This is a genomic window from Streptococcus sp. 'caviae', from assembly GCF_001937065.1.
GTDB lineage: Bacteria > Bacillota > Bacilli > Lactobacillales > Streptococcaceae > Streptococcus.
In genome coordinates, this window is the sequence record NZ_MOWR01000010.1 from 1 (window position 1) to 48,899 (window position 48,899).

The 48,899-nt window shown below is 42.2% G+C and carries 45 protein-coding genes, 1 tRNA gene and 2 pseudogenes; 38 read left to right on the top strand and 10 right to left on the bottom strand.

The features are described 5' to 3' along the window. Positions 1–176 precede the first annotated feature (176 nt). From BMI76_RS09150 to BMI76_RS09190, 9 genes are all read left to right on the top strand, one after another. Positions 177–249, top strand: a tRNA-Thr gene (locus BMI76_RS09150). A gap of 106 nt (positions 250–355) precedes the next feature. Then, on the top strand, positions 356–544 hold the full coding sequence (gene rpmB / locus BMI76_RS09155) for a 50S ribosomal protein L28 (protein ID WP_027975489.1): 189 nt from the start codon (positions 356–358) through the stop codon (positions 542–544). A gap of 98 nt (positions 545–642) precedes the next feature. Further along, positions 643–1,008 (top strand): Asp23/Gls24 family envelope stress response protein, encoded by a 366-nt coding sequence (locus BMI76_RS09160; protein WP_027975490.1) that lies wholly within the window; start codon positions 643–645, stop codon positions 1,006–1,008. After that, positions 1,008–2,669, top strand: a complete 1,662-nt coding sequence (locus BMI76_RS09165; RefSeq protein WP_075347272.1) for a DAK2 domain-containing protein — start codon at positions 1,008–1,010, stop codon at positions 2,667–2,669. Before BMI76_RS09160 ends, BMI76_RS09165 begins: the two co-directional genes overlap by 1 nt. A 354-nt stretch (positions 2,670–3,023) precedes the next feature. Beyond that, entirely contained in the window at positions 3,024–4,727 is a 1,704-nt protein-coding gene (locus tag BMI76_RS09170; RefSeq protein ID WP_075347273.1) for an acetolactate synthase large subunit, read from the top strand. Next, the gene (ilvN, locus tag BMI76_RS09175) at positions 4,720–5,202 is read left to right on the top strand and encodes an acetolactate synthase small subunit (RefSeq protein ID WP_003090251.1); all 483 of its coding nucleotides are present in this window, start codon (positions 4,720–4,722) and stop codon (positions 5,200–5,202) included. Before BMI76_RS09170 ends, ilvN begins: the two co-directional genes overlap by 8 nt. 61 nt (positions 5,203–5,263) lie before the next feature. Next, positions 5,264–6,286, top strand: coding sequence for a ketol-acid reductoisomerase (gene ilvC / locus BMI76_RS09180; RefSeq protein ID WP_075347274.1), 1,023 nt, complete (start codon positions 5,264–5,266; stop codon positions 6,284–6,286). 204 nt (positions 6,287–6,490) lie between these two features. Beyond that, entirely contained in the window at positions 6,491–7,741 is a 1,251-nt protein-coding gene (gene ilvA / locus BMI76_RS09185; protein WP_075347275.1) for a threonine ammonia-lyase IlvA, read from the top strand. 62 nt (positions 7,742–7,803) lie between these two features. Then, positions 7,804–8,691, top strand: a complete 888-nt coding sequence (locus BMI76_RS09190) for an SPFH domain-containing protein (protein ID WP_075347276.1) — start codon at positions 7,804–7,806, stop codon at positions 8,689–8,691. Positions 8,692–8,925: 234 nt separating this feature from the next. Here BMI76_RS09190 and BMI76_RS09195 read toward each other — a convergent pair whose 3' ends face one another. From BMI76_RS09195 to BMI76_RS09220, 6 genes are all read right to left on the bottom strand, one after another. Beyond that, positions 8,926–9,561: a TetR/AcrR family transcriptional regulator gene (locus BMI76_RS09195; RefSeq protein ID WP_075347277.1), complete on the bottom strand. Its 636-nt coding sequence runs from the start codon at positions 9,559–9,561 to the stop codon at positions 8,926–8,928. A gap of 22 nt (positions 9,562–9,583) precedes the next feature. Further along, positions 9,584–10,732 (bottom strand): ABC transporter permease, encoded by a 1,149-nt coding sequence (locus BMI76_RS09200; RefSeq protein WP_075347278.1) that lies wholly within the window; start codon positions 10,730–10,732, stop codon positions 9,584–9,586. Further along, entirely contained in the window at positions 10,732–11,451 is a 720-nt protein-coding gene (locus BMI76_RS09205; RefSeq protein ID WP_075347279.1) for an ABC transporter ATP-binding protein, read from the bottom strand. Before BMI76_RS09205 ends, BMI76_RS09200 begins: the two co-directional genes overlap by 1 nt. 220 nt (positions 11,452–11,671) lie before the next feature. Beyond that, a complete protein-coding gene (locus BMI76_RS09210; RefSeq protein WP_075347280.1) occupies positions 11,672–12,280 on the bottom strand; it encodes a VanZ family protein in 609 nt (202 codons plus the stop codon). A 385-nt stretch (positions 12,281–12,665) separates the two neighbouring features. Beyond that, complete coding sequence (locus BMI76_RS09215) at positions 12,666–13,406, bottom strand: amino acid ABC transporter ATP-binding protein (protein WP_075347281.1); 741 nt, start codon at positions 13,404–13,406, stop codon at positions 12,666–12,668. Then, the gene (locus BMI76_RS09220; RefSeq protein WP_075347282.1) at positions 13,406–14,959 is read right to left on the bottom strand and encodes an ABC transporter substrate-binding protein/permease; all 1,554 of its coding nucleotides are present in this window, start codon (positions 14,957–14,959) and stop codon (positions 13,406–13,408) included. The genes BMI76_RS09215 and BMI76_RS09220 overlap by 1 nt, the downstream gene beginning before the upstream one ends. A gap of 295 nt (positions 14,960–15,254) precedes the next feature. Between BMI76_RS09220 and BMI76_RS10915 the strand changes: the two genes are divergently transcribed. Further along, entirely contained in the window at positions 15,255–15,743 is a 489-nt protein-coding gene (locus BMI76_RS10915; protein WP_257615269.1) for an ATP-binding cassette domain-containing protein, read from the top strand. A 59-nt stretch (positions 15,744–15,802) separates the two neighbouring features. After that, a pseudogene (locus BMI76_RS09230) lies at positions 15,803–15,988 on the top strand (aminotransferase); the annotation flags it as partial. Here BMI76_RS09230 and BMI76_RS09235 read toward each other — a convergent pair. Then, positions 15,973–16,158, bottom strand: a pseudogene (locus BMI76_RS09235) (helix-turn-helix domain-containing protein); the annotation flags it as partial. The pseudogenes BMI76_RS09230 and BMI76_RS09235 sit on opposite strands and share 16 nt — an antisense overlap. Before the next feature lie 850 nt (positions 16,159–17,008). On the opposite strand from BMI76_RS09235, the gene BMI76_RS09240 reads away from it, so the two are divergent. From BMI76_RS09240 to BMI76_RS09295, 12 genes are all read left to right on the top strand, one after another. Then, the gene (locus BMI76_RS09240) at positions 17,009–18,904 is read left to right on the top strand and encodes a DUF2207 domain-containing protein (RefSeq protein WP_075347283.1); all 1,896 of its coding nucleotides are present in this window, start codon (positions 17,009–17,011) and stop codon (positions 18,902–18,904) included. A gap of 50 nt (positions 18,905–18,954) precedes the next feature. Then, complete coding sequence (locus BMI76_RS09245; RefSeq protein WP_075347284.1) at positions 18,955–19,800, top strand: undecaprenyl-diphosphate phosphatase; 846 nt, start codon at positions 18,955–18,957, stop codon at positions 19,798–19,800. 91 nt (positions 19,801–19,891) lie between these two features. Then, positions 19,892–20,620 (top strand): adaptor protein MecA, encoded by a 729-nt coding sequence (mecA, locus tag BMI76_RS09250; protein ID WP_075347285.1) that lies wholly within the window; start codon positions 19,892–19,894, stop codon positions 20,618–20,620. Beyond that, positions 20,617–21,777, top strand: coding sequence for a glycosyltransferase family 4 protein (locus BMI76_RS09255; protein ID WP_075347286.1), 1,161 nt, complete (start codon positions 20,617–20,619; stop codon positions 21,775–21,777). Before mecA ends, BMI76_RS09255 begins: the two co-directional genes overlap by 4 nt. Before the next feature lie 74 nt (positions 21,778–21,851). After that, entirely contained in the window at positions 21,852–22,622 is a 771-nt protein-coding gene (sufC, locus tag BMI76_RS09260; protein WP_075347287.1) for a Fe-S cluster assembly ATPase SufC, read from the top strand. A gap of 36 nt (positions 22,623–22,658) precedes the next feature. Then, positions 22,659–23,921, top strand: a complete 1,263-nt coding sequence (gene sufD / locus BMI76_RS09265; protein ID WP_075347288.1) for a Fe-S cluster assembly protein SufD — start codon at positions 22,659–22,661, stop codon at positions 23,919–23,921. 1 nt (position 23,922) lies between these two features. Beyond that, positions 23,923–25,164 (top strand): cysteine desulfurase, encoded by a 1,242-nt coding sequence (locus tag BMI76_RS09270; protein WP_075347289.1) that lies wholly within the window; start codon positions 23,923–23,925, stop codon positions 25,162–25,164. Next, positions 25,142–25,585 (top strand): Fe-S cluster assembly sulfur transfer protein SufU, encoded by a 444-nt coding sequence (gene sufU / locus BMI76_RS09275; protein WP_075347290.1) that lies wholly within the window; start codon positions 25,142–25,144, stop codon positions 25,583–25,585. The genes BMI76_RS09270 and sufU overlap by 23 nt, the downstream gene beginning before the upstream one ends. Positions 25,586–25,598: 13 nt before the next feature. Continuing rightward, a complete protein-coding gene (gene sufB / locus BMI76_RS09280) occupies positions 25,599–27,014 on the top strand; it encodes a Fe-S cluster assembly protein SufB (RefSeq protein WP_075347291.1) in 1,416 nt (471 codons plus the stop codon). A 211-nt stretch (positions 27,015–27,225) separates the two neighbouring features. Continuing rightward, positions 27,226–28,590, top strand: coding sequence for an MmgE/PrpD family protein (locus tag BMI76_RS09285; RefSeq protein WP_075347292.1), 1,365 nt, complete (start codon positions 27,226–27,228; stop codon positions 28,588–28,590). 45 nt (positions 28,591–28,635) lie between these two features. Then, the gene (locus BMI76_RS09290) at positions 28,636–29,784 is read left to right on the top strand and encodes a 2-methylaconitate cis-trans isomerase PrpF family protein (protein ID WP_075347293.1); all 1,149 of its coding nucleotides are present in this window, start codon (positions 28,636–28,638) and stop codon (positions 29,782–29,784) included. Continuing rightward, complete coding sequence (locus BMI76_RS09295; protein WP_075347294.1) at positions 29,778–31,136, top strand: CitMHS family transporter; 1,359 nt, start codon at positions 29,778–29,780, stop codon at positions 31,134–31,136. Before BMI76_RS09290 ends, BMI76_RS09295 begins: the two co-directional genes overlap by 7 nt. On the opposite strand, the gene BMI76_RS09300 is transcribed toward BMI76_RS09295, so the two are convergent. After that, positions 31,133–32,038, bottom strand: coding sequence for a LysR family transcriptional regulator (locus BMI76_RS09300; RefSeq protein ID WP_075347295.1), 906 nt, complete (start codon positions 32,036–32,038; stop codon positions 31,133–31,135). The two genes, BMI76_RS09295 and BMI76_RS09300, sit on opposite strands and share 4 nt — an antisense overlap. A gap of 161 nt (positions 32,039–32,199) precedes the next feature. Here BMI76_RS09300 and BMI76_RS09305 point away from each other — a divergent pair, with 161 nt between their 5' ends. Further along, positions 32,200–32,997: a DUF6612 family protein gene (locus BMI76_RS09305; RefSeq protein WP_180372841.1), complete on the top strand. Its 798-nt coding sequence runs from the start codon at positions 32,200–32,202 to the stop codon at positions 32,995–32,997. Positions 32,998–33,099: 102 nt separating this feature from the next. Here BMI76_RS09305 and pbp3 read toward each other — a convergent pair whose 3' ends face one another. Further along, on the bottom strand, positions 33,100–34,338 hold the full coding sequence (pbp3, locus tag BMI76_RS09310) for a D-alanyl-D-alanine carboxypeptidase PBP3 (protein WP_075347297.1): 1,239 nt from the start codon (positions 34,336–34,338) through the stop codon (positions 33,100–33,102). Positions 34,339–34,653: 315 nt separating this feature from the next. On the opposite strand from pbp3, the gene BMI76_RS09315 reads away from it, so the two are divergent. The 5 genes from BMI76_RS09315 (at position 34,654) to BMI76_RS09335 (ending at position 40,352) form a co-directional block, all read left to right on the top strand. Next, the gene (locus BMI76_RS09315; RefSeq protein WP_075347298.1) at positions 34,654–36,303 is read left to right on the top strand and encodes a peptide ABC transporter substrate-binding protein; all 1,650 of its coding nucleotides are present in this window, start codon (positions 34,654–34,656) and stop codon (positions 36,301–36,303) included. Between the two features lie 101 nt (positions 36,304–36,404). Then, complete coding sequence (locus BMI76_RS09320; RefSeq protein ID WP_075347299.1) at positions 36,405–37,319, top strand: ABC transporter permease; 915 nt, start codon at positions 36,405–36,407, stop codon at positions 37,317–37,319. 10 nt (positions 37,320–37,329) lie between these two features. Then, entirely contained in the window at positions 37,330–38,361 is a 1,032-nt protein-coding gene (locus tag BMI76_RS09325) for an ABC transporter permease (protein WP_075347300.1), read from the top strand. Between the two features lie 10 nt (positions 38,362–38,371). Next, positions 38,372–39,424, top strand: a complete 1,053-nt coding sequence (locus tag BMI76_RS09330; RefSeq protein WP_075347301.1) for an ABC transporter ATP-binding protein — start codon at positions 38,372–38,374, stop codon at positions 39,422–39,424. Then, positions 39,417–40,352 carry an ABC transporter ATP-binding protein gene (locus BMI76_RS09335; RefSeq protein WP_075347302.1) on the top strand — a complete coding sequence of 312 codons (936 nt, stop codon included), beginning with the start codon at positions 39,417–39,419 and terminating at the stop codon, positions 40,350–40,352. The genes BMI76_RS09330 and BMI76_RS09335 overlap by 8 nt, the downstream gene beginning before the upstream one ends. 42 nt (positions 40,353–40,394) lie before the next feature. On the opposite strand, the gene BMI76_RS09340 is transcribed toward BMI76_RS09335, so the two are convergent. Beyond that, on the bottom strand, positions 40,395–41,291 hold the full coding sequence (locus BMI76_RS09340) for a MurR/RpiR family transcriptional regulator (RefSeq protein ID WP_180372840.1): 897 nt from the start codon (positions 41,289–41,291) through the stop codon (positions 40,395–40,397). Positions 41,292–41,389: 98 nt separating this feature from the next. On the opposite strand from BMI76_RS09340, the gene gnd reads away from it, so the two are divergent. Genes gnd through BMI76_RS09385 form a run of 9 tightly spaced genes read left to right on the top strand, consistent with a single transcriptional unit; the run spans position 41,390 to position 48,491 of the window. Then, positions 41,390–42,328: a phosphogluconate dehydrogenase (NAD(+)-dependent, decarboxylating) gene (gene gnd / locus BMI76_RS09345; protein ID WP_257615270.1), complete on the top strand. Its 939-nt coding sequence runs from the start codon at positions 41,390–41,392 to the stop codon at positions 42,326–42,328. A gap of 9 nt (positions 42,329–42,337) precedes the next feature. Continuing rightward, complete coding sequence (locus BMI76_RS09350) at positions 42,338–43,345, top strand: D-isomer specific 2-hydroxyacid dehydrogenase family protein (RefSeq protein ID WP_075347304.1); 1,008 nt, start codon at positions 42,338–42,340, stop codon at positions 43,343–43,345. 1 nt (position 43,346) lies between these two features. Beyond that, on the top strand, positions 43,347–44,453 hold the full coding sequence (locus BMI76_RS09355) for an iron-containing alcohol dehydrogenase family protein (RefSeq protein WP_075347305.1): 1,107 nt from the start codon (positions 43,347–43,349) through the stop codon (positions 44,451–44,453). A gap of 11 nt (positions 44,454–44,464) precedes the next feature. Beyond that, positions 44,465–45,286, top strand: coding sequence for a PTS sugar transporter subunit IIC (locus BMI76_RS09360; protein ID WP_075347306.1), 822 nt, complete (start codon positions 44,465–44,467; stop codon positions 45,284–45,286). A 16-nt stretch (positions 45,287–45,302) separates the two neighbouring features. Then, positions 45,303–46,166, top strand: coding sequence for a PTS system mannose/fructose/sorbose family transporter subunit IID (locus BMI76_RS09365; protein ID WP_075347307.1), 864 nt, complete (start codon positions 45,303–45,305; stop codon positions 46,164–46,166). 25 nt (positions 46,167–46,191) lie between these two features. Continuing rightward, positions 46,192–46,695 (top strand): PTS sugar transporter subunit IIB, encoded by a 504-nt coding sequence (locus BMI76_RS09370; protein WP_075347308.1) that lies wholly within the window; start codon positions 46,192–46,194, stop codon positions 46,693–46,695. A gap of 59 nt (positions 46,696–46,754) precedes the next feature. Beyond that, entirely contained in the window at positions 46,755–47,195 is a 441-nt protein-coding gene (locus BMI76_RS09375; protein WP_075347309.1) for a PTS sugar transporter subunit IIA, read from the top strand. Beyond that, positions 47,182–47,859 carry an HAD family phosphatase gene (locus tag BMI76_RS09380; RefSeq protein WP_075347310.1) on the top strand — a complete coding sequence of 226 codons (678 nt, stop codon included), beginning with the start codon at positions 47,182–47,184 and terminating at the stop codon, positions 47,857–47,859. Before BMI76_RS09375 ends, BMI76_RS09380 begins: the two co-directional genes overlap by 14 nt. Before the next feature lie 14 nt (positions 47,860–47,873). Next, the gene (locus BMI76_RS09385; protein WP_142355080.1) at positions 47,874–48,491 is read left to right on the top strand and encodes a bifunctional 4-hydroxy-2-oxoglutarate aldolase/2-dehydro-3-deoxy-phosphogluconate aldolase; all 618 of its coding nucleotides are present in this window, start codon (positions 47,874–47,876) and stop codon (positions 48,489–48,491) included. Positions 48,492–48,899 lie beyond the last annotated feature (408 nt).

Genomic DNA, 48,899 nt, shown 5'->3' on the forward strand with positions numbered 1-48,899 from the left:
TTGCTTTTGTAAGAAATGTTATCATTGCATATCGTGTACTAACTGTTAAGAATACGGAAATACCATTACTATCTTCCATCGAACCATAACAAATCGGACAAAAAACTAACTACGGGAATGATTCATTGTCTGTTTCTGTTGACAAAATTTGTAGAAATAGTAAAATATTACTGTTAGCCGATTTAGCTCAGTTGGTAGAGCAACGCACTCGTAACGCGTAGGTCACAGGTTCGAGCCCTGCAATCGGCATTTGAGATATTTTTTGCAAGGCTATTGTCAAACAGCTGGTATTTTGCTATAATATTACGGTATGTGGTGACTTCACCCCTAGACTAAGCAGGAGGATGACAGATAAATGGCTAAAGTATGTTATTTTACAGGACGCAGAACTGTGTCAGCAAATAACCGTTCACACGCAATGAACAAAACCAAACGCACAGCAAAACCAAATCTTCAAAAAGTGACTGTTCTTATTGACGGAAAACCTAAAAAAGTTTGGGCTTCAGCGCGTGCGCTTAAATCTGGTAAAGTAGAACGTGTTTAAAATGAAAGAAGAGTCTTCGGACTCTTTTTTTGTTAATTTTTTACAAGATATCTATATTATGGTAAAATAAGCTGATAAAAACTTTTTGAGGTAGCGAAATGACAGTAAAAATTAACACAAAAGACGGTCAAATTGAATTGTCAGATGACGTGATTGCCACAGTTGTTGGCGGTTCAGCCAATGAAATCTTCGGGGTAGTCGGCATGGCCAGCAAGAGTGCTATCAAAGATAATTTTCAGGCACTGCTGCGCAAGGAAAACTATTCTAAGGGTGTTGTCATAAAATCAACAGATGCCGGTATTTCAGTTGATGTTTACACTGTGATGAGTTACGGCGTTAAAATCAGTGAAGTATCTAAAAATATCCAAGAGCGCGTCAAGTTTAATCTTGAAAATCAGCTGGGCATTTCTGCTGATACGGTTAATGTCTATGTACAAAATATTAAAGTTGTGGGAGAAGATTAGTGGCTAATATTACAACAAGTTTATTCCAAGGGATGGTTCAGGCAGCTGCAACACGCCTTGGTAAACAAGCAGAATATGTCAATTCACTGAATGTCTTTCCTGTCCCGGATGGTGATACAGGTACCAATATGAGCATGACCATGGATAATGGTGCTAAGGAAGTCTCTGATAAACCGGCTTCAACAGTTGGAGAAGTCGGTCAAATTCTTTCTAAAGGATTGCTGATGGGAGCGCGCGGTAACTCAGGTGTTATCACTTCTCAGCTTTTCCGCGGTTTTGCCCAAAGCATCAAGAATAAAAAAGAACTGACAGGTAAGGACTTGGCCCAAGCGCTTCAAGCCGGGGTTGAGGTAGCTTATAAGGCCGTTATGAAGCCGGTTGAAGGAACCATTTTGACAGTGTCGCGCGGAGCGGCATCAGCAGCCATTAAAAAGTCTGAAAATACGGATGATGCTGTTGACGTGATGCAATCTGCGCTAAATGGTGCTAAAGCAGCCTTGGCTAAGACGCCGGATCTGCTCCCTGTTTTAAAAGAGGTAGGTGTTGTTGACTCGGGCGGCCAAGGCTTAGTTTTCATCTACGAAGGTTTTTTGTCGGCCTTAACAGGTGAGTATATCATGTCAGAAGACTTTCAGGCTACTCCTGCTAACATGACAGAAATGATTAATGCTGAACATCATAAGTCTGTTGTCAGTCATGTGGCAACACAAGACATTACCTTTGGCTACTGTACAGAAATTATGGTAGCACTTAAGCAGGGTCCGACTTATGTCAAAGATTTTGACTACGAAGCCTTTCAAAATTACCTGAGTAACTTAGGAGATTCTCTGTTAGTTATCAATGATGATGAAATTGTTAAGGTCCATGTTCATACTGAAGATCCGGGTCTGGTTATACAAGAAGGACTCAAATACGGGGCTCTTGTCAAGGTAAAAGTTGATAACATGCGCAATCAGCATGAGGCTCTTCAGGAAAAAGAGGCAGAACCAAGAGCTAAAGAGCTGAAAGAATATGCTCTGATAGCCGTTGCGGCCGGCGACGGTTTGGCGGAAATTTTTAAATCACAAGGTGTAGATTATATCATTTCCGGCGGTCAGACCATGAATCCGTCAACGGAGGATATTGTCAAGGCTATTGAGTCTGTTAATGCGAAGAACATTATTATTTTACCGAATAATAAAAACATCTTCATGGCTGCCCAAAGTGCCGCGGACGTTGTTGATGTTCCGGCTGCTGTTGTGGAAACGCGGACTATCCCGCAAGGTTTCACCAGCCTTTTGGCCTTCAATCCTGCCAATTCCTTGGAAGATAATGTCGCAGCTATGACAGACAGTCTGGCAGATGTTGTCAGCGGGAGCGTAACCATGGCTGTCCGCGATACAACTATTGACGGTCTGACGATTCATAAGGATGATGTTTTGGGCATGGTTGATGGTAAGATCTTAGTGTCCAATTCAGATATGGATCAGGCACTGCGTCAAACCTTTGAACAAATGATTGATGATGACAGTGAAATTGTTACCATCTATGTTGGTGAAGAGGGCAATCAAGAACAGGCACAAAAATTAGCTGCGGATCTTGAAAAGCAGTATGAAGAGATTGAAGTTGAAATTCATCAGGGAGACCAGCCTGTTTACCCTTATTTGATGAGTGTGGAATAAAAATACAATCCTATAAGAAATTGGGAAAAACGCTCAAAATAGTCAAAAAGCTTAGTGTCAAGCTGTTAAAAAACTTGATGCCGGGCTTTTTTTGATGTCTCATTTTGATGAGGAATTAAGTTTTCCCCCAGCTTTTTGAATTGAAAATTGAATTAATATTACCCTAAGGGAAAAGCCTCTAGGACAGTTTTACGGGGTGGTTAACTTGGATCTGAAATTTGCTTAGATAAATCAGTGAAAATTAGGGCAGATAATTATCAAATTTACTTGCAAAATTTTTCAAAAGTGTTATGATATTAACTAAGTGATTTGAATTTTTTGAAAATTTGAACAATAATTGCAAAGGAGGTTCCCGTGGAAAAAATACAGCTTGAAAATCCGAGATCAGGATCAGAATTACTGCTTGATACCTTGGAAAATTTAGGAGTAACAACCATTTTTGGTTATCCCGGCGGTGCTGTTTTGCCGCTCTATGATGCGATCTATAAAAATGATACTATCCGTCATATTTTAGCCCGTCATGAGCAGGGTGCGCTGCATGAAGCGGAAGGCTTTGCCAAATCTACAGGGAAACTTGGTGTAGCTGTGGTGACAAGCGGTCCCGGTGCAACAAATGCCATCACCGGCATTGCTGACGCCATGAGTGACAGTGTGCCTATATTAGTGTTCACCGGTCAGGTTGCAACACCAGGTATTGGTAAGGATGCCTTTCAGGAGGCAGATATTATTGGTGTTACTATGCCTATCACCAAATATAATTACCAAGTTCGTGATGCAGCAGATATTCCGCGCATTGTAACGGAGGCTGTTCACATTGCAACAACAGGGCGTCCCGGTCCGGTTGTTGTTGACCTGCCTAAGGATGTTTCTGAGAAACTGGTCAGTTTTTATTACAAGACCGATCTCAATGTCCCTGGCTATCAGCCGACTATTGAGCCAAATAACTTACAGGTCAGAAAAATTTTGTCCCAGCTGAAAAAGGCGAAGAAGCCTTTGATTTTAGCGGGTGGCGGCGTTAATTATTCGGAGGCTTCTGCCGAATTGGTTGCCTTTGCTGAACGTTATAATATTCCTGTTGTGTCTACCCTTTTGAGTTTGGGAGTGATGCCAATCGAGCATCCTCTGTCTCTGGGCATGGGAGGAATGCACGGTTCTTACGCTTCTAATATGGCGCTGACAGAGTGCGATTTCCTGATTAATTTTGGATCACGCTTTGCCGATCGGCTGACAGGCAATCCTAAAACTTTTGCCAAAAAAGCCGTGGTTGCTCATGTGGATATTGATCCGGCTGAAATCGGCAAGGTTGTCAAAACAGCCATTCCGGTTGTCGGAGACGCCAAACAAACCTTGCAGCAGCTTTTGGAAGCTGATAAGGTTTCTACAAGGCATCGGGAATGGACAGACAAAGTCTTGCAAAACAAGGCCAAGGCTCCTTTCAGTTATAAGTTTGATGAAGAGATTATCAAGCCGCAGCATGCGATTGAGACAATTGGCAAGCTGACTAAGGGAGAGGCGATTGTTATTACGGACGTCGGCCAGCATCAGATGTGGGCTGCTCAGTTTTATCCTTATAAAAATGAACGCCAGATCATCACATCAGGAGGGCTCGGTACGATGGGCTTTGGCATTCCTGCAGCCGTTGGTGCCAAGCTGGCAAATCCTGACAAAGAAGTTGTGTTGTTTGTCGGAGACGGCGGTTTTCAAATGACCAATCAGGAATTGGCTATTTTGAATGGCTATGGGGTTCCAATCAAGGTTGTTTTGATTAACAATCATTCGCTGGGCATGGTTCGCCAGTGGCAGGAGTCCTTCTATGATGAACGCCGAAGCGAGTCAACCTTTGATGACGAGCCAAACTTCCAGCTTTTGGCTGAGTCTTATGGAATCAGTCATTATAAGTTTTCCGATCCGCTGACTTTGGAAAAAGATCTGGAAGTTATTTTGGAAAACAAGCCGATGTTAATAGAAGTTAATATTTCCAATCGTGAACATGTTTATCCAATGGTACCGTCAGGCAAGAGCAATGCGGAAATGTTGGGGGTGACTTTTAATGCGTAGAATGTTAACAGCCAAACTTCAAAATTCCACCGGGGTTCTCAACCGCTTTACCGGAGTTTTGTCCCGACGTCAGGTGAATATTGAGTCTATTTCAGTCGGTCATACCGAGGTTCCCAATATTTCCAGAATCACCATCATTATTGATGTTGATTCGCTGGAAGAAGTGGAGCAAATCATTAAGCAGCTCAATCGCCTGATTGATGTTGTCCGTGTCCGCGATATTACGGATCAGCCTCATTTGGAACGTGAAGTAATCCTGATAAAAGTGGCAGCTCCGACCAGCAAGCGTGCCGAAATTTTAGCGATTATCCAGCCTTTTCGTGCCAGTGTTATTGATGTGGCACCCAAGTCCATCACCATCCAGATGACCGGAGATGCGGATAAGATCGAAGCGCTTATTCGAGTGATCCAGCCTTACGGTGTGAAAAATATTGCCCGTACAGGTGCGACAGGATTCACAAGAGATTTATCTTAAAAACTTTTGAATAGTTATCAGCTTTTAGCAATAATAAAAAATTAGAAAAGAGATATATATTATGGCAGTAGAAATGTTATATGAAGCAGATGTAAAAACAGCAGCACTTGACGGTAAAAAAATTGCCGTTGTCGGTTATGGTTCGCAAGGCCATGCGCATGCGCAAAACCTACGTGATTCAGGTCACGACGTGATTATCGGTGTGCGTCATGGGAAATCATTTGACAAGGCCAAAGAAGACGGTTTTGATGTGTATGAAGTTGCAGAAGCTACCAAATTAGCTGATATCATCATGATTTTGGCGCCGGATGAAATTCAGGCAAAACTGTATGCTGATGACATTGCTCCTAACTTGAGTGCCGGTAAAGCGCTTGGCTTTGCTCACGGCTTTAACATTCGCTTTGAATACATTAAAGCACCGGAAGATGTTGACGTCTTCATGGTCGCACCAAAAGGACCCGGACACTTAGTCCGCCGTACTTACCAAGAAGGTTTTGGTGTTCCTGCTCTCTTTGCTGTTTATCAAAATCCAAGCGGCAATGCACAGGATATTGCAATGGATTGGGCTAAAGGTATCGGTGCTGCACGTGTTGGGCTGTTGGCAACAACCTTTAAAGAAGAAACTGAAGAAGACCTCTTTGGTGAACAGGCTGTTCTTTGCGGCGGTTTAACCGCTCTTATCGAAGCTGGTTTTGAAGTGCTTACGGAAGCCGGCTATGCACCGGAACTGGCTTACTTTGAAGTGCTTCACGAAATGAAATTAATCGTTGATTTGATTTACGAAGGCGGCTTTAAGAAGATGCGTCAGTCTATCTCAAACACTGCTGAATTTGGTGATTACGTGTCAGGTCCGCGTGTCATCACTGAACAAGTGAAAGAAAATATGAAAGCTGTTCTTGCTGATATTCAAAACGGTAAATTTGCTCAGTCATTTGTGGATGATTATCAAAACGGTCGTCCGCGCCTTGAAGCTTACCGCAAGGAAGCAGCCAATCTTGAAATCGAAAAGGTTGGTGCTGAGCTTCGTAAGGCCATGCCATTTGTTAACCAAAACGATGACGATGCTTTCAAAATTTATAACTAATACAATTACTGAAAATACCGGATATTCTCCGGTATTTTTGATTTGTTGGAACAGATCAGGCTTTGTGAGCTGCAGAGCTTGGCGGCCTCATATAAACGACCTGCAATATGCTGAGCTTTGTCCGTCTTTGTAAGCTCTGTCTATCATTTTATAACTTTTTTTGTTATAATGAATAGACTGAATATTTTGAAAAAGAGGAAAACTATGATTTCAGCTAGAGACGTGGTTGCGGCTAATGATGTGCTAAAAAATGTCGTTGTCCGTACACCGCTTGAATTTGACCGTTATTTATCTGAAAAGTACCAAGCGACTGTTTATTTAAAACGTGAGAATATGCAAAAGGTGCGTTCTTTTAAACTGCGCGGTGCCTATTATGCCATTTCACAATTATCTGACGAGGAAAAGTCCAGAGGCGTTGTCTGTGCTTCTGCCGGCAATCACGCACAAGGTGTTGCTTATACTTGTAACGAAATGAAAATTCCTGCAACTATTTTCATGCCCGTAACGACTCCTCACCAAAAGATCAACCAAGTCCGGTTTTTCGGCGGGTCTTTCGTTGATATTAAACTGGTAGGAGACACCTTTGACGCCTCAGCTCAGGCTGCTCAGGATTATACTAAGGCTGAAGGGATGACCTTTATCGATCCTTTTGACGATGAAAACGTCCAGGCCGGTCAGGGAACAGTGGCTTATGAGATTTATGAACAGGCTCAGGAAGATGGTCTGAGCTTTGATGCGATTTTGGTTCCCGTTGGCGGCGGCGGTTTGATTTCAGGGATTGCTGCTTACATCAAAGGTGCTGCGCCAGAGATTGAAGTGGTCGGTGTTGAAGCTATGGGGGCACGCAGCATGAGAGCTGCCTTTGATAAGGGACATCCGGTCAAACTGGAACATATTGATAAATTTGCCGATGGAATTGCGGTGCAAAAGGTCGGCCGTTCGACCTATGAGGTGGCAAGAAAATATGTCGACAAACTCATTGGTGTTGATGAAGGCTTGATTTCTGAAACTTTGATTGATATGTATTCTAAGCAAGGCATTATTGCAGAACCTGCAGGTGCTGCCTCTATTGCAGCGCTGGAAGTCATGAAAGAAGACATCAAGGGCAAGACGGTGGTCTGTGTGATTTCCGGAGGTAATAATGATATTAACCGAATGCAGGAAATGGAAGAGCGCGCGCTGATTTACGACGGGGTCAAGCATTATTTCGTTGTTAATTTTCCGCAGCGTCCGGGAGCCCTGCGTGAATTTGTTAATAATATCTTAGGGCCTAATGATGACATCACGCGTTTTGAGTACATCAAACGGGCTAATAAGGGGACAGGACCGGTTCTCATCGGAATTACGCTGGCTGACAAGAGCGACTATCAGGCTCTGATTGATCGCTTGAGTGCTTTTGATCCAAGCTACATCAATCTGCACGGAAATGAAAGCCTGTATAATATGCTGGTCTGAGTTTACTTGTCAAGAACTAAAGAATAGTTTATAATAGGTGAAACATAAATAAGGAGATTATTATGGGAATTTTTATCTTTCTTTGTATCGTATTGTTATTTTTCATCATTTTAATTGCCAGCGGTCTGTACGTTGTCCGTCAGCAGACAGTGGCTATTATCGAACGTTTTGGGAGATATCAGGTAACATCCAGCAGCGGAATTCATTTGCGTCTTCCCTTTGGTATTGACAAAATTGCTGCGCGTGTTCAGCTGCGTTTGCTGCAGTCAGAAATTATCGTTGAGACCAAGACCAAGGACAATGTCTTTGTTACGCTCAATGTTGCGACCCAGTACCGTGTCAATGAACAAAATGTAACGGATGCTTACTATAAACTGATGCGCCCAGAAGCACAGATTAAGTCTTATATTGAAGATGCTCTGCGCTCATCTGTTCCTAAGCTGACCTTGGATGAACTGTTTGAGAAAAAAGATGAAATTGCCCTTGAAGTTCAGCACCAGGTGGCAGAAGAAATGTCAACTTACGGTTATATCATCGTGAAAACTTTGATTACCAAGGTTGAACCAGATGCTGAGGTTAAGCAGTCCATGAATGAAATCAATGCGGCTCAGCGTAAACGGGTAGCTGCCCAAGAATTAGCAGAAGCCGATAAGATTAAGATTGTTACAGCAGCCTCTGCGGAAGCAGAAAAAGACCGTTTACACGGTGTCGGTATTGCTCAGCAGCGTAAAGCCATTGTTGATGGCCTAGCTGAGTCTATTGCTGAGCTCAAACAAGCCAATGTTGGTATGACAGAGGAACAGATTATGTCTATTCTGTTGACCAACCAATATCTTGATACTCTGAATCAGTTTGCTGCAGGCGGCAACCAAACAGTCTTCCTGCCAAGCAATCCAGAAGGTGTTGAAGATATGCGGACGCAGATTTTATCAGCTTTAAAAGCACAGTAAGGTCATAAAAATATAACTGAGGGCGCAGCCCCGTCTTTGAAATGAATATAAAAACGAAAAAATGATTGAAATCGCACGTCTCAAAGTAACCATCATGAGTACTGGCGTGTGAGAAAGAGTCAAAAAAGAGAGCAGCTCAAATCAATTCCTAAGGAAGAACGATTTTGGGCTGTTCTCTTTTGTTTTATGTAAAAAATCTTGGCCCATCTGGCTGCTCGGCCAGTTTTTGGGCTCTTAATCCGGCAGAGTCAGCAGTGCCAGGATTTGTTTTTCAATGAGGGCCAGATCTTCTTTTTCGGATGGACTGGGAAGATTAAAAATAAAGCGCTGGGCAAAGTAGGCAAAGAGCAGACCGACATTAATTCGCACGACCTCCAAAGCACTGAGATTGCTGATCTGAGGATTGTTTTCTTTTAAAACCTGCCAATAATTGGTAAAATCCGCAGTTACCGCTGCTTCAATATTGGCCATCAGTGTTTGCCGCAAGTCAGCATTGACCAGACACTCCTGAATGAGAATTTTAATCAGCTCTGCATTTTGCACTAAAAATTGAAAGCGATCCTGAACGATAAAGTGGACAGCCTCTTCCAACTTGGTATGAGCTTTTAATTGAGGAAGAAAAGCTTTTTTCAGCTCGGGAATCATGGGCTGCATGATTTCTGCCAGCAGGTCGCTTTTGGTCTTAAAATATTTGAAAATAGTTGCCTGACTGACACCGGCCCTATCAGCAATTTGAGCGGTAGAAGTACCGCTGTAGCCCTTTTGAGAGAAAAGCTCGATGGCAGCAGCCAGAGTTTTCTTTTTTCCGGCCGGCATTTTATGATGTTCCAGCCAGTCACGGTAGTTGCCTAAAATAGTATTTTTGTCCATAATTACCTCATTCTTACTTTCATTATACCTTGCGGTAACGTTTAAGTCCAATAATATTGAGAATTGTAAGAACGAGAAGGAAAAGCAGGAGGGCAAGCAAGTCGCCTTTGAGGCTCAAAATACTGGTGCCGTGCAGCACAACTTTAGACAGAGCGTGCCCGGCATAATAAAGAGGAAGAATTTTTCCGGCTGTCTGCACCCAATCTGCCATTGTATCCAGAGGAATAACTCCTGAAAAGAACAGCTGAGGGACAATCACTAAAGGAATGAACTGCATCATTTGAAATTCTGAGCTGGCAAGTGTTGACAGTAAAATACCAAAGGAAAGAGCGACCAGGGCAAAGAGAATGTTAATCAGGATGACATGGGGGATACTGCCTGCTACTTGAAGGTCTAAAAGCCAGATGGTTGACAGGACAATAACGGTTGTTTGGATAGCAGCGATAAGGCCGTAGGACAGCATATAGCCAAAGACAATGTCAGAACGTTTAACAGGCGTCGCCAGAAGCCTATCGAGGGTTCCTGAGGTTCTTTCTTTAAGCAGAGCCATACCGGAGATGAGAAATACAAAGAAGAAGACGAAAAAGCCCATAAGGATTGGTGTCATTTTGGTAAAGAAGGTTGTATCTTTATCTCCGTAAATGTATTTTTCAGACAGCTTTACTTGGTCTTGCAGGTTATCTGCCGGCTTTATTGGCTGGGTTTGAGGAGCTTGTCTGCTGTTGCCTGCTTGCGGCGGTCTTGCAGCCGTTTGTTGAGCCTTTTGCAGCTGCTTGATCAAATCCTGAATCTGATTTTGCTTGATAGTGCTCTTTAGTATCTGCCGGCTTAGGCTGGTTTTGCTGGGATCGGTATTTGCGTAAGCAACCTCGTAGTGTTCCTTATCTTTATAAACAAGGACGGCATCTGCCTTTTCATCCTTTAAAGCCTTGATGGCAGTGCTTTTATTCTCATAAGTTTTAAGGCTGATGTTGTCGAGCTTATCCAGTGAAGCAGAAAGTGTCTGCGGAACATCAACTGCAGCGAAGGTCACCTTGGTTTCAGTGCTGACTGTAAAGGCGACATTCATAAGCCACATAATGATGACCGGTGCTAAAAACAGCAGCGCCAGCGAACGTTTATCACGCAGCAGCTCAATTAAAACTTTTTTTGAAATGGCTAAAATTCTCATCACAATTCTCCTTCGGCTTTTAAGAAAACTTCTTCAATAGAATCAACGGCATAGGCTGATTTCAGGCTTGCCGGGCTGTCAAAGGCTATCATTTGGCCGTCAAGCAGCAAACCAACCTTATCAGTCAGTTCGGCTTCATCCATCACGTGTGTTGTCAGTAAAATACCCACACCGTCTTTTTTTAATTGACGCAGTTCCTGCCAAACCTTGCGGCGCAGGGCAGGGTCAATGCCCACAGTGGGTTCGTCTAGGATCAAAAGCCGAGGATTTCCCAGCAGAGCAATAGCCAAAGACAAGCGGCGTTTCATACCTCCGGAATAACCTGAGACCGCTTTGTTTAGATGTTCAGATAAGTCAACAACCTGACAGGCATGGTTGATGGCTTCTGGGATATCGCGTCTGGATAACCCCTTCATCTGGGCGAAGAATTCCATGTTTTCTAAGCCGGAGAGGGATTCATAGAGGGCATCGGACTGAGCCATATAGCCAATCTCCCCAAGCACATGGCGGTTGGGCATGCGATGGCTGAGGACGAGTGCATCCCCGCTGTCAGCTTTTTCCATGCCCAGCATGGTTTTGATCATGGTTGATTTACCTGCTCCGGACGGACCGATTAAACCGATAATTTCCCCTGAGTCTAATTCAAAACTGACCTCGTTGAGAACCACCTGCTTACCAAAGTTTTTTCTTAGAGCTTGTAAATTCAGTAATTTTGTCATAGGAACCTCCATAAGTTAGTTAGTGATTAATCACTAACCTTTTATGACAACTATTATAGTGAGTAAACACTCACTTGTCAAGAAAAAATATGTTCTTCATAGAATTGACGGCACATAAAATGGGAACAGGTAAAATCGTTCGGTCGCAACAAAACTGATTTTCTCTGTTCCCTTAGTATGACTTTAACCATGCTCTTAAAAGTCTGTACAGGCTTTCCCATCATGATTGATGAGGTTTGCCGGTCATGTGTTCCTTGATCCACCTAGGCAGACAGCTCAGATGGAAAAAATTGCCGATAAGCAAACTGATAGCATTTAAACTGATATCTCCTAAATCCAAAACGCCGAGATGAAAGACATACTGGCAGCATTCTAAAAGGATGAGCCCCAGCAAAGACAAGCTAAAATTAGCTTTTGTCGGCGGGTACAAAAATCCTAGGGGAATAAACATCAGTAGGTTCATTGCAGGAACGAATCTGCTGCCATTGGCAATGTCATGGATAAAGGAGAGAGGATCGAGCACGAGTCCTTGATGGCCTATATTTTTCAGGAAGATAACATAGACAAGCAGGAGGCTGTAAATGAGGTAGGAAATGATGATAGTGCTGCTTGTAATTTGCTGCGTGCAGCAAAATTTGAGCAGGACAAAGGTAAAGTAGGATAAGATAAGAGTGATGATGACATTTAAGAATAAGGCAAAGTCCATGCCATAATTTGAAATATAATGGGCGTAGACTTTCAAGAAGGTGTCATAGAACCATTTTGCCGCAATAAAAGAGGTCAAAAAGAGCAGGATATTGGCAGTAGAATGATTTTGTTTAGCGATCATGGTTTTGTCCTCCTTTATGTTTTGACCAAGTATAACCGAGAAAACTTATAATTTCTTTAAGTCAAAAGGCAAAAGAGTCAATCACAACTGAAAAAACTCTGTTATTTCTGCAGTGGGGAAATCCTATCAGGAGTTGGGGCATAAGACTTATAATGAAAAGCGCCAACCGCTGCTTAAAAAGTACCGATGAGACAGCTTAAGAATGTCGCGGAATGACTCGAAATTAAAGACTCTAACATCAAAAAAGACAGAGCCGACCTAGCCCTATCTCAATCTTAGTTTTTCATCAGCCGCTGCAGCTGACAAAGAGCCAAAATAAAAGAGCGGGACGGCAAAATAGATGTCTGCGAAATCACGATTTTTGTCTCACTCTCAGTTTCTTATTTTATTTCAAAAAACGCTGCAGGAAAATTTTGGTTCTTTCTTCCTTAGGATTTTCAAAGATTTGCTGAGGCGTGCCGCTTTCAGCAATGACCCCTTGATCCATGAAGATGACACGGTCTGATACGTCACGGGCGAAATCCATTTCATGGGTGACAATCAGCATAGTAAGACCTGACTGAGCCAAGTCTTTCATGGTTTTGAGAACTTCTCCGACCATTTCAGGGTCAAGAGCAGAGGTCGGCTCATCAAAAAGAATAGCTTCAGGGTTAACAGACAGGGCACGGGCAATAGCGACGCGCTGTTTTTGCCCTCCTGAGAGCTGACTGGGTTTTGCCTTCCAGTACTGCTCAGTCATTCCAACCTTGTTGAGATTTTCCTTGGCAATTTTTTCCGCCTCGGCATGCTGCCGTTTGAGAACGGTGGTCTGGGCGACAATGGCATTTTCCAAAACATTGAGGTTGTTGAATAAATTGAAAGATTGAAATACCATGCCCAGATTCTCACGGTATTTTGTCAAATCGTAGCCTTTTTCAAGGACGTTTTGACCGCGGTAGAGAATCTCACCGCCGCTGGGTTCTTCAAGCAGGTTGATCGAGCGCAGCAAGGTGGACTTGCCAGAGCCGGAGGAGCCGATGATTGAGATGACTTCTCCTTTTTTGACAGTCAAAGAAATGTCCTTGAGAACCTCGTTTTTGCCGAAAGATTTTTTTAAATGTTTGATTTCTAAAATAGTATCGGTCATTAATGCGTCTCTCCTTCAATTTGAGTATAATTATCTTGGTCCATCTTTCTTTCAATCAGGCGGAGAATGCGCGTCACAGTAAAGGTTAAAATGAAATAGATAACAGCGATAATAAAGAATGTTTGGAAATATTGATAGGTCTGTGTGGCCACGGTATTTCCGGAGAAATAAAGCTCAACAACGGAGATAACATTCAAGACGGATGTATCTTTGATGTTAATGACAAATTCGTTGCCTGTAGCCGGCAGGATATTGCGGATAACCTGAGGAAGCACAATTTTCCTCATGGTTTGTCCATGGGTGAAACCAAGGGCTGTCGCAGCTTCAAACTGTCCCTTGTCAACAGCGAAGATACCGCCGCGGACAATTTCACTCATGTAGGCTCCGGTATTGATGGAAACGATGAAAATAGCTGCCAGCGTACGATCGAGGGAGACGCCAAAGGCTTGGGCAGTGCCGTAATAAATAACCATGGCCTGTACAATCATTGGAGTTCCGCGGAAGACTTCGATATAGACATTAAGCAGCCAGCCGAAAAGTTTTTGCAGCCAAGACAAAATGAGATTGGAAGCCTTTGGTGCTGTGCGGTAGACACCGATTAAAAGTCCGATAACCAGTCCCGCAATCGTACCGATGATTGAAATCAGCAGGGTCACACCGGTTCCGCGCAGCAGCGCTTTCCAGTTGTTTTTAAGAATCTTGCTGACCTGATTGAAAAAGCTGGATTTGGTCTTTTCTTGGCTGCTATCATCGTGACTGGGCTGCAGCGGAATGATTTTATCCATCAAAGCAATCTGCTCTTTTAAGGGAAATTGAGCAAGCGCAGCATTAACCTGTCCCAAGCGCGGGTCTCCCTTACGCATACCAACAGCGATGGCAACATCGGATGAGCTGACCTGAAACCCCTTCTTCAGAGAAACCATTTTAAAATCTTTATTGGCCTTGATGGATGAAATAGCTTCAGGGCGCTCGGAGACGTAAGCGTCAATAACATTAGAGGCCAGAGCTTGTCTCATCTGAGAAAAATCACCCATAGCTGTTTCCTGCGAAACATCTGGGATCTGACTGATAAGATTGTAAAGGTAAACGCCTTGCTGGGAGGTTACCTTGGCACCTGAAAAGTCATCAAGACTTTCAGCCTTAGCGTATTTTCCGTCTTTGCGAACCACAAGAACCGGCTCACTGGTATAGTAGCTGTCAGAGAAGGCAATTTGCTTTTTGCGTTCTTCTGTCGGACTCATGCCGGCGATAATCATGTCAATTTTACCGGATGTAAGGGCCGGTACCAGCCCTTCCCATTTTGTTTTGACGATTAAGGGCTTTTTACCCAAAGCCTTGGCAATTTTTTTAGCTGTCTGCACATCATATCCGTTGGCATACTGCTTTGTGCCTTCAATTTGAACAGCGCCGTTGCGGCTGGTGTCCTGGGTCCAGTTGAAAGGGGCGTAAGCAGCTTCCATCCCAACACGTAAATACTCATCTGCCTGGGCTCTTGTCATGCCTGCAAACAGCATAAAAAGAGCAGCAAGACAGCTTAAAAATGTCTTTTTCATTAGAAGACTCCTGTATAAAATTTTTCCTCTATCATTTTACAGGAAAAAGAGCCGCATTTCAATATCAGTATCTGAATATCCTGAATTTATCAGAACATTAGCGCTGTGAGAGCGGACCAAATGATATTAGTGCCGTGATAGAATTTTCGCAGCACAGGGTAAAGGTTTCATCAGGGAGCCTCTAAACTGAAACAATAATTTTTACAGCGATATCCATGTCACCTGACACTGATGTCGTTTTCTTTTTGTTTTTTATCCCTTATAATAACGCCATACCGTTAAGAAAGGAAAAGATATGAATACCCCAGTTATTGTTGCTCAAACTATCAGAAAAACATTTAACAGGACTGTTGCACTTGATGCCATTAGTTTTTCGATTGAAAAGGGTCAAATTTTTGGATTTCTTGGGCCTTCAGGATCAGGAAAAACAACAACGATTAATATTTTAACCGGACAGCTAAGAGCAGACAGCGGCAGGTCTTCTATTTTAGGACGAGATTCCCGTGAACTAAGGAGCCAAGAATTGCAGAAAATAGGTTTAGTCAGCGATACGAGTGGTTTTTATGAAAAAATGTCCCTTTATAACAACCTGCTTTTGAAAGATGCTGAAAAAGCTGATAACCCCTTACACGATTTTGATACCTCTCCTTATAAGAGAGGAAAATTGACTAATTTTCACTTGATTAGACTAATTTTAGATAGCTCTAAGATTAATGCCTTCTATCAAATTTCTTTATTTTTTATTAGGTATCGTAAATTTTCTGATGATAATTCTTTCCATTAGTAGTTTTATCTATAATTTGCTTGGTTATTTTATTTAGAAGATTGGAAATGAGGAGAAAAATGAAACATTATGCTCTGCTAAATGGTGTCTATGGCAATGAAACTATGTATGATTTTAAGCCAATTAGGGCAGATAACACTTATTTATATGATAGTCAAAATAGGAAGTACCTTGATTTAAGAAGCGGCTTATGGAACACTTCGCTCGGTTATATCGATTCTCTGTATCAACGGGTTTCTAAGCGATTGGCAATGAACTCTAATTTTTCCAGAGTCGGCAAAGACTGTCCGCCCTCAATCCGCTGAAGCTGTCGAATGGTCAGCTTTGTTTCGTCTCCGCACAAAAGGCTTTGTGTCAGTTGCTGTTGATTTCTTTTGTCTTTAATCCGCTGTCCCAAATCTTCTTTTATTGCCATGTTGGTCTTCCTAGTTTTTTGTATGTTCATTATACCGTTCTCCCCTATATTGTGCTATATCATGAAAGAGACAATTTGATGACGATTCTACTCTTCAAAAAGCAAAACTATAGGTTGTTGTCTTCACTTTGAAGCTGGGCAAAAAGTTTTATCTCTTTTGTCCTGTTCTAGTTTCACCAGATTGACGCAGTGATTGATTGGCAGTCCTTATCCCTTGCTGGGCAAGTGATAGCGGCCAACCTAATCAATTATGCGGAGGTGGGACGACAAAATCGAAATCGTGATTTATCACGATTCAGGTTGTAGACAAACTCTATAGTTAGCATTTCACAAGCACACACATCTTAGGATAGTATCAATTCACAATCTATAGGAAAAATAGGCGAATTGAACGAGCCTATCCCAGATACTTTCCGCTGAAGCAAAAACGCCAGAAATCACTTATTTCTGGCGTTTCGGAGATTTTGAGACTTGGGCTCAAAATCTAGGTATGAAATTCCAAAGGAAGTTGCTGCGACGATTGCCGTTAGAAATCGATACTATTTCTAACGGCAATCTAATGCAAAACCTAGTCAAAAGCTATAGCGTTGGCGTTTGGTTTTGCCGTCCGTGCTACCTAAGGAAAGTATCATAACACAATAGTTCTTTTGATAAAATTTGACTTTTTCTTCAGTCTGAATCGTGATTTATCACGATTTACTGATTTTTGTCCCACTCTCTTGCCGATCACCACCCAGTCTATTTTTGATTCTTATTAAGTATAAAAATCACCGTTTATGAATACATACAAGGTTTATCTTTAGACAGTTTTTATGATAAAATAGGGGAAAGGATTTTTGGGAGATTAGTAATGAAAAAAATACTGTTCTTTTTGATGATCTGCTGTAGTTTAATGGTATCCGGCCTTGTGTCAGCTGACGATGTTGATTACAGCATTCGCCTTTATAAGGGGGAGCTGACTGTCAATAAGGATAACAGTGCCAGTTTTCAGCAGAATATTGTTTACGACTTTGATTCTGGCTATAGGGGGCAGTACGTTACTCTGGGGACGGCAGGGAAGGTTCCTAAAGGTTTTCAAATCAACAGTCATCCAGATGTCGCCGCTTATAAAATGGATAAAAAAGGAAGGCTTCATAAACGCTCAATAAGGACAGAAATTGAAAAGCTGTCAGATGGTTACCGTGTGAAAGTTTATAATGGCGGGAACAAAGGTGACCGGATTGTCCTTTCTTTGAACTGGAGACTTAAAAAAATAACAACTGTCTATTCAGATATTGCAGAGCTCAACTGGGTTCCAATCAGTGATTGGGATGCTGCTTTAGGCAAGGTTATCCTGACGGTTAAAGGACCGGAAGCTGTGCTCAAGGGTAGCAGGCTCTATGCCCATACCGGTTATTTTAAGGTTCAGCCGAAAGTCAGCCGCAAAAATAATCTTTATAAAATAACTCTCGATCATTTAGGTCAGGGCAAACAGCTGGAACTGCACGCTTACTGGCCAAGTTCTGACTTTTCTCTTGAAACGGCTAACTCAGACAAAAGGTTAGCACAGTTTCAGGCCGTTGAAAGGGACATTGCCCGCAATCAGAAATTTTATCCTTTCCTTGTTGGCAAATTATTGCCGCTGGTGGCAGCTGCTTTGCTGCTGCTGGCTGGTCTTTGTTATTTGATTTGGAAAGGCATGCTGGGGCAAAAGAAAGTTTCCAAACATATGCATTTGTTCAGTCCGCCGGCAGATTTTTCTCCCTTGCTTCTGGCGCGCTATGTCTATAATCTAGAAGTCGGGGAACTCTCACCGTTAAAAGGCAGGGTCCGTCACTATGATATAGGCTTTAAGGAACTGATTCAGGCCAGTCTTTTGGATCTAATCGATCAGGGAAAGCTCAAGATTTCTGCCAACCGCAGGAGCTTTGCTGTTCCGGATAAAAATAGACTTGAACCGTACGAGGAAGCCTTTCTTACCTTTGTCTACGGAGAAGGTAAGATGCCTATTGACAATGCTTTTGCCGATTACAAAATCAGTCAGGGTATTTTTGAAGGCAGCGATCAAGCCAAAATCCGTCAGCGCGGCCAAAATGTGCTGGACTTGTTTGAAAAGCGCGTCAAAAATTTGGACAGTTGTGTTAAGCAGGCTGTTGACAGTTTAGGTTTTGAAAACATTAATCGCCAAAGAACAAGGAAAGAAAACAGTGTTTTGGCTATAGTTTACTGGCTTACAGTTCTTGCTTTGCTGCTGTCTTTAGCGGTCAGCATCTTCAGTCTGTTTAAGGGTTATTGGTTTGGCTTGGGGACAAATGCTGTTATACTTGTTCTGTCAGTTGTCCTTCTCATTTTTTATTATCTCAAAGATGATTATTATAAAGTATCGGGTCTGCTGACTCAGGAAGGATTGGCAGTCAGACAGGGCTGGGATGCCTTTAAAAATATGATTCGCGATGTGAAGACATTCGATGATGTGGATTTAGAGGGTGTCGTTGTTTGGAACAGAATCTTGGTTTATGCTACTTTATACGGCTATGCAGACCGAGTTCAGGACTATCTGAAACTTAACGACATCAAACTGGATAATCCGCAGATAAACAATTATCTTGCTGTCAAACCGGCTTATTATATAGGCTTGTCAGCTGGCAATTTGTCAAGCTACACTTCAACTGCTGCCAAAGCTTCGAACTTTTCAGTGTCCTCAGGAGGCTCAATAGGCGGCGGCTTCTCTGGCGGCGGAGGCGGTGGAGGAGGCGGAGCCTTTTGATCCGCAGAACGTTACCGCTAAGCTGCTCAAAGTAAATAAAAGGAGACTATATGTTATTAATTGAAATCATCAAGGCCATTATTTTCGGGATAGTGGAAGGCATCACGGAATGGCTGCCCATTTCAAGCACCGGGCACTTGATTCTGGTAGAAGAATTTATCAAATTTAAAGATGCCAATGCCCCCTTTACCAATATGTTTAATGTGGTCATTCAGCTCGGAGCCATTTTGGCTGTTGTCGTTATTTATTTTGACAGACTGAATCCTTTTAAAAAAGGAAAAACAAGCCGTGAAGTCCAGCTGACTTGGCAGCTTTGGCTGAAGGTCATTGTTGCGGCATTGCCGGCAGCTGTTATTGGTCTGAAAATCAATGACTGGCTGGATGCTCATTTTCAAAATTTTTTCACTGTAGCCTTGATGCTGATTATCTACGGTGTGGCCTTCATTTATGTGGAAAAGCGTCATGAAAATGTTGAACCCGTCATCACGCGCCTGGCCAATATGCCTTATAAAACAGCTATCTATATCGGATTGTTTCAGGTCCTGTCGCTTATTCCTGGGACCAGCCGTTCAGGAGCAACTATTTTGGGCGGTATCTTGGTGGGAACCAGCCGTGAAGTTGCGACAGAATTCACCTTTTTCCTGGGAATTCCCATCATGTTTGGCGCCAGTCTGTACAAGGTTTTTAAATTCATCAAATCAGGCACTGTCTTAATGGGCAGTCAGCTCCTTATTCTGCTGATTGCCATGCTGGTTGCTTTTGTTGTCAGTCTTTACGTTATTCGCTTCCTGACAGATTATGTTAAGAATCATGACTTCACTTTCTTTGGGAAATACCGTATTGGTCTGGGGGCTCTCCTGATCATGTATGGTCTGATTACAGCCGTTTTTGGTTAAGCTAGCTGCTTTTGCTGTTTTTCTTCTCCAAAATTGAAAAAAATAGGCTTTTCTTGTATAATGAAATAACTACTCGCATGAGGTAAAGACTATGGAAATGAAACAAATCAGCGAAACAACGCTAAAAATCACCATCAGTATGGAAGATTTGGAAGAAAGAGGCATGGAATTAAAGGATTTCTTGATTCCGCAGGAAAAAACAGAAGAATTCTTCTATACTGTTATGGATGAATTGGATCTGCCTGAGAATTTTAAAGACAGCGGCATGCTGAGCTTTCGTGTCACACCGAGAAATGACCGGATCGATGTCTTTGTGACCAAATCAGAAATCAATAAGAACCTTAATTTGGAGGATCTGTCTGACTTTGATGATATCTCAAAAATGTCTCCTGAGGATTTCTTCAAAACTTTGGAAGAAACCATGAGAGAAAAAGGAGATACGGCAGCTTTGGATAAATTAGCCGAAGCAGAAAGAAAAGAAGAAGAGGAAGCCCAAAAACAAAAAGAAGAGAGCGATCAGCCGGACTATATTCATTTTGTGCTTGATTTTCCAAGCCTGAAAGAAGCGGTCCGTTTTGCTAAAACAGTTGATTATGAGGTGGAAGCATCGGAACTTTTTAAGGAAACTGATGCCTATCATATGACGATTCTGCTCAGCCTTGAAAACAAGCCGGATTATTATGCCGATCTGATGTTTGCCAGAATGTTAGAACATGCTGACAAGGGAACGAAGACGCGGGCTTATCTGTTAGAGCACGGCGTTCAGCTTATTATGTCAGATGCCCTGCAAGAACTGCAAATGATTGGAGGAAATAGATGATACCAATTACACTGAAATTTGTTCTTGTATTGATTGCGACACTGTTGATGTCTCTTATTTTGACGCCCTTGGTCAGATTTTTCTCTTTTAGAGTCGGTGCGGTGGACAATCCTAATGCCAGACGGATCAACAAGGTGCCCATGCCCAGTGCCGGCGGACTGGCTATCGTTATTTCCTTTACCGTCTCTGCACTGGTGCTGATGCCCATGATTTTAAAAACACAGATTTGGGGTCAGTCTTATTTTGAATACATTCTGCCGGTTGTCATCGGAAGTTTGGCAGTCATGCTGACCGGCTTTCTTGATGATGTCTATGAGCTGTCGCCCAAGGCGAAATTTCTGGGGATTCTGATTGGAGCAATTATTATATGGATTTTTACGGACTTTCGTTTTGACAGCTTTAAAATTCCTTTTGGCGGTCCGATGCTGCAGTTTAATCCCTTTTTAAGCTTCTTTCTGACTATTCTGTGGGTTGTGGCTATTACGAATGCGGTGAATTTGATTGACGGCTTAGACGGTTTAGTCAGCGGTGTTTCCATTATCAGTCTGACAACCATGGGATTGGTTTCGTATTTTTTCCTTTACGATTCTGATATCTTTTTGACCTTTACCATTTTTGTTTTGATTTTTGCCATCGCCGGCTTTTTCCCTTATAATTATCACCCTGCCATTATTTATCTGGGGGATACCGGTGCTCTCTTTATTGGCTTTATGATTTCCGTTTTGTCCCTGCAAGGGCTGAAAAACGCCACTGCGGTTGCTGTGGTAACACCGATTATTGTTCTGGGAGTGCCTATTGTTGATACAGCAGTTACCATTATCAGACGCACGCTGTCGGGGAAAAAGTTTTATGAAGCTGACAATATGCATCTGCACCACAGGCTCCTAGCCATGGGGTTTACCCATCGCGGAGCGGTTTTAGTTGTTTACGGTATTGCCATGTTCTTTTCCCTCATCTCTTTGCTTTTGAATATTTCCAGCCGTTTAGGAGGGATTCTGCTGATGCTGGGGGTCGGCTTTGCCTTAGAGGTCTTCATTGAAGGCTTAGAGATTTGGGGACCAAAAAGAACACCTCTGTTTAAACTTCTGGCCTTTATCGGGAACAGCGATTACCGTCAGTCAGTAGTTGCCAAGCACCGTCAAAAAAAGAAAAAATAATTTGTGAACGCGAGAAAAGTCCAATCGGACTTTTTTTGTTATAATGATTACTGATAAGATGAAAGGAGTGTACTATGTCTGTACTAGAGATAAAAAATCTTCATGTGTCTATTGAAGATAAAGAAATTTTGAAGGGAGTTAATCTGACGCTTAAAACTGGCGAGATTGCGGCTGTCATGGGACCTAACGGAACAGGGAAATCAACCCTTTCAGCAGCCATCATGGGAAATCCTGTTTTTGAAGTAACCCAAGGAGAGGTGCTTTTGGACGGGGGAAATATTTTAGAGATGGATGTTGATGAGCGCGCTCGTTTAGGGCTTTTTCTGGCTATGCAGTACCCATCTGAAATTCCAGGGATCACCAATGCTGAATTTATACGGGCAGCCATGAACGCTGGCAGAGAGGATGATGACAAGGTCTCTGTCCGCGATTTCATTACAAAATTAGATGAAAAAATGGAGCTCCTCGGTATGAAAGAGGAAATGGCTGAACGTTACCTTAATGAAGGCTTCTCAGGCGGTGAGAAAAAGCGCAATGAAATCTTGCAGCTGCTGATGCTGGAACCTAAGTTTGCCCTTCTTGATGAAATTGACTCTGGTCTTGATATTGATGCACTTAAAGTGGTTTCTAAGGGTGTTAATGCCATGCGCAATGAAAATTTTGGCGCGATGATTATCACTCACTATCAGCGCCTGCTTAACTACATCACACCTGATGTTGTCCATGTTATGATGGACGGGCGTGTTGTACTGTCAGGCGGAGCAGAGCTTGCCGTTCGGCTGGAAAAAGAAGGTTATGCCAAAATAGCTGAAGAGCTTGGTCTTGAGTACAGCGAAGAAGTCTAATTTGTAACTTCTGATAAGAAAGAAAGGGAGTAACAAATGACAAAAGAATCAATTTTAAATTTTTCACAGGCAAAGGCAGAGCCTCAATGGCTGCAAGAAAAACGTCTGGCGGCCTTTGAAAAAATGGACAGCTTAGACCTGCCGAAGATTGAACGTGTTAAATTTCAGCGTTGGAATCTCGGTGACGGCACGATTTCAGAAAGTCCTGTTTCTGCGAGTGTTCCTGATTTTACTGCTTTGGGAGATAATCCTAAACTTGTTCAGGTTGGCACTCAGACAGTCTTAGAAAGCCTGCCGGCAGAGCTTGCTGAACAAGGCGTGGTTTTCACCGATTTTCATTCGGCCTTGGAAGAAATTCCGCAGGTTGTTGAGAAATATTTTGCAGCGGCTCTCAAATTTGACGAGGATAAACTGGCGGCCTATCACACAGCTTATTTTAACAGCGGAGCTGTTCTCTATGTGCCGGATAATGTTGAAGTGAATCTGCCGATTGAAGGTATTTTTCTGCAGGACAGCACAAGCGATGTTCCTTTCAATAAGCATATTTTAATTATTGCCGGACGCAATGCTAAGGTTAGTTACTTGGAGCGCTTTGAAACAATCGGAGACGGTGATGTGAAGACCAGTGCTAACATTGCTGTTGAAGTGCTGGCGCAGGCTGGCAGTCAGGTGAAATTCTCAGCTATTGACCGTTTGGGTGAAAATCTGACGGCCTATATCAGCCGCCGCGGCCGTCTGGACAATGATGCCAGCATTGATTGGGCGCTCGGTGTCATGAATGAGGGCAATGTCATTGCTGATTTTGACAGTGATTTGATAGGAAATGGCAGCCATGCTGAACTCAAAGTTGTTGCTGCCTCCAGCGGCCGTCAGGTTCAGGGAATTGATACGCGGGTAACTAACTACGGCAATAATTCGGTCGGCCATATTCTCCAGCATGGTGTTATTCTGGAGCGCGGAACTCTTACCTTTAACGGTATCGGCCATATTATCAAGGGAGCTAAGGGAGCAGACGCCCAGCAGGAAAGCCGTGTTCTCATGCTGTCTGACAAGGCCAGAAGCGATGCCAATCCTATTTTGCTGATCGATGAAAATGAGGTTACAGCGGGTCATGCGGCTTCTATTGGACAGGTTGATCCGGAAGATATGTACTATCTGATGAGCCGCGGTATTGATAAGCAGACAGCTGAACGTTTGGTCATTCGCGGTTTCCTTGGAACGGTTATTACTGAAATTCCAATTAAGGCTGTCCGTGATGAAATGATTGCTGTTTTGGATGAAAAATTGGACAAGAGATAAAATGGCTAAGTTAGATATTCAAAAAATCAAACAAGATTTTCCGATTTTAAACCAGCATGTCAACGATGAGCCTCTAGTCTATTTAGATAATGCCGCAACAACACAAAAGCCTAATCAGGTTTTGACCCGTTTAAGCGACTACTACCATCAGGACAATGCCAATGTGCACCGCGGTGTCCATACTTTGGCAGAGCGGGCTACACATCAATACGAGGCTGCGCGTGAAACATTGCGGGCCTTTATCAAGGCAAAATCGACCAAGGAAGTCCTCTTTACCAGAGGAACGACCACCGGTCTTAACTGGGTTGCTCGCTTTGCAGAAGAGATTCTGCAGCCGGGAGATGAAGTGCTCATTTCGATTATGGAGCACCACTCCAACATCATACCCTGGCAGGAAGCCTGCCGCAAGGCCGGTGCCAAGCTGGTTTATGCTTATTTAAAGGATGGACAGCTTGATATGCTTGATTTTGAGAGCAAAATCAGTGCTAAAACGAAATTTGTCAGCCTGGCCCATGTTTCAAACGTTCTGGGATGCATCAATCCGATCAAAGAAGCAGCAGCGCTGGCTCATCAAAATGGGGCTTATATGGTCGTTGATGCTGCTCAGTCTGCTCCTCATATGAGCATTGACGTTCAGGAGCTGGACTGTGATTTCTTGGCTTTTTCAGGCCATAAAATGCTGGGACCGACTGGTATCGGTGTTCTCTACGGCAAAGAAGAGCTGCTCAGCCGGATGAGTCCGATTGAATTTGGCGGTGAGATGATTGATTTTGTCTATGAGCAGGAGGCTACGTGGAAGGAGCTTCCTTGGAAATTTGAAGCAGGGACACCTAATATTGCTGGTGCTATCGCTTTGGGAGCGGCAGTTGATTACCTTGAAAATGTAGGAATGGACACTATTCATGCTTACGAGCAGGACTTAGTCGGCTATGTCCTGCCTAAGCTGCAGGCAATTGAAGGCGTAACCATTTACGGTCCTCAAGATGCTTCTGAGCGTTCCGGCGTTATTGCTTTCAATATTGCCGGACTTCATCCCCATGATGCAGCAACGGCGCTTGATTATGAAGGAGTTGCCGTTCGTGCGGGCCATCACTGTGCCCAGCCTTTGATCAATCATCTGGGTATCTCTTCAGCAGCGCGGGCCAGCTTTTATATTTACAACACAAAAGAAGATTGCGATAAATTGGTGGAAGCAATCATCAAAACAAAGGAGTTCTTTAATGGCACTCTCAAGATTAGATAGTCTTTATATGGCTGTTGTCGGGGATCATTCAAAAAATCCCCATCATCACGGTTTTTTAGAAGGTGTAGAGCAGGTCAATCTCAATAATCCGACTTGCGGCGATGTGATTAGTCTGTCTGTTAAATTTGACGGCGACAAAATATCCGACATCGCTTTTGCCGGTGAAGGCTGCACCATCTCAACCGCCTCATCCAGTATGATGACAGACGCTGTTATCGGAAAGACCAAGGAAGAGGCACTTGAATTAGCTGATATTTTTTCTAAAATGGTTCAGGGAGAAAAAGATGAGCGGCAAAAGGAATTAGGAGATGCCGCATTTCTTGCGGGAGTTTCCAAATTTCCTCAGCGGATCAAATGCTCAACTCTGGCATGGAATGCCTTGAAAAAAGCCATTGAAAGACAAGAAACATTGGAGGAATAAGAGAAAGGACATTATGCCCGAAAACGAACAAGTAAAACCAAAACCCATTGATTTGGGAGATTACCAGTTTGGCTTTCACGATGATGTAGAGCCCATTGCGACAACCGGAAAAGGGGCGACAGAAGCAGCTGTCCGCGAGATGTCTCGCATCAAGGGGGAGCCGCAATGGATGCTGGATTTCCGCCTGAAGTCTCTGGAAGCCTTTCATAAAATGCCTATGCAGGAATGGGGGCCGGATCTATCAGGTATTGATTTTGATGATATTATTTATTACCAAAAGCCAACAGATAAACCTGCCCGTTCTTGGGATGAGGTGCCCGAAAAGATCAAGGACACCTTTGAGAAAATTGGTATTCCGGAGGCAGAGCGTGCTTTTCTGGCCGGTGCTTCTGCCCAGTATGAATCAGAAGTCGTTTATCATAATATGAAAGACGAGTACGATAAACTCGGCATTATCTTTACAGATACCGACTCAGCGCTCAAGGAGTACCCGGAGCTTTTCAAAAAATATTTTGCTAAATTAGTGCCGCCGACAGATAACAAACTGGCTGCGCTGAATTCAGCCTTCTGGTCTGGCGGTACTTTTATCTACGTGCCAAAGGGCGTTAAGGTTGATATTCCTCTGCAGACCTATTTCCGTATCAATAATGAAGGAACCGGTCAGTTTGAGAGGACTTTGATTATTGTCGATGAGGGGGCCAGCGTTCACTATGTTGAGGGCTGTACGGCACCAACTTATTCAACAGCCAGCCTCCATGCGGCTATCGTTGAAATTTTTGCCTTAGAAGGCAGCTATATGCGCTATTCAACCATTCAGAACTGGTCGGATAATGTTTACAACTTGGTTACTAAGCGGGCCAAAGCGGACACGAATGCGACAGTAGAATGGATTGATGGCAATCTCGGTGCCCACACTACCATGAAATACCCTTCTGTCTATCTTGATGGAGAGGGAGCGCGCGGAACCATGCTGTCAATTGCCTTTGCCAATCATGGTCAGCATCAGGATACAGGGGCTAAAATGATTCACAATGCTCCGCACACCTCGTCGTCTATTGTGTCAAAATCCATTGCCAAGGGCGGCGGCAAGGTGGACTACCGCGGACAAGTTACCTTTAATAAAGCTTCCAAGAAGTCTGTCAGCCATATTGAATGTGACACTATTATCATGGACGATATTTCAGCATCAGACACCATTCCATTTAATGAAATTCATAATTCTCAGGTTGCTTTGGAGCATGAGGCCAAGGTTTCCAAAATTTCAGAAGAGCAGCTTTACTATCTCATGAGCCGCGGTCTTACAGAATCAGAAGCTACTGAGATGATTGTCATGGGCTTTGTAGAGCCTTTCACCAAGGAACTTCCCATGGAGTATGCTGTGGAGCTCAACCGCCTCATTTCTTATGAGATGGAAGGTTCTGTCGGTTAATCAGAAAAATTAAGTTTTAGAAACATTAACTCAATTATGTTTCTAAAGCTTTTTTATTTTGCCCTCAAAACCCTTTAAATCCTTTAATAATGATAAAATTAGCAAAATCATAGGTTTGAGCTATGTAATACATAAAAAATATTAATTTGTGTAATGAATGCGGTTACATTATAATTGACTTAAACTTAATCATAAACAAAGGAGAACGATTATGGAAAATCTAACAGTTGTTGAACAAATGGGCCAATGGGTTGCAGACAAAATCTTCGAGGATCTCAGCAAGGAAGAAGTGGAAGCTCTTAAAGGAAGAGTATTGGATGCAGTTGGCTGTGCTGTAGGCGCTCTGGAAAGCCAAACCATAAAAAACATCCAGCAAATGACACATGACTTGACTAAGGATGGCTCGGTGACTCTGATTGGCGGCGGAAAAACAACTCCTGATTATGCTGCTTTATTCAATGGAGCAACTATCCGTTATTTGGACTACAATGACTCTTACTTGGCAAAAGGAGAAACCTGCCACCCATCTGACAATATTTCGGCTGTCTTGGCAGCAACGGAACATAACAAAGGAACAGGTAAGGATTTCTTGCTTGGTCTTGCCATTGCTTACCAAATTCAATGTCGTTTGTCCGATGAAGCACCTGTTAGAAAACATGGTTTTGACCATACTGTTCAAGAAGCTTACGGTGCAGCAGCCGGTGCAGCTAAGGCACTTGGTTTGAGCAAAGAACAAATCGCAAACGCAATTGCTATCTCAGGAACCAGTTATAATTCTCTGCGTGTGACAAGGACGGGAGCCTTATCTAACTGGAAGGGCTTAGCAGCTCCAAATACTGCCAGAGGCGCAGTGTCATCTGCTCTGTTAGCTAAATACAATATTACCGGACCTCGTGAAGTTTTTGAAGGCAATAAAGGTTTTTACGAAACTATCGCAGGCAAATTTGATATTGACTGGGAAAAAGAAGGCTTGGAACGTGTCTTAAAGACGATTATCAAACGCTACAATGCTGAAATCCACTCTCAGTCTTCTATTGAAGGTTTGATTGAATTTAGAAATAAAGAGCACATTGCTCCTGAAGATATTAAAGAAATTCGCCTGGATACCTTTGATGTTGCCTTCCATATTATTGGCGGCGGTGAAGAAGGAGATAAAAAACAAATCAGACTTAAGGAAGAAGCCGACCATTCGCTTCCTTATATGCTTGCAGCTGCTTATTTAGATGGTCAAGTGCTTCCTGCCCAATATGAGCAAGAAAGAATTCTGAAGCAAGATGTTCAAGATTTGCTGCAAAAAGTTACTGTTAGGGAAAATCCTGCCTTTAGCGAACGCTTCCCGGCAGAAATGGCTATTAAATTAGAAATTGAAACCAATGACGGTCAGGTGTATGTTGTCGAAAAAGATGACTACCAAGGCTTTACATCAAGACCAGCCAGCTGGGATGTTCTGTTGGAAAAATACTATTCTCTAACAGCAAATATTGACAGAGAATTGGCAGAAAAAATTGCTAAAACAATTGAAAAACTGGAAGACATTGATATCAGTGAACTGACGGAGCTTCTTGCAAAAATCTAAACGGATCAATTAACCTAATCATCTTAAAAGGAAAGAGTGGTGAATATGTTAGAAGAAATACCAGTAAGTATTTATCGCGGCGGTACCAGTAAAGGTGTCTTCATTGATGAAAAAGTCCTGCCGGCCGATAAAGATGCCAGAGATAAGATTCTCCTGAAATTAATGGGAAGTCCGGACATCAGACAGATTAATGGTTTAGGCGGAGCGGTATCGACAACCAGCAAAGCAGCGATTATTTCTAAAGAAGAAAAAGAAGATTGGGATGTTAACTACACCTTTGCCCAAGTAGCTGTTGATAAACCTGTGGTTTCTTATTCAGGCAATTGCGGCAATATTTCTTCTGCTGTAGGAATTTATGCCATTGAAAATCAGCTGGTGAAAACAAGCTCGCCAACAACCATGGTTCGTGTTTACAATACCAACACCAAAAAGGTCATCAACGAGTATATTCCTACACCTGATGGAAAACTAACTTATGAAGGAGACTTTGCCATTTCCGGTGTTCCCGGTAAAGGAATCAAGATCGAACTGCAGTTTGTTGAGCCTTCCGGCGCCTTCAGCGGCAAGCTGCTGCCAACCGGCAATACAAAAGATACCCTCGTTTTGAGCAACGGTCAAGAACTGACTGTTTCGCTTGTCGATGCAGCTAACCCCTTGGTTTATGTTCGGGCAGAAGACTTAGGATTGGAAGGGACAGAGAGCCCTGAGATGATTGACAGTGATCCTGAACTATTGGCTCGGCTGGAAGAAATCAGAGGGAGAGCAGCGCAGCTGATGGGACTTATTGATAAGCTGGAAGACAGCGCAGTTATCACTCCTGGGGTACCGAAACTGACGATTGTCTCGGCTCCTCAAACCTATGTCACTACAGAAAATGAAAAAATAGAGGCTGCTGATTTTGATCTTGCTGTCAGAATGATGAGCATGCAGAAAGCTCATAAATCTATTGCGCTGACGGGAGCTTTGTGCACCGGCGCAGCCAGCAAAATTCAAGGAACGATTCCTTATGAATTAGTCAGCGATAAGAATTTAGGCAATCAATTAGAAATTGCCCACAGCAGCGGTAAAATTTCAGTTTCGATTGATTATGAAACTACCAATGATAAAACTCTGATAAAATCTGTTTCAAGTTATCGAACAGCTAGAAAAATTATGGTAGGAACAGCATTTATTGAGGAGGATAGACCATGTTAGCACTGCTTGGATATTCAATGATTATTATCTTTATGGTATTGCTCCTGACAAAGAAAATTAGTCCCTTTGTCGGTTTGATACTGGTTCCAGCTATTTTTGGAATCATTGCAGCTCTTTTTAAGGGAGCATCCATATTGAAAGCTTTTGAGTGGATTTACGAAGGGCTCTACTATGCCGTTGCAGGCTCCGGTAAGATTACTACCGGGGTAGCGCCAACCATCACTCTCTTGCTCTTTGCCATTTTGTATTTCTCTATAATGCTGGACGTAGGTCTGTTTGATCCGTTGGCAGTTATGATGATTAAATGGGCAAAGGGTGACCCTATGAAAATTACCATTGCCTCAGCTGTTATCACCCTAGCCGTTTCTTTAGACGGTGACGGAACAACAACCGTTCTGATTGTAACGGCTGCCATGCTGATGCTGTTTAAGAAAATGAAAATGAAGCAGATTTATCTGGCCGCTATCATTGGTTTTGGTAATTCTGTTATGAACTTGGTTCCTTGGAGCGGCCCTATGGCGCGGGCAATGCCTGTGTTAAATATCGGCCCTAAAGAATTTTTGCTGCCCGTTTTACCAGGGATGTTTGTCGCTGCGCTTTTAGGTCTTTTTCAAGCTTACACGTATGGGAAAAGGGAAAGAAAAAGACTGGGTTATGTTCCCGGTAAGGGAATCCTGACAGAAAGCGAAACGACAGGTATTATTAATGATGTAACTCTGACCAATGTTGAATATAAAAGACCTAAGTTAATCTATTTTAATCTCTTCTTGACCCTTGCGATTATGGTCTTGCTGATTATGGATTTGATTAATGGCGGTATCTTATTCTTGCTGGGGACAGCCATTGCTTTAATTGTTAACTATCAGGATTTATCTCTCCAAAACTCTCGCTTGTTAGCCAATGGTGCAGAAGCTTTGGGTCCTGTTTCCCTAGTCTTTGGTGCCGGAGTTATTATGGGGGTTCTCAATGGAAGCGGTATGAGTAACGCTATTGCTCATCAGTTGGTATCGATGATTCCAGAAAATCTCGGAGGTTATATTCCGCTGATTTTGGCTCTGATTTCTTTGCCAGGTCTCTTCTTCCTACCAAATGACGCCTTCTATTTTGGCCTTCTGCCGGTTATTGCTCCTATAGCTTATTCTTACGGAGCAACACCTGTTGAAGTCGGAGTAGCTTCGCTTATGGGACAGGCTGTCAGATTTGCCAGTCCTTTGGTAGCCTTCCTTTACGTATTGGTTGATAGAACCGAGGTCAGCTTTATCGACTATCAAAAAGAATACCTGAAGTGGGGCTTGATGAGTTTTGTCTTGCAGACACTAACTGCCGTCTTGACCGGAGCTATTCCGATTTAAATTGATTTTTTACAAATATCAATAAAGGATTTGGCAAAGAAAGGCAGACTGCGATTTTTTCGATAAGCAACGATTAAATCAACGTAAACCTTATCTTTCAAAGAGAAGAAGCGAATCTTATTGCCGATGCTGAGATGCTTGGTGTGGGAAGCGTTGATAAAACAGACGCCGAAATTATTGGCGACTAGATTAAGAGCTGTTTCGATGTTTCTGGTTGCCAGTACTCGCTGAGGCTGAAAATGATTCTTGACAAAAATATCATCTGCCACCTGTCTTGAAAATTGATCGGGCTGGTGTAGGATAAACAGCTCATCCGCCAGCAGATGTAAATCCAAAGAAGGATAGGATTCCTTATCGTTATACTTGCCAAATTTACTCAAGGGGTGCTCAACAGGAAGGGCCAATAAAATCTCTTCAGATTTTATTTTCTCGGTTTCCTGCTGACGCCCCTCTTTTGTGCGGTTCATCAGGGCGAGGTCAACATCGCCGTTCTCGATCAAACGGGAAAAGGTTTTGGATGAGGATTCGTTTAGCTCAACCTCAACATTTGGAAACTGTTCGTGGAATTTTGGCAGTAAGACAGGAACTAAGTAAGAGCTTCTCAGCAGAGGGATAGCCAGTCTTAGGCGGCCGAATTTATTGTCAAGGACATTTTGCATGGTGTCATTGAAATTTTCTTGGATATGCAGAATTTGCAGTCCGTATTTTAAAAACTCCTCACCCAAATAAGTCAGCTCTAATTTTTTACCGTGCTGCACAAAAACTTCAAATCCCAGCCGCTGCTGCATATTTTTAATATAAGTACTCAGTGAAGGCTGGGTGATGTAGAGTGCCTGAGCGGCCTTGGTGATGCTGCCTTTATCAACAATTGCCTTGACGTATTCAATATCTCTGATTTCCATGAACAGCCTCCCGAGTACTTTATTTGACTTTGCCTTTATTATAACACATGATAGCTGCCTTTTCCGCAGTTATCAAAGGAATGCCGACTGTATTGAAAAGGCTTTCAAAAAATGATAAAATGAAGACTATAGAGGTAGCTCCTCTTTGGAAGGGAGAAATGATGAAGAAAAAGTATGCTATTTTATTAACCGTCTTGGCAGCCTTGCTGTTAGTGACGGGCTGTGTTCCTCAGCGTGTAATGAATTCAGGCCAAAAGCAGCAGACATCTCGGAAGACCAGCAAGAAGATATCTATTGAAGACTTCTTGGATAAGGTTGAAGAAGCTAATGACGAGATTGAAACAGTGCATTTTGATATGAATACGAATGTTAACTCAAATGGGCGTAAAATCCAGCACATGGTGGCCGATTTAGGATATGACAGTTCCGGTGACATTATCGAAAAGGCCAATGTTGTTATTGATGAGACACTCAATGGAGCTAATCAGTATCAAGAGATTGTCGGAGATCAAAATACTGCTCGAGTGCGTACCTCAAAAGACGGCAGCTGGAAGACAGCTAATCCTAAAGGCAGATACACTGTTCGTCCCAGTTACTTCAATTTCTTAAAAGTGCTCTATTCTATGGAGGATGATCTGGTTCTCAAACAGCGCGGCAGCGAATATAAGCTGACCCTACGCAGCCAAAATGTAGACCTCGTCTCTTTGTTTAGGGAAGAGCTGAGTCTTTATATTAGAGGAATCAGTCAGTCTGAATTGAAAAAAGACTTTGAGGTGACCTTCGATAAGAAAACGTTCTACCTGAAAAACTTCAACTTGCAGCTGTCTTATAACGGCCAAAGGGGTCAGCTTGATATAGAAGCGGACGGAACATTTTCAAAATGGAATAAGGTAAAAGACTCACAATTTTCAGTCAGTGATTCAACTTCTGATGATTCTGACGACTCTGATTCTATTTAAACAGCTTGTTGTCCATCATAAAAAGCAGACAGAAGGTTTTAAGACCTCTTTGTCTGCTTTTTTCAGTTAATATCGTATTTACAGCAAAATCCTTTGCTTCTGCTAGAGTTTTTCGTTGACATATCGAACAAAGTGATTCCACCAAACTTTAAGGAAGAAGCTGCGCTTCACTTCAGTTTTAGCAACCAATTTGACGGTTGGCGGAGAATCGAGATAACCTTGCCCGACAGGATCGCTGTCCTTGAAACGGGCCTTTCCGACAGCCTGCCCTTTTTTAACAGCCGCAGTGTAGCCTTCTTTTTTCGAATTAATAGTCACAGCCTTCTTTGTGCTGCTGGTTTTAGTCCGGATGACGACAAGGTCTTTTTGGGCGACAGCAGGGACGCTGCTTTTTTTGCCGTCAATGACTTTTGCGGTACTGTTTTTGTAGGCCTGGCCTTTTCGAATCAGTGTTGTCCGTTCATAAGTATTGCTGACATAATTGAGCAAATCATTGGTTGCTTTGAAGCGGGCGGAATCATCGGTATCAGAGTTATTGGCATTTAAAACAACAGAAATGATGCGCATGCCGTTTTCTTTGGCGGTAGCAACAAAAGAAGCTCCTGCAAACTCTGTTGTTCCTGTTTTAAGACCGTCAACTCCTTCGCGTGCGTAAGGCATGTTAGGCAGCATGTAGTTGTAAGTGTCCATCTTGGTTCCGGCAAAGTCTTCGCTCGTTTTTTTGCTGATTTTTAGAATCTGAGGAAACTCTTTAATCAGGTGCCGTGCAATAATAGCGACATCTTTGGCGCTCATCATGTTTTCCTCATCGGGCTCAGATCCGGGATAGATGTGTTCACCCAAAAGTTTGTTGTTGAGTCCGGAAGCATTGACCAGCTTGGCATCTGTAATTCCCCAATCTTGCAGCTGCTTTTTCATCATATCAACAAATCTGGGTTCCGTTCCGCCGATTTTTTCAGCTAAGGCAATGGCTGCGCTGTTGGCACTGGCAATCATAGAAGCATCCACTAACTGTTTAACGGTATATTCTCTGGCTTCCATAGGGACATTGCTGGCGCTGTAATCGGTTGTCAGTCCGTAGGGATAATTAGAAATTTTCACCTTGGTATCCCAGGTCAGTTCTCCGGTCTTGATTTCCTTATAAACAAGATAGACCGTTAAAATCTTGGTAATGGAGGCAATGCCCGCAGGGCTTGCGGCATCTTTTTCATAAAGAATTTTACCGGTATCGGCTTCAACAGCGATGGCATGTTTAGCAGCTGCATCAAAGTGCTCTTCAGCCTTAGCTTGAACGCTAAAAAGAGCAAGGCAGAGCAGTACTAGGCATAAAATCTTTTTCATCATAAGTTTAATTATAGCATATTTTGATAGAGAAAAAACGCTCCTTTAAAACTTATCAAGTTTTGATACGAAGCTGTCAGCAGCAGAGGAAATAAGCAGCTGCTTGTTGAGACTTTTGAGAGAAATATGTAAAAAAATAATTTAAAAAAACGGGCAAAAATGACGGTCAAAGCCTCTTGATTAAAGCGCTTTCCGGGCTTTTTTGAGGAGATTGGGAAGAGTTTTGAAAGCTTGCTAAAAAGATTAAAATAAGATAAAATATTTGTGACATTAGTTTTAAAATTCAAGTTATTGAAGGATAAAAAGGAGACTATTATGTTAGAAAAAAAGAAAAGTACATGGAAGCATGTCGGCCTGGGAGCGGTCGCTTTAGCTTCAGTTGCTGCCTTGGCAGCCTGCGGGAATGGCAGCAAACAGTCATCCAAAGATGAAATCAATTGGTATTTCCGTACAGAGATTAACTCCTTAGACATTTCTAAGAGTACAGATACCTACTCCGGAACAGTTCTTGGGAATTCAGGAAGCAACCTGCTTCGTGTCAATGCTAAAGGGGAAACTGTTCCTGATTTGGCTAAAAAAGTTGAAGTGTCAAAAGACGGTCTGACTTATACGGCGACGCTTCGCAAAGGCATCAAGTGGTCGGACGGCAGCGCGATTACGGCTAAGGATTTTGTCTACTCATGGCAGCGTATTGTTAACCCTAAGACAGCTTCTGAATACTCAAATCTGGCACTCGATTCCCACGTTAAAAATGCTAAGGCTATTAACAGCGGAGAAATAAAAGACCTCAATGCCTTGGGTGTAAAAGCTGAGGGAAATAAAGTTATCTTTACTTTGGAAACACCAACTCCGCAAATGGAATATCTCCTTGCCTTCACGAGCTTTATGCCGCAAAAAGAAGCATTTGTCAATAAGGTCGGTAAGAAATACGGAACCAATTCTGACAGTCAGCTCTATTCAGGACCGTACATTACAACCGGCTGGAATGGAACTAATGGCAGCTATAAGCTCAAAAAGAATAAATACTACTGGAATGCTGACAAAGTTAAAACAAAGGTTATCAACATCCAGACTGTTAAAAAACCAGAAACTGCCGTTCAAATGTACAAGCGCGGGGAATTGGATATGGCAGAAATTTCCAATACACCAGCCCTTTACAAAGCTAATAAAAACAACAAAGATGTTGTCAATATTTATGAAGCTGTAACAACTTACTTTGAATACAATCAAACAGGCACCAATAAAGCTCTGTCAAACAAGAAAATCCGTCAGGCTCTTAATTACGCAACTAACCGTAAGGCTTATGTTGATACAGTTGTTCCGACAGGTTCCCGTGCAGCAACCGGTATAGCTCCTTATAAACTGGCCAAAGTTGATGGCAAAGATTTATCAAAAGAAGTAGCACCTGGGTATACCTATGATGTAGACAAGGCAAAAGAACTTTTCAAAGAAGGTTTGCAGGAAATCGGCCAAACATCAGTGAAATTTACCATCACATCTGATGCTGATTCACCAACTGCCAAAGCTGGTATTGACTATATTAAAGGTGCTTGGGAAAAGGCCCTGCCAGGCTTAACCATTGAAGAAAAGCTTGTTCCTTTCAAACAGCGTCTGCAAGATTCAAAAACACAAAACTTTGATATTGTGATGACGCTTTGGGGCGGTGACTATCCAGAAGGTTCAACTTTCTACAGCCTTTTCACCAGCGAGTCTTCCCAAAATAACGGCAGGTTCTCAAACCCTGCTTATGACCAAGCTTATGAAAAAGCTGTGACAACGGATGCCTTAGAACCTGCTAAAGCAGCTGAAGACTACAAAGCAGCTGAGAAAGCTTTATTTGACGAAGCCAATATTAATCCAATTTACTTCCGCAGTATGAAGGGCTTGCAAAATCCTAGCATTAAAGGCTTAATCCGCAGCTCTACAGGACTAAACGTAGACTTTACTTATGCTTATAAGAAATAAGGCTTAAGATAAGGACAATTTCACACATGGCAAGGATTGGCTTAGGCCAGTTCTTGTTTTTATTGGGAAAAGGCCCAATAAAAACTAAGAAAAGGAACATTATGCTTAAATATATTCTTAAACGTATAGGAATTCTTTTGCTGACCTTATTTATAGTTGTCACCATTACTTTCTTTCTCATGAAGGCGATGAAAGGAACTCCTTTTAATAATCCTAAATTAACTCCGGAAGCAATCGCTGTTTTGAATGCGCAGTATGGACTGGATAAGCCTGAGTGGCAACAGTATTTGATTTATTTGAAAAATGTTTTTACCGGCGACTTAGGAACGAGTTTTCAGTATGTTAATCAGCCGGTCACAACCCTGATTGTGCAGCGATTGGGCATTTCGGCTCAGCTGGGCATACAGGCCTTGATTTTAGGTGTCGGTATGGGCTTGATTGTTGGAGCTGTTTCCGCACGGCACCAAAATGATAGAGTTGATGGTCTTTTAAGCGTGATTTCAACGCTCGGATACTCTGTTCCGTCTTTCATTTTGGCAGTTTTCCTGCTGAATATACTGGGCTATCGGCTGCAGTTTCTGCCGGTTTCAGGCTGGGGCAGTTTTTCGCAAACCATCCTTCCGACATTAGCTCTGTCCTTTAATCCTTTTGCTGTGACCACGCGTTTTGTCAGAAGCGAGATGATTGAGGCTCTGAATTCTGATTATATCCAGCTGGCGAGGGCTAAGGGACTGACAGACCGGCAGGTAGCTAACCGCCATGCCTACCGTAACTCCATGATTCCTGTCCTAACTTTGGTGGGTCCCATGGCAGCTAATTTGTTAACAGGTTCTGTCTTGATTGAGAGGATATTTTCGATTCCGGGGATTGGTGAGCAGTTTGTTAATTCCATTCCGTCCAATGACTATCCTGTTATTATGGGAACAACCATTGTCTATGCGGTGATGCTGATGAGCATGATTTTGCTGACAGATATCGTTACCAGCATTGTTGATCCGCGCGTCCGTTTGCAGTAAGGAGACTAACATGGCAGATAAAAATAGAAAATTTGTGCTCGTTGGTGCGGGAAGTGCCAGCGCACAAGAAAAAATTGAAAAGCCAGCCTTGTCTTTCCTGCAGGATGCTTGGCGGCGTTTAAAGAAAAATAAATTAGCAGTTGTTTCACTCTGGTTTTTAACCCTTCTTATCGCGTTTTCGCTGCTGTCTCCTTTGTTTGTAACACAAAAGGATGCCAACAGTTTCGATTCGGATAAGGTGTCTACTTATGGGAATTTGCCGCCCAACAGTGGTTTGGGCATCCCCGGTTGGAATGGTGTATTTCAGATGCCCGGCTCCAGTTCTGCTTCTAACGTTTATGAGGATCAGTCAGTTCCGGAAGGACAGCATTTCTTATTGGGGACTGACAGTTTAGGACGCAGTCTTGGCAAACGGATTATCGTTGGTATCCGCATCTCACTGTTAGTTGCAGTTGCGGCAACCTGCATTGACCTTCTCATCGGTGTTATCTATGGCCTTACTTCCGGTTATATCGGCGGGATGGTTGATACCGTTATGCAGCGTATTATTGAAATCATTTCTTCTGTGCCTAACTTGATTATTGTAACAATGCTTGGGCTCTTGCTGGGAAATGGGATATTGGCCATCATTCTTTCTATCGCCCTGACCGGCTGGACGTCAATGGCCAGACAGGTCAGAAATATGACCTTGTCTTATAAGGAAAGAGATTTTGTTTTGGCCGCGAGAACCCTTGGTGAGAGCGGGCCTAAGATAGCCTTTAAACATATCCTCCCTAATATCTCGGGAGTTATTATCGTTCAGATTATGATGACCATTCCTTCAGCCATCATGTATGAAGCCATCCTTTCAGCTATTAACTTGGGTGTCAAACCGCCGACGTCTTCTCTGGGGTCCTTGATTTCTGATGCTCAGGAGAACCTGCAATACTATCCTTATCAGATTATTCTGCCGGCTCTTGCTTTGGTCCTGATTTCCTTGGCCTTTATTTTGCTGGGTGATGGTTTGCGTGACGCATTTGATCCAAAATCAGATCAGGACTAAGGAGGAAGATATGAGTAAAGAAAAAATTTTACAGGTCAATAACCTCCATGTCAATTTTCATACGTATGCTGGTGAGGTTAAGGCAATTCGCGATGTCAGCTTTTATCTGGAAAAGGGTGAAACCCTTGCTATTGTCGGTGAATCCGGTTCTGGAAAATCTGTAACAACGCGGACCTTGATGGGATTGTCTGCTAAAAACGCTGAGATTTCAGGGGATATTGAATTTAAAGGGCGCAATCTCATTGACTTAAAAGAAGAAGACTGGGTTAATATCCGCGGCAATGATATTTCCATGATTTTCCAGGATCCGATGACCAGTCTCGATCCGACAATGAAAATCGGTCTGCAAATTGCTGAGCCGATCATCAAGCATGAAAAGCTCGCCAAAAAAGAGGCGTTAGCGCGTGCTTTAGATATCATGAAAAAGGTCGGTATTCCTAATGCTGAAGAACACATCAATGATTATCCTCATCAATGGTCGGGCGGCATGCGCCAGCGGGCGGTTATTGCTATTGCTCTTGCAACCAATCCGGAAATTCTCATCGCTGATGAACCGACAACAGCTCTTGATGTGACGATTCAGGCACAGATTCTTCATTTGATGAAAGAAATCCAAAAGAATACAGATTCTTCTATTATTTTTATTACCCATGATTTAGGTGTTGTGGCCGGGATGGCAGATCGGGTCGCTGTCATGTATGCCGGAAAGATTGTTGAGTACGGAACAGTAGATGAAGTTTTCTACAATCCGCAGCATCCCTATACTTGGGGACTTTTGAATTCCATGCCGACAACCAGTACGGCAGCAGGGAGTCTGCAGTCGATTCCGGGAACACCGCCTGATTTGCTGCATCCGCCCAAAGGCGATGCCTTTGCTCCAAGAAATGAATTTGCACTTGATATTGATCTTGAAGAAGAACCGCCGTTTTTCAAAGTCAGTGATTCTCATTATGCGGCGACTTGGCTGCTGGATGAGCGTGCTCCTCAAATCGTGCCTCCAGAAAGGATTTTGAAGCGCTGGGAAAAATGGAAGAGCTTGAAGGGAGAAGAGCCGAATGACTGAAAATCGTAAAAAACTGGTGGAAGTCAAAAATGTTTCGTTGATATTTAATAAAGGCAGATCCAATGAAGTCAAGGCTATTGACAATGTCAGCTTTGATATCTATGAAGGCGAGGTCTTTGGTCTTGTCGGAGAATCCGGTTCAGGTAAGACGACTATCGGCCGCGCCATTCTTAAACTCTATAATATTGATGAGGGTGAGATTGATTTTGAAGGGCAGACCATTTCAAATTTAAAAGGTAAGGAACTTTTTGCCTTTCGTAAGAAAGCACAGATGATCTTTCAAGACCCTCAGGCCAGTCTGAACGGACGTATGAAAGTCAGAGACATCATTGCTGAAGGCCTTGATACTTATAAACTAGTCAAAAACAAAGAAGAACGCGATGCCAAAGTTCAAGAGCTGCTTGACTTAGTTGGTTTAAATAAGGACCATCTGACGCGCTATCCGCATGAATTTTCAGGTGGTCAGCGGCAGCGTATCGGAATAGCCCGTGCTTTGGCTGTAGAGCCCAAATTTATTATTGCCGATGAACCCATCTCTGCCTTGGATGTTTCCATTCAGGCTCAGGTTGTTAATCTGATGCAGAAACTGCAGCATGAACAAGGGCTGACTTACCTATTTATTGCCCACGACTTATCTATGGTTAAGTACATTTCTGACCGTATCGGTGTGATGCATTGGGGGAAAATAGTGGAGATCGGAACATCAGATGAAGTTTACCATCACCCCATTCATCCATACACAAAGAGCCTGTTATCAGCGGTCCCTGAACCCGATCCCGAATTGGAGCGCAAGCGCGTTCACAAGGTTTACGATCCAGCTGGTGAATTAGACGGACAGGCGCGTGAGATGCGTGAAATCACCCCTGGACACTTTGTTTTATCTACAGAAGAAGAAGCAAAAGCTTATCAAAAAGAATTAAACCAATAAAAAATAGTAGCAAAAAGGCCTGGCTTGCAGCTGTACTGCAGGTCAGGCCTTTTTGCTGTTTTTAGTTATTTTCAAAGCATCGCGTATATCCATCAATGAACGGGTATTGGCCGCTTCATCTCTAAACATCAGATTAACATAAATGATATCTAAAATGGTTAAATATAATATTCTGGACGTCAGAGATTCTGCCCGGAAGAGAGAATCCTGAGAATTAACAATAACACATTCATTTGATAATTTTACCAGCTCTGATTTTGGATTGCCGGTCAAAGAAATAATTTTACCTTTTTTGGCGTTTACTGCACGAGCCAGCTCGATCGTTTGAATGGACTCGCCTGAATGTGAGAATAAGAAGACGCAGTCTTTTTCATTTAGTTTAGAAGCCTGACTTAACTGCATATGGTAATCAAAAATGTAACTGCAGTTGTACTTCGTTCTTAAAAACTTATGATAGCTGTCCCATGCTAGGATAGATGAGCCGCCAATTCCCATAAAATAAATTGTTCTCGATTTTTCAATAATCTTAATAATCTGATCAATAGGAATCTGAGGAATTGTTTCGATGATGGAATAAAGCGATTGGATATTAGAATAAATAACTTTTTCAGCAATTTCTGAACTGGAATCTGAGTCAGAAATGTCATTAATACTTGTTAAAATATTGGTCTGTCCGTCATTGGAATTTTCTTTTTTTAGATTTGAAGCGACGGATAATTTAAAATTTTGGAAGTCTTTAAAGCCGATTTTTTTGACAAACGTAAAGATAGACGATTGTGAGACACCTATTTCTTCTGATAAGACAGCAATGGTTTTGTTGATAATCTCATCACCTAAGGACAGAAAATATCTGGCGATTTGCTCATCTGTATTGCTGAATTCATACTTATGCCGATTAATAATAGTGCTTAGGTATTGATTTTTCAAACGAGTATCCATCCTCATCTTTTTGATAATAATTATAAGATAAAAGAGGCCAAAAATCAAAAGAAAAAATTTTTTTCGAAATAATATTTACAAAATAAAATTTTTATTATATACTAAGTTTAGATTTAAGCGGAAGGAGCGTGTTTATGAAAACGATTGGAATTATCGGCTTAGGCAAAATGGGATTTAATCTGGCTTTAAATGCTCAAGATCATGATTGGAGTGTTGTAGGATTTGATGAAGAACCTCAGGTACGGGAAAAAGCAGAAGGAGCAGGCATTCAAACGGCAGATTCGCTCGATTGTTTAATTGAGTCACTGGAAAGCAGGAAAATTATTCTTCTAAGTACTCCTGCAGGAGCAATAACTAATCATTTAATCGGTGAATTAAAAGAAAGTCTGCAGGCAGGAGATATTGTTATCGACAGCGGTAATTCGAATTTTAAAGACAGCTTAAAGAATTATCAATCTCTTAAGGAAAAAGATATTGGTTTTCTTGACTGCGGGACCTCAGGTGGTGTCTTCGGTGCTCGGAACGGCGCTTGTTTGATGATTGGCGGTGAGCAGGGTGTCTTTGATGATATAGCAGATTTTTTTGAGGCCATTTCAATTGAAGGAGGCTGTCTGTTTATTCCTGAACCGGCTGCGGGCCACTATCTGAAAATGGTTCACAACGGTATCGAATATGGCATGATGCAGGCAATCGGCGAAGGTTTCTCCGTATTAGAAGCGTCTGCTTTTAGCTATGATTATGCAAAAGTTGCTAATGTTTGGAACCATGGCTCTGTTATCCGCTCTTGGCTGGTGGAAATTGCTGAAGAAGAGTTTCGGAATGATTCTAAATTGGGGAGAATTGAAGGTGTTATTGATGCCAACGGTGAAGCGCAATGGACTGTTGAAGAAGCCTTGCAGCTGGAGGTTCCTGTTCCTGTTATTGCTAATTCTTTATTTGTCAGAAATTCAAGTAAACTGACTGACAGCTTTTCAAATAAAGTAGTTGCTGCCTTGAGACATGGCTTTGGCGGGCATGCTGTAAAATTAAAAAAATGAGGAGAAAAGATGCTGAAACATAAGATTGCGATTGTCAATTCCAGCAGCTTTGGAAAAATTTTTCCGAAGCATATGGAACGTTTAAGGGCACTTGGTGAAGTGGATTATTTTAAATTTGAGCAGACCGTTTCCGGTAAGGAACTGGCAGCAGCTTTGCAGGGCTATGACATGATTATTGCCAGTGTAACACCGTTTTTCAATAAGGAATTTTTTGATTATAAGGACGGCTTAAAACTGATTTCACGTCACGGAATTGGCTATAATAATGTTGATTTAGAAGCGGCCAAGGCTCATGGGACAATTGTTTCCCTTGTTCCGGCTCTGGTAGAACGTGATGCTGTAGCGGGCAATAATATAACAAATTTATTAAATGTTATGCGTAAGACCAGTCAGGCGCAGCAAAGGGTTAAGGAAGATAAATGGGAAGAGCGGGCGCAGTTTATCGGACATACGCTTTATAATAAAACAGTTGGTGTTATTGGTATTGGAAATACAGGCAGCTGTGTGGCTGAAACAGTGAGAAATGGCTTTCGCTGCCGAGTGCTGGCTTATGATCCCTATCGTTCAAAAGCAGAAATTGAGCAATTCGGTGCTGAAAAAGTTGATTTTGACACAGTCTTGACGCAGGCAGATGTCCTGTGTCTATGTGCTAATTTAACTGAGGAAAACTACCACTTCATCGGTAAAGATGAAGTAGCCAAAATGAAAAACAATATTTATATTTCTAATTCTGCACGAGGAGCACTGGTTTCAGAAGAAGCAATTATTGAAGGCTTAAAATCCGAGAAAATTGCTGGCTATGCCACTGATGTTCTTGAAGTCGAACCTGGCCGTTCTAATCACCCTTATCTGGCTTTTGACAATGTCGTTGTTACACCGCATACTTCAGCTTACACAATGGAATGCTTAGAAGCCATGGGAGAAAAGTGTATTGAAGACTGTGAAAATATTTCTTTAAGAAAATTGCCTGTACGCAGTGTTCAGCCGGACAGTTTGTGGATCAAAGGAGGCGAATAAGATGCTGAAAGATTTTAAAGTTAAAGTTGGGCCGCAGTATTATCGCTACTGCGAAGATGCAATCACAGATGTCGAAAAACTGCTTAACTCTGCGCGTGCTAAAAGAGTACTGGTAGTCCATGGAACAGTCTCTTGGGAAAAGGCTAAACCTTATCTGACGTTTTTAAAATGTTTAGATTTTGAGTTTGAATTTCATCAATACACTGGTGAATGCAGCTATTACGGCGCAGATTTAATTGTTGAGAAAGCAAAGAACGATAAGATTGATTTCATTATAGGGGTTGGCGGAGGCAAACTTGTTGATCTTGTAGGCTATGCCAGCAACAGTGCTAATATACCCTTTGGGCTCATTCCTACTTTAGCTAGCAACTGCGCACCATGGACTCCTTTGTCAGTAATGTATAAAGAGAGCGGAGAAGCTGAGGGAAAAACAGAGCATTTTCTGCAGCAGGCTCGTTTTTTGCTAGCGGATCCCAGATTGATTATTGACTCGCCTGTTAATTACTTTATTGCCGGCATAGCGGATACTTTAGCTAAATGGTATGAGAGTGACATGATAACTCAGCAAAAACTTTTACAGAGCGAACCTTTTGTGATGCTGGCCCGCTATACAGCTCTTATTGCCAAAGACATTCTCATGTGGGATGGAAATAAGGCTATTGAGGATATGAAAAATGTTAAAGTCACAGATGAATTTGTCCATTGTTCGGAAATTATTTTTGGCACAGCAGGTCTGGTTGGAGGGCTAGGCGATAAATATGCGCGCAATGCAGCTGCTCACGCTTTACACGACGGAATCGCTAAGTATATTCCGGAAAGTCATTCTTATTTACATGGTGAAAAGGTTGCTTATGGTATCTTTTACCAACTAGCACTTGAAGATAAATGGGCTGTTATTGATGAATTGCTGCCTTATTACAATGAAATGAATTTGCCGACATCTTTGACTAATATGGGAATTTTCCCCAAAAATGAAAGCGTTATCAATGACATAGTGGATTTTATGGACAGCAAGGAAAAAATTCACTTGATTCCGGTGGATACTAGCAAAAAGACTTTAAAAGAAAAACTACTGAAACTGGAAGACTATATTACAAGCAAAAAATAGGAGGAAAAAAGATGGAAACTTTAACAGCTGTTCAAAGTTTAGCCATAGGTTTATGGGTTGCCGCTATTATGTCTAGGTGGCTGGGCGGCGGTGCAACGCTGACTCTGCGATTCTCGCCTCTCATGACAGGATTATTTTGCGGTTTTGTCATGGGAGATGTCTATCATGCCATGATTGTAACAGCAGCGCTGCAGTTAATCTATATGGGAGTATTCTCACCGGGCGGATCAATGCCTTCTGAACCAGCAGTTGCTGCTGCGATTGCGGTGCCGGTAGCGCTGTTAGGTAATTTAAAACCGCAGGCGGCTATTGCTGTAGCGGTTCCAGTAGGTTTATTAGGCAGCTATTTATATCAATTTCGTTTCTTTCTGAATACATTTCTTGGCAAATATACCGACCGTGCGGTTGAAAAGATGGATGAAAAAGCTATTAAGCGGTCCATTATTTTATACCCAACTCTAGCGTCGTTTATCTTATTTGTTCCCTTGATTTTTGTCGCTTTATATTGGGGGACACCGGTTATTGCTGATGTAATCGCTGCTCTTAAAGGGACTGTCATTTTACATGTTTTGGAAGTTGTCGGCGGCGGTTTGGCAGCTATTGGTATTGCGACAACTATCTATGTTATTGGACGTAAAGACTATTTGGTTTTCTTCTTTCTAGCTTATTTTGCCAGCGTTATTCTTAAAGATTCCAATGTAACCATGGTAACCTATGCGATATTGGGAACGATTGTTGCTGTGATTTTTGTAATGGCTACTAAAACAAATGCACAGACCGCTGATTCCTCGGACTCATCAAGCAATCCAGAAGATGACGATGATGATTTTTAAATGAGAGGTAGATAAAATGACTTCAAATATCAGTAAAACGACTAATGCTAATCAGCCTGAAGAAATTACTCAAAAGGATGTCAATAAAGCCTATCTAAGATGGCATTTTGCAAATGAGATTCCGCATTCATTTGACCGTTATATAGCATCTTCCTTGTTGTATGCAATGATGCCAATCTTGAATAAACTGTATAAAAATCCTGAAAAAAGAAGAGAGGCTTATGAACGTCAGCTGCTATTCTTTAATACACAACTGACTTGGGGCGGCGGTATTATAACTGGTCTCATGTCTTCTATGGAAAGGGAGCGGGCTCGCCAGGAAAGTGCACATGAAGAAATCACAATGAGTGACGATTTAATGTATAATACGAAAGCAGGCTTGATGGGAGCTTTAGCAGGTATTGGTGATGCTATTGATTCCGGAACAATACAGTACATTTTTATAGCCATCGCTGTACCTTGGGCACAAGCAGGCAATGCGCTGGGAGCCTTGTTCCCGTTCATTTGCTTTGCTATCTACCAAGTATCTGTTGGTTTATTCTTTGCAAGGCAAGGATTCTCTCTGGGCCGCAATGCAACGAGCCTGATGCACAGTACTGGTGTGCAGAATGCAATTAATTTATTATCCATTCTAGGTTTATTTATGATGGGGGTTCTTGCAGGCAATTATGTGACGGTGGCATCAAGTTTGAAATTTAAACTTTCAGGCAAAGAATTTGTTATTCAGGATTTGCTGGATAAAATCGTTCCGGGATTACTGCCTTTAGCCGTGGTCATAGGAGTTTATTTATACTATGTAAAAAAAGGTCTGAAAGTTACACAGTCATTGCTGTGGCTGACTCTTATTTTAGCTCTTTTGGCTGCTGTTGGAATTTTATAATGTAACAAAGAAAAGGAAAAGAAGTATGGGAAATGTTAATTTAGCAAGAGTTGATGAACGTTTAATACATGGTCAGGTCATGATAACCTTATCCCAGCGCAATGGTGTGAATTCTATTTTTGTTGTTGATGATGTCGTTGCTCAAGATAAATTTATGAAAGATTTATACAAAAGCGCCGGCAACAGAACAGGCCAAAAAACGATTGTTATGTCAGAAGAAAAAGCCAAGTATTATTGGGATGAATATCACTTTAAAGATTATAACTGTATTTTGATTGCTAAAACAGTTAAAACAATTGCAAATTTAGTGAAATATGGAATTCCTGTTTCTGAACTTAACATTGGCGGGATTGCTAAGAAAAGTGATGATGACCTTTTAGTGACAAAATCCGTTCATTTAAGTAAGGCAGATGCAGAACTGTTAAAAGATTTAAAAGAACATCATGGTGTTAGTGATATCTACTTTCAGGCAACACCGGCAGCGGCGAAAACGCCGTTGAATGAAGTTTTGAAAAAGTTCAATCTATAGTTGGGATTAGCGGTACTCCTTGGTCTTGAGCCAAGAATCAGATACAGGAGGTAAAACGATTGGATATTATTATTGCCAGCCATGGCGGACTTTCGGCAGGCTTTAAGGATGCTTTGGCGGTTATTTTGGGAGACGCTTCAGATATACAAACTGAAAAACTGTCAGCTGGGGAAAGCGTAGAAGCATTTGGAGAGCGTCTGTCTGATAAAATTAAAAAATCGGATTTGGTAAATGGAACGATAATCTTTGTGGATTTAATCGGTGCTTCTCCTTATAATCAAGCAGTACTTGCAGTTAGACACTTAAGCAATGAGCAGGCTGAAAAGGTTTTTATTGTCAGCAATGCCAATTTGCCTATGATTTTGGAAGCACTCAATCATAAATATTTAGATTCTGATATAACAACAGCAGTTGAAAGTCTGGAACAGTTCATGCCCTCTAGGGAGAATATCTGGCATATCAGTAATTCTTTAAAGGAAGACGAAGATGATGGCTTCTAAAGTACAAGTTGAGGATAAGTCATTAGTGATTTTTGACATGGACGGTTTATTTTTTGACTCTGAAAGAATCTATGCAGAAGGCTGGAAAAAAGGATTTAATACCTTTGGCATCAGTGTCAGTGATGAATTTATTTATTCTATGGCGGGTAAAAGTGCTCAAGACAACAACCTCGCTATTAGTAAATTTTTGGATGATGCTGCCTTGCAGGCTGTCAGAGATATTCGGGAGAATTATTTTTATCAAAAATTGGCAGAAAACAAGGTTCCAACGTCATATTTTGCAGTGGAGATGGGTACCTTTCTAAAAAAGGCTGGTTATCAGATTGCTCTTGCCTCTTCTTCAAATGACCAACGCGTTTATGAACTTTTAAAATCAAAAGAACTTTGCCGTTTCTTTAATTATGTCGTAACAGGAGATCAAGTTGAATTCTTAAAACCAGCACCGGATTTATATAATAAAGTCCTTGATCTAGCTGGTAAATTACCCGGAGATGCTCTGGCTTTTGAGGATTCTTTGACAGGGGCGAAAGCTGCAAAAAATGCAGGAATTGACGTTTGCTTGGTTTCTAAAGAATTGACTCAAACACTGTCTAATCTTAAAAAATATCAAGGAGTATTTCCAGATCTAAAAGCTGCTTATAAGAGCATTTTTAACAGGGACTAAGGGAGGCTGATATGATTACAGCGCAGTTGTTAAAGAACTACTTTTTCGCGGTCATCCGTGGGGAAAATGAAAAAGCTGCTATTGAAATTGCTAAGTATTCAGTGCTTGGAGGTATCAAAAATATTGAAATCACCTTTTCAACACCAAATGCAGACAAGGTTATCAAAGAATTAACAAATTACTACAAAGGAGACAAACAGGTCATCGTTGGTGCAGGGACTGTCATGAATAACAGACAAGCAGAATTGGCTGACAAAGCAGGAGCAAAATTTCTGGTCAGCCCGCATTGCTCAGAAGAAATAGCTGCCTATGCTCATGAGCACAATATTGAATATACTCCGGGATGTGCTACGGTAACAGAGGTTGTTAAGGCGACAAAAATGGGAGCAAAAATTATAAAATTATTTCCCAGTGAGACTATAGGTAAGAACTTTATTAAAGCTGTTCATGGTCCATTGCCTAACGTTAACCTTATGCCTTCAGGAGGAGTATCGATTGATAACGTTAGAGACTGGAAAGAAGCAGGAGCCTGTGCAATTGGTATTGGAGGTGCGCTGACGAAAAAAGTTTCTGAAGAAGGATATCAAAGTGTATCGCGGCTAGCTCGTGCCTTTGTTGAGGCGGCTAATTGAGCTGTCCCTTTATCAAATTAAATAAATTGATTTTTTGAACCATTTCATTATTATTTGGCAGAAAAAGCATGGACTGATAGGAACTGTGCCCAATCGTTGGATTTTTAGTTTAACCATTGGGAGTTGGTTCAGCTATTGTTCATGCCTTTCTTTTTATATAGCTAGCTGTAGCTTGGTAAGGCTTTAGTCTCCTCCCCTTATCCAAAGCCCTATCAGGCCTTTATCGACGCCACCAAGGCGAGGAGGTGTATTTAAGGGTGAAAAAAAGGTGAAAAAAAGTGTGTCAATCGAAAATGACAATGTCTTGAAAAAATCGGTTAGATAAGTGAAAAATCTGTTATAATTGTGGTTGAGAGGTATTCCTCTCACGCTTGAATTCTTCATAAGATTTTCCGATTTTATGAAGGT

Bases quoted from the DNA above. Each gene is read 5' to 3' on its own strand.
- BMI76_RS09320 (WP_075347299.1), top strand. From the start codon at position 36,405: ATGCTTAAATATATTCTTAAACGTATAGGAATTCTTTTGCTGACCTTA.
- pbp3 (WP_075347297.1), bottom strand. From the start codon at position 34,338: ATGAAAAAGATTTTATGCCTAGTACTGCTCTGCCTTGCTCTTTTTAGC.
- BMI76_RS10915 (WP_257615269.1), top strand. From the start codon at position 15,255: ATGAATACCCCAGTTATTGTTGCTCAAACTATCAGAAAAACATTTAAC.
- BMI76_RS09380 (WP_075347310.1), top strand. From the start codon at position 47,182: ATGATGGCTTCTAAAGTACAAGTTGAGGATAAGTCATTAGTGATTTTT.
- BMI76_RS09240 (WP_075347283.1), top strand. From the start codon at position 17,009: ATGAAAAAAATACTGTTCTTTTTGATGATCTGCTGTAGTTTAATGGTA.
- BMI76_RS09290 (WP_075347293.1), top strand. From the start codon at position 28,636: ATGTTAGAAGAAATACCAGTAAGTATTTATCGCGGCGGTACCAGTAAA.
- BMI76_RS09340 (WP_180372840.1), bottom strand. From the start codon at position 41,291: ATGGATACTCGTTTGAAAAATCAATACCTAAGCACTATTATTAATCGG.
- BMI76_RS09195 (WP_075347277.1), bottom strand. From the start codon at position 9,561: ATGGACAAAAATACTATTTTAGGCAACTACCGTGACTGGCTGGAACAT.
- sufU (WP_075347290.1), top strand. From the start codon at position 25,142: ATGGCACTCTCAAGATTAGATAGTCTTTATATGGCTGTTGTCGGGGAT.
- BMI76_RS09160 (WP_027975490.1), top strand. From the start codon at position 643: ATGACAGTAAAAATTAACACAAAAGACGGTCAAATTGAATTGTCAGAT.
- BMI76_RS09220 (WP_075347282.1), bottom strand. From the start codon at position 14,959: ATGAAAAAGACATTTTTAAGCTGTCTTGCTGCTCTTTTTATGCTGTTT.
- BMI76_RS09205 (WP_075347279.1), bottom strand. From the start codon at position 11,451: ATGACAAAATTACTGAATTTACAAGCTCTAAGAAAAAACTTTGGTAAG.
- ilvA (WP_075347275.1), top strand. From the start codon at position 6,491: ATGATTTCAGCTAGAGACGTGGTTGCGGCTAATGATGTGCTAAAAAAT.
- BMI76_RS09300 (WP_075347295.1), bottom strand. From the start codon at position 32,038: ATGGAAATCAGAGATATTGAATACGTCAAGGCAATTGTTGATAAAGGC.
- ilvC (WP_075347274.1), top strand. From the start codon at position 5,264: ATGGCAGTAGAAATGTTATATGAAGCAGATGTAAAAACAGCAGCACTT.
- BMI76_RS09190 (WP_075347276.1), top strand. From the start codon at position 7,804: ATGGGAATTTTTATCTTTCTTTGTATCGTATTGTTATTTTTCATCATT.
- BMI76_RS09295 (WP_075347294.1), top strand. From the start codon at position 29,778: ATGTTAGCACTGCTTGGATATTCAATGATTATTATCTTTATGGTATTG.
- BMI76_RS09360 (WP_075347306.1), top strand. From the start codon at position 44,465: ATGGAAACTTTAACAGCTGTTCAAAGTTTAGCCATAGGTTTATGGGTT.
- BMI76_RS09245 (WP_075347284.1), top strand. From the start codon at position 18,955: ATGTTATTAATTGAAATCATCAAGGCCATTATTTTCGGGATAGTGGAA.
- sufB (WP_075347291.1), top strand. From the start codon at position 25,599: ATGCCCGAAAACGAACAAGTAAAACCAAAACCCATTGATTTGGGAGAT.
- sufD (WP_075347288.1), top strand. From the start codon at position 22,659: ATGACAAAAGAATCAATTTTAAATTTTTCACAGGCAAAGGCAGAGCCT.
- BMI76_RS09285 (WP_075347292.1), top strand. From the start codon at position 27,226: ATGGAAAATCTAACAGTTGTTGAACAAATGGGCCAATGGGTTGCAGAC.
- BMI76_RS09315 (WP_075347298.1), top strand. From the start codon at position 34,654: ATGTTAGAAAAAAAGAAAAGTACATGGAAGCATGTCGGCCTGGGAGCG.
- BMI76_RS09200 (WP_075347278.1), bottom strand. From the start codon at position 10,732: ATGAGAATTTTAGCCATTTCAAAAAAAGTTTTAATTGAGCTGCTGCGT.
- BMI76_RS09305 (WP_180372841.1), top strand. From the start codon at position 32,200: ATGAAGAAAAAGTATGCTATTTTATTAACCGTCTTGGCAGCCTTGCTG.
- BMI76_RS09330 (WP_075347301.1), top strand. From the start codon at position 38,372: ATGAGTAAAGAAAAAATTTTACAGGTCAATAACCTCCATGTCAATTTT.
- ilvN (WP_003090251.1), top strand. From the start codon at position 4,720: ATGCGTAGAATGTTAACAGCCAAACTTCAAAATTCCACCGGGGTTCTC.
- BMI76_RS09370 (WP_075347308.1), top strand. From the start codon at position 46,192: ATGGGAAATGTTAATTTAGCAAGAGTTGATGAACGTTTAATACATGGT.
- BMI76_RS09335 (WP_075347302.1), top strand. From the start codon at position 39,417: ATGACTGAAAATCGTAAAAAACTGGTGGAAGTCAAAAATGTTTCGTTG.
- BMI76_RS09255 (WP_075347286.1), top strand. From the start codon at position 20,617: ATGATACCAATTACACTGAAATTTGTTCTTGTATTGATTGCGACACTG.
- BMI76_RS09325 (WP_075347300.1), top strand. From the start codon at position 37,330: ATGGCAGATAAAAATAGAAAATTTGTGCTCGTTGGTGCGGGAAGTGCC.
- mecA (WP_075347285.1), top strand. From the start codon at position 19,892: ATGGAAATGAAACAAATCAGCGAAACAACGCTAAAAATCACCATCAGT.
- rpmB (WP_027975489.1), top strand. From the start codon at position 356: ATGGCTAAAGTATGTTATTTTACAGGACGCAGAACTGTGTCAGCAAAT.
- BMI76_RS09350 (WP_075347304.1), top strand. From the start codon at position 42,338: ATGCTGAAACATAAGATTGCGATTGTCAATTCCAGCAGCTTTGGAAAA.
- BMI76_RS09215 (WP_075347281.1), bottom strand. From the start codon at position 13,406: ATGACCGATACTATTTTAGAAATCAAACATTTAAAAAAATCTTTCGGC.
- BMI76_RS09355 (WP_075347305.1), top strand. From the start codon at position 43,347: ATGCTGAAAGATTTTAAAGTTAAAGTTGGGCCGCAGTATTATCGCTAC.
- BMI76_RS09365 (WP_075347307.1), top strand. From the start codon at position 45,303: ATGACTTCAAATATCAGTAAAACGACTAATGCTAATCAGCCTGAAGAA.
- sufC (WP_075347287.1), top strand. From the start codon at position 21,852: ATGTCTGTACTAGAGATAAAAAATCTTCATGTGTCTATTGAAGATAAA.
- BMI76_RS09210 (WP_075347280.1), bottom strand. From the start codon at position 12,280: ATGATCGCTAAACAAAATCATTCTACTGCCAATATCCTGCTCTTTTTG.
- BMI76_RS09270 (WP_075347289.1), top strand. From the start codon at position 23,923: ATGGCTAAGTTAGATATTCAAAAAATCAAACAAGATTTTCCGATTTTA.